The following is a 57671-nucleotide window of genomic DNA, read 5'->3' as shown; positions in this document are numbered from 1 at the left end:
TTCCTTAGCCTGGCCTGCAGCTACCCGAGCCCCGATTTTCTCAATTGCTTCTTCCTGGGTTTCGACCTCGGCTTCTTCCAGGTTTTCCAGCATGAACTTGATAATTTCGGGATCACTTGAAACTGCATTTACAATATCTTCGTCAGTTACAATCCCAAGAGCTCTCATCAGGGTAATGAAGAATACTCTGCCTGAGATCGAAGGGAAGGAAACCTCGAGCAGGGACTTTCTTCCTCTTTCTACGATTACGAGAGCCCTGTATCCGCGTTTCTGGGAGAAAACCTTTGCAACCTCTATAGTATCGCCGTACCTCTCGCCATACTCTACAAGAATTTTGTTAGGAGCGAGGTCTTCAAGGGTCATAACTACCCTTTCGGTACCGCCGATAATGAAATATCCCCCGGGATCAAGAGGATCTTCCCCATAGCGAACTTTTTCAGTTTCGCTAAGCCCGGGAAGGTTACAGATCTTGGATTTGACCATGATCGGAAGCTGCCCGATTTTCGCTTCCATTACCTCGGACTCAACCCCTTCTTTTACCACGCTCATTTCGAGGTATAGAGGGCCTGAGTACGAGAGGTTCCTGAGCCTTGCCTCGTTGGGATAAAGTTTTTCGATTGCCCCGTCTGCTTCCTTTACCACAGGATGTTCTACCCGGATCTTTCCGAGTTTAAGGTAAGTATCCTCGATATCGGTTTCTATTATTCTCTGTTCATCTATGATTTTTTGCAGCCCGTAATCTATAAACTTGTTAAATGAGTCTATATGGTGCTGCACGATCTTATCCCGTGTAAAATAAGCCTGCGACAGTGTACTGGTTTCTAACGCGATGATAGCACCCTCTTTGCTTTGTTAAAATGAAAATCAAGAAATTATGATCTTCAGATCGGTGTGCAGTTATTGAATTTTTCCGTACGATGGTGCATGGAATTCAAAAGACATTCCGTGAAGAAAACATGGTCATGCAAGCGGTTTACTCCCCTCCGCTTACTCGATCACAAGTCTGTAATAATCTGCCTCCCCTGCAGTTTGACTTTTTCTTGTGATTTTCACTACGTCTCCGACAACGGCTCCTATTTCTTTAGTAACAGGATCCTGCACTTTGATTTTCGGAAGTTGTTCCTTTTCAATGGAATACTTGCTTAAAACAGACTTTAACTCGCCCTCAGACATTATTTCATGTTTAGGGACCGACTCATGGTCGAGCAGGCTGAATTTTGTCAAATCCTTTCCTCCAAAAATAAAGTATTCAAAAAACTTGGTTAAACTTTCCCGCGAATGGCCTTTCCGCCGGGTATAATAAAGAACATGGCGGGCCCGTAGGGATTTGAACCCTAGGCCGACTGGTTAAAAGCCAGTCGCTCTGCCTGACTGAGCTACGGGCCCAGTTGCTTTTTCTCCATCTTTACTTCTTTACACCACGGTGATTTTTTCATGCCACCCTGCTGCCCCGCTGCCTCAGGGAGCACCTCTTACACCGGTGCAACCCTCTAATTATAGCTATTCTATAAATAGTTTATGGTGAGATCCTTTTTTCTCCCTGGATTCCTGTAAATTTAGGCTAAATTTCTTTCTTACGTGCAGGATTTTTAGAGAATTTTTCCCGATTTTGCTGGAAAGATATATGTACGAGAATTTCACTTTTTTAAAAGTAAGGCCAAAATATAATTTATCTCTCCATATATCCGGGTAAACGGAGACTTTTGCCCCGATTCTAAATAACGTCCCGATTTCCCGTCAGTCACCCTCTCCAAAAATAAAGCATTAAAATCCAGAATCTCATTTAATAGGTACCTGATCTATTCTATAAGGTACCTGATCTATTCTATACTATAATATACTATAAATCACTTAATCGATAGATTACTTAATCGATAGATTACTTAATCAATAGATCACTTAATCGATAGATCACTTAATCGATAGATTACTTAATCCAATATTTAACAAATTACTTAACCAGAATAAGGTTAGAAATGCTAAAACTTTCTTGAAACTTAAGAGGCTCCTGAAAAGGCTCCTGAAAAGTTTTTACTGATTTTCCGCGACTGTAAGTTTTATAACAAATTCAGTTCCGAAGTCCCTTTTCAACTCAAGTTCGCCATCTAACTGGTCTACCAGAATAGTTACCAGCTGTGTTCCAAGTGTGTCGGAGTTTTCCAGATCAATCTCTTCAGGAATACCCGCCCCGCTATCCGAAACTGTCAGAATATACCTGCTCTTGTAAGCTTCATTTTTGCCTCCGATTTCGCCGTTTCCAGTTTTTCCTTTTTCTTCTTTGCACAGATTAATCCGGATCTCTCCTGTTTTCCCTCCCGGAAAGGCGTGTTTGAAGGAGTTTGAAACAAGCTCGTTAACAATCATACCCAGAGGCACTGCAGTATCCATGCCAAAAAAAACGTCCTCTTCAAGATTCAGGTTCAAGCTAATATCGGGATTCCCAAACCTGTATGTCTCGAAAAGGTTTTCAACGAGTTTCTGCAGGTACTGAGAAAAGTTCAGGGTATCGGCCCCTTCGCCTTCATGCAGTTCCTCGTGGATCAGGGCAATAGATATTACTCTATCCTGACTTTCCCTGAAGGCTTCAAGGACTTCGAAATCTTCAGCGTGTTTCCTGTTTTTGAATTTTTCAGCCTGGAGGTCAAGCAAGGATGAAATTACCTGCAGGTTATTCTTGATCCTGTGGTGAATTTCTTTTTTACGGGCAGTTATAGCATTCAAAAAGGCTTCTTCGGCTTCTTTTTTCTCGGTAATATCCTGGACTGTCCCTCTCACCCGGACAGGAATTTGTTTTTCATTAAAAATAACTTCGGCCTGTATATGGATTACGCGCTGTCTTCCATCAGCTAAGACAATTCGACAATCAATAGCATCGAGCTTTCTTCCATCTAAAGCTCTTTTAAAGGCATTATCCATTCGGGCTCGATCGTCGGGATGCACAAAGTTTAAAAATGCATCGTAAGTAGGGTGGAATTTTTCAGGATCAAGCCCGAAAATCCGATACATTTCATCCGAACAATATTTTTTATCAGTTATAATATTCCAGTCCCAGTTTCCAATGTGAGCCATTTTTTGAGCTTCAGAAAGCCTTCTGTCGTTTTCTATTAATGAGTCATAAGCTTCGTTAAGTTCAGCTGTACGCTCCTTAACTTTTTCTTCTAAACTATCATGGGCTCTTCGGAGAGCCTTTTCTATCTTTTTGCTCTCGGTAATATCGAGAACAAAAGCTATACACTCCTGTCTTGCCTCATCGATTGTGGCCGCCCCGAGAATAACGGGCACTCGCGAACCGTCTTTGCGAATAAATTCCTTTTCATAAGGTGTAGCCACGCCGGTATCTTTCAGTTTCTCGATGATATACTTATCCAGGGCACGGTATTCCGGAGGTGTCATCTGCTCCCAGTTTACCTTTCCGGCCTGCACGTCCTCGCGCGTGTACCCTACCAGCTTCAGGAACCTGTCATTGGCATCGGTAATCTGACCTTCAAGGGTAAAGTAAATCACGCCTATCAGGCCTGATTCGTATAGCCTTCGCAGGCGCATCTCGCTGTTCCGCAGGGATTCTTCAGCCTTCTTGCGTTCGGTAATATCGATAAATGTGCCAACACTGCCACGCACATGACCATCTGCATCGTGGAGCGGGCTGGCTGACCCCATAAGTCCCCGCCATTCCCCGCTTGGCAACAGCACATCAAATTCCGCGTTGCGCACATCTATATCCTTCAAAGTAGCCTCTTGCATGGGCAGTTCATCTGCTGTCAACTCGCGGCCCTTGTGGAAGAAACGCCGCACAGGTGTCACGTTCGCCGAGACATTTTCTCCGAATTTGGCCTCATAGATTTCGTTGGCCATCTGGTTGCCAGTGATATTATGGCATTGAGGGTCGTGGCCAATCCAGATAGCAACAGGCGCCACTTCCATCACGGTTTCAATTTCTTCGGCTCGCTGGCGAGTTTGCTCTTCCAATTGTTTGCGCTCGGTGATGTCCTGAACAATGCCCACCATCCGGCTCCCGCTTCCGGTAGCATCCGCACGGTGCCGCCCGGCTGCCCAGATCCACCGAACCTCACCGTCCACACGCCGAATTTGACACTCGAAATTCCAGTTGCTGCATGTGGTCATGGCCTTGCGGAACTTTGCATCAACCATCGCACGGTCTTCAGGCAGCACGTGATCGAGGAACATCTCGTAGGTCCACTCCGGGAGAAGTTGATCGTAGCCGAAGATGCGGTCGTGCTCGAGTGACCGAAAGGCGGTATGATTCACAAGGTCAAGGTCCCACGCCCCGGCGTGGATGGTTTCGAGCGCAAAGCGCAACCGTTCCTCACTCTCGAGGAGTGCCTCTTCGGCCCGCTTACGTTTTGTTATGTCGCGGGCAATGTGAATGCATCCTGTGAGCTTTCCTTCGGAATCATGCAGTGGCGAGACACTCACTATGAAATCGCCACCCAGGCTGTCTTCGTGAACTTCTCTGGTATGCTCAAGCCCATTTTCAAGCATCTGACGGTGTGGGCAAGAACAGGGGGGACTGTCTGTTCCATGGACAACACGATAACAGACTAAGCCTGCACACTCTTCCGGCGTCACCCCCAATCTTGCCGCCATTGCCCGGTTTGCACGAACAATTCGATACTCGTCATCTATTATAGCTATCAGGTCTGGCACGGCATCAAAAGTATACTCCCAGTTTTTCGTGGCCTGAACAGCCGCTGCTTCAGCCATCTTGCGTTTGGAGCTTTCTATGCTTTTCCACTTTCCTTCTTTTTTGATCAAAGCGAACTGGTGATTTACGACTACATCGATTATCTCGGCTGCGTTATGCCTATCGAGAAAATAGGTGCATAGATTTATCATCCTGTAAGTATCCATGGATTTGTCTGTCTGTTCCTTAAATTCGATGAAATTATTCCAGCTTTCTTCGCTCAGCCAGGTAGTGTTCCCGCTAAGCCTCATGCCATCGAAACCATTGTCCAGAGCATGATTGAGCTTTTCAAACCGGCTGCTGGATACCCTCTTCGGATCGAAAATCCCGTCGGTAACAAACCAGTCAGTGTAAGGGATAATTTCTATCTGCCCTTTCTCAAGATAAGTATTAAAATCAGGTATGGATTTTCTCAGGGCATCTTTTGCATCTTCGACTTCCACGGGTTCTGACGTGACCCAGAGGCAGAATTCATTGTTATCCAGCCCTGCTTTAAAGTAGGTAATCAGAATCTCCATCAGTTCTTTTTTTGTCTGGTAGAATTGACAGATATGCGTTCCCCAGGGCACATCCCCAATAATGTCAATACCAGATCTCCTCAGCTCTTTTTCCATTCCCTGCCTTCTCGTGCTTATTCCAATGCCATTCAATATTCAAAAGTATGTTCTGTAATAAGTTACAGCTATAATTTTAAAGTTACTCCAGGTTTCTTATGTCGATGTCACTCATATCGTCTTTCAATAAAAATAAACCTGGATATCTTCAGAAATATCCGTGAATTTATTCGAAATATCTGTGAATTTATTAATTATTTAGATTAACTGGATATCTCTTCAAAAATACCCGGACCTCTATTGATCTCTTAAATATGAGTTGCTGGTTTATAAAATTTCTTTATAAGCATCGAATTATTTATCATTTATCTTAAAATATTAAAAATCAGGTACAGTAAATTTACTATCTTTCTCTTTTTAGATTAGTTTTATAAAGCACAGCCAATAAATAAATTTTTCGAAAAAAACTTCTTAATGCTCTTCTGCTACTGTGAACTCAATGGAGAATACAGTTCCGAAACCCCTTTTCAATTCAAGTTTACCGCCTAACTGGTCTACCAGGATGGTTACCAGCTGAAGGCCCAGAGTATCGGTATTTTCTAAATCAATACTTTCAGGTATACCTACCCCGTTATCCGAAACTGTCAAAATAAAACTAGTGACCTTATTATTTTCTTTTTTGCTTCCCGGTGCATTGCTTCTACATTCTCTGTCTTTTTCCCTGCAGAGTTTAATTTGAATTATCCCTTTGCTGCTGCCTGGGAATGCGTACTTGAGGGAATTCGAAACAAGTTCATTGACAATTAACCCTAAAGGAACTGCAGTTTCCATTTCAAATAAAATATTATCTTCCAGTTCTATGTTTAAGCTAACGTTTAAATCCCCAATCCTGTAAGTCTGGAAAAGGTTTTTAGCAAGCCTCTGAAGATATGGTGAAAAATTAAGAGTATCGGTTCCTTTACCTTTGTGCAGCTCCTCATGGATCAGGGCAACGGATATTATTCTATCCTGACTTTCCCTGAAAGCTTCCAGGAGCTCTGAATCCTTTATATATCCCCGATTCTTAAATTTTTCAGCTTCAAGATCAAGAAGGGAGGAAATTACCTGCAGGTTGTTCTTGATTCTATGATGAGTTTCTTTTTTACGTGCAGTTTCTATATTTGCGAGGGTTTCTTCTGCCTGCTTCCTTTCGGTTATGTCGTAAATTACACCCTGATAAATAGGTTTTCCGTTTTCACCAGGAATCTTCTGGCAGGTTTCGTGGATCCATTTTATTTTCCCGGTCCTGTTTTTTATTTTGAATTCCCTTTCTGTAACATCAGGGGAAGTTCTAAGTCTTATTCCTTCATTGAGTATGGTAGGCAGGTATTCGGGATCGATAATTTCTTTCCAGGGAAGTTCAGACATAAACTCTTCTTTACTATATCCTGTAATCTCTTCCACGGCTCCGTGCAGAAACTGAGGAATAAAGTTCTCATCTGCCTGATAAACAATCCCTTTGAAGTTTTGTATAAATGAGCGGTACTTTCTTTCGCTCATCTCCAGTCTTTCCTGAGACGATTTTCTCTCTGTAATATCTTTAATTGTTCCAAGAACTCTGTTTACTTTACCCTTTTCGTTTTTCAGGCAGACCCCGCTGTCTTCAACAAACGTGTAACTTCCATCTTTTTTTCTGCACCTGTATTCTGAGCGATAAGTGCCCCCATACTTCATGTATTTTTTAATACTACTTTGCAGTCTATCCAGATCCTCGGGATGAACACGACTTCTCCTGGAAAGAGTTATGTTTTTAAATTCTTCAGGATCGTAGCCTGTAAATTCTTTAATATTGCCTGCCCAGTCAACATCGTTCTTCTCTACGTCATAATCGTATACAAGCTGCCTTGTCTGTTCCGCAATTATACGGTATTTTTCTTCGCTTAATTTAAGCGCCTTTTCAGCCTTCCTTCGCTCCGTAATATCCTGAATTATTCCCCTCGCTTTAATAGGAACATTTTTCTCATCAAAAACAACTTCCGCTTCACAATGGATTGTGCGTTCTTCCCCGTCAGCCAGGATAATCCGATAATCAATGCTTTGAGGACTTTCTTTTAACCTGTTCTGAATTGTTTTATCTACATAGTCCCGATCGTCAGGATGTATATAACTTAAAAATTCATCATATTTTACGCTATTTTTTTGAGTGCTGCGCCTAAAAATACGATATGTTTCTTCAGACCAGTATGACTCCCCAGTTATAAGATTTCGGTCCCAGTTTCCAATATGTGCCATTTTTTGAGCTTCAGCAAGACTCCTTTCACTTTCTTTTAACGAATTATAAGCCTTTTCAAGCTCTACTGTACGTTCTTTAACCAAATTTTCCAGGTTATCGAGTGTTTCTTTTAATTTAGTTCCTGTTTCTTTTATATCAGTGATATCGCGAGAAATAGCAAGAATAGAGGTCACTCTGCCATCAACAAACTCTGGCACTATTTGTGTATTCAAATAGTATTCTTTTCCCTGAGGGGATGTATAATGAAACTCTATTTTTTCGGGTTTTCCTGTGGCAAAAACCTTTTCATAGTGTCTCCCCCAGAATTTCACCTGTTCAGGGTTCATTCCCAGTTCACTATTACTTTTCCCGATAATTTCTTCCTGAGAACAACCACAGGTATCCGCAGCTGCAGGATTAGCATAAAGGTGGCGGTTTTTCCTGTCAAAACGAGCAATCATGTCAGGAGAATTTTCAGCCAATGTCCGGAAACTTTCTTCACTTTCCTGCAATGCCTTGTTTGCTTCCTGAAGTTCTTCTTCTTTTCGCAGTAGTATTTCTTCAGTACACTTGCGCTGGAAACTTGCAACCTGTTGCCATTTTCCTTCCTTTTTGATTAAAGCAAACTGGTGATTGGTAAGCACATCGAGAATTTCGGCTGCGTTACACCGGTCGATAGAATATGAACATAGCGCTATAATCTGGTAATTGCCGGAGATTCTATGTATTTCTCGATATTCATCGAAACCGTTCCTGCAGCCTTCTTTTTCCAGCCAAAAAGTGTTTTCGCTCAATCTCAGGCCGTCATGTCCGTTAGCTATAGCCTGATTAAGTTTTTCAGCCCAGCTATTTAAGACTCTCTTAGAATCGAAATCATTTTCCTTTAAATACCAGTTCGTGCAAGAAATAATTTCGATCTGCCCTTTCTCCAGATAATTATTAAAATCAGGTATGGCCTTTCTCAAAGCTTCTTTTGCAGCTTCGACTTCTATGGGTTGTGATGTAAGCCAGAGGCAGAATTCATTGTTTTCCAACCCTGCTCTAAAATAAGGGACAAGCATGTCCATCAAATCTTCTTTTGTCTGGTAGAACTGGCAGATGTGCGTTCCCCATGATATGTCCCCAATAGTATCAATGCCGGATTTTCTCATTCTCTCTCCCATTTCCCACCCTTTCGTGTATTCCAACCCTGTTCTTCCTTTCAAACACAGGCCCTGCAATAACCTGTAGCTGTAATTAAATAACCCGGCTTCCTTTGCTGATTTTACGTTAATTCCGTTTCAGCAGCAGTGACTCTGGAGATTTTAAAGAAATACGGAAGCTTATTTAGTATTCGAGCACTTTATTTACTGTTCAGGTACTTTTACAAAAATCAAATTTTATTTATTTTCTTAAATAAGAATTACTCGTTTATAAAATAATTGTTAAAATAATTTATATCTCTTGAACTATTGAAAATCAGGTTCAGTAAACTTACATTTCTCTCCAGTAATTCCTGCAAATTTATTCTGGATTTATTTATTATAAGCAAAATTTTTTTATAGGGCTTTTCCCGATTGTTCGGGTAAACGGAGACTTTCGCCCGACTTTAAACGATATTCCGATCTCCCTCCAGTAACCTTCTCCAGAATAAAGTATTAATAAATACTGAAAATAAAATACTATTTATATAATAATTGTCCTATTTAAAGTATCTTTTGATAGCTTCTCTAAAGCCAGGCTTTTTTCATAAATCTTAATCTAGCGTCAATAACTCATTCAATCAAAATCAGGCTGGAGTTTGCAGGAAACTTAACTGGTATCAAAATCAGGCTGGAGTTTGCAGGAAACTTAACTGGCTTCAGAGAGAAATTTAACAACTTCTTAAAATAAACTCGAGTGAATTCCGGAAAACTCTTATTGCGTTTTCGTAACTTCAAATCTTATAACAAACTCAGTTCCGGAGTCCCTGTTTAACTCAAGTTCCCCGTCTAACTGGTCTACCAGGATCGTCACCAGCTGTATCCCAAGCGTGCCGGAGTCTTCTATACTGATGCTTTCGGGTATACCTGCTCCATTATCCGAGACGGCGAGAACATAACCAGTACTTTTGCACGCTTCGTTTTTGCCTTCGAGCCTGCAATTATCACATTTTCCGTTTTCTTCCCTGGAGAGTTTGATCCGGATTTCTCCGGTTCTCCCACCTGGAAATGCATGTTTGAGGGAATTTGAAACAAGTTCATTGACAATTATGCCCAGGGGCACTGCGGTATCCATATCAAAGAAGATATTTTCCTCAATTTCCAGAAAGGTATCGGTTCCTGAAGCTCCAATGCTGTAACACCTGAAAAGGTCCTCGGTCAGTTTCTGCAGGTATGCTGCGAAATTAAGAGTGCTGACTTCTTTTGACCCATACAGTTCTTCATGGATCAGGGCCATAGAAATAACCCTATTCTGGCTGTCCCTGAAAGCTGCAAGGACTTTTGAAGTGTCATAAGCGTTGATGCCAGCGAATTTCTCAGCCTGGAGATCGAGCAGAGAGGAAATTACCTGCAGATTATTTTTTATCCTGTGATGGATTTCCTTTTTGCGGGCTTCTTCAAGCTTTTTCAGGGCATTTTCAGCCTTTTTCCTTTCTGTAATATCCTTCATTATCCCGAGGACTTTATTTGTGAGATAATTCCCCCTTTGAAGGCAGACTCCGTGATCTTCGATATGGATATAAGCTCCGTCTTTCCTTCTAAAATGATATTCCAGATAGAAATTTCTCTTATTTTCAATGCTCGCTGTATTTTTCCCACAGTGTCTTATCTTTTGATCCCATACCTTTTTTCGGTCGTCAGGATGGACATTATTTATCCATAGCTCGACTCCGGTCTTCAGTAATTCTTCCTGAGTATATCCCGTAACTTTTTCTATGGCGCCTGCCCAGTAAATTTTATCTTCCTCGATATCGTACTCGTATATGAGCTGGCCTGTCTGCTCTGTTACGATCCGATATCTTTCCTCACTTTTCTGAAGCTTCTCTTCGGCTTTTTTACTTTCCGTTATATCCCTGGCAATAATCGAGATCGCCATAAGTTCTTCGGAAATATCGAAGATCGGAGAAAGAGTCATTGAGATGTCTATAATTTTACCGTCTTTTCTTAAGCGTGAAGTCTCATACTGGTGAACCTTTTCCCCCTGCTTGATCATTTCAACCAGTCTTTTTGCTTCTTCGCTCAATGCAAATGGTATCAGGATCGCTACGTGCTTACCCAGAATTTCCTCAGCCGAATATCCGTAGATCTGTTCAGCCCCTTTATTCCAGCTGGTAATTAAACCGTCAAGAGACCTGGTTATAATAGCATCATTTGACGATTCCACGATATTCGCCAGGTTCTGGACTTTCTCCTCGGCTTTCTTACGCTCAATAGAATACTGGATAGAACGTTTCAATAATTTTCCGTCGACCTGCCCTTTAATCAGATAGTCCTGTGCACCTCGTTTTACAGCCTCGATTCCGATTTTTTCATCATTTATCCCGGTCAGGATTATGATGGGAATTCTTGAATTCCCTGCATGGATTTCAAGAAAAGTATCAATACCGTCGCTATCCGGCAATCCCAGGTCGGATAATATTACATCAAACGGACTTTCCCTCAGAAAGTCCAGGCCTTCTTTCAGGGTCTCGACGTTTCTAAGTTCATACCGAAAATCAGCGAACTCTTCAAGCATCTCTTCAATCAGACCTGCGTCTCCGGGATTGTCCTCAAAAAGCAGGATTTCGATCTTTTTATCCATAGCCAAATCGTCCTGTCCAGATCTCATTTGCTTTATTTTGACGGCAACTTTACAACCTGAAGCCAGAAGTCTTCTATGGATTTAATTACCTTTATAAATTGATCAAAGTCAACAGGCTTGGTGATATATGCATTGGCGTGAAGATTATAAGATTTAAGTATATCTTCTTCAGCTTTAGAAGTAGTTAGAACCACGATTGGTATGTTTCTAAGGTTGGGGTCTCCTTTTACTTCCTCCAGAACTTCACGTCCATCCTTTTTCGGGAGATTCAAGTCCAGAAGAATTATGTCCGGGCGCAAGGCATCTAAAAACTGTCCCTCTTTGTTTAAAAACAGGATCGCCTCTTCTCCGTCTTCTGCAATGTGAAGGTTATTTCTAATCTTTGCCTCTTCGAAAACTTCTTCAATTAATCCAATATCGCCTTTACTGTCTTCCACTAAAAGGATTTCTATGGGTTTGCCTGCTAATTTTGTTCTCATTTATGAGACTCCCTTACTAGATGAATTTAACTAGAAGCTTGAGAATTTCTAATCGATTACACAAATTAGTATACAAATTAATATACAAATTAGTAAATAAATTAGTAAATAAATTAATTGGATCTTCAAAATCAAACTTTGACCATAAGCTTTTATCTATACTGTTTTTTTCTACATCTATGCTGCTTTTCTGGAGAGAAACTCAGTTAGTTTTTTGCTTTTTAAATTTATAAAGAATTTCAGGTAAGAAATAATGTTCCTTGTAAGAAATAATGTTCCTTTTATGTATTAAAATTCAACTTTCTAAATTCTCCGGGGTTAATTGGTAGAGTAAAATAAAAGGTCGAACCCTTACCCGGTTCGGACTCTACCCATATGTTTCCTCCATGTCTTTCTACAATCTTTTTACAGATCGAAAGCCCTATTCCTGTTCCCGGATATTCTTCCCTTTTATGGAGCCTTTTAAACACTTCAAAGATTCTATCTGAATATTTAGGATCAATTCCAATCCCATTATCACTGACTGAAAATAGCCACTGGTCTTCTTTTTTCTCTGCAGAAATATAAATTTCTGGTAACTCTTTGCTTCGGAACTTTATCGCATTGCTGATTAGATTCTGAAATACCTGAGCCAGCTGGGTATTATCTGCTATTACTTCAGGTAAAGGATCATAAGATATGATAGCTTTGTTCTCTTTTATAGATATTTCTAAATCAGATAACACACGATCCAGAATTAATTCACACTCAACAGGCTCGAATTCTCTGGCTTTGGTGGTGACTCTCGAAAACTCCAGGAGGTCGTTTATAAGACTTTGCATACGGGAAGCCCCATCCACAGCAAAGTTTATGTATTTGTCAGCTTTGTCGTCAAGCTCGCCCTGATATTTTCTCTGTAGGAGCTGTAAATAACTTGTTATCATTCTCAAAGGTTCCTGCAGGTCGTGAGATGCTACGTAAGCAAATTGTTCTAATTCTGCATTTGAGCGGGCAAGTTCTCCCAGTTTCAACTTTAATATAATTTCTGTTTTCTTAAGTTCAGTAATGTCACGTGCTGCAGCAAAAATCCCAATAACTTCGCCAGATTCATCCCGGTAAATCGAAGCATTATACAAAACCGGCGTTATATGCCCGTCTTTATGCTGGATTCTTAGCGGGTAATCCCGTACCAGGCCTTTCTGGAATACATGCTGGTATCCTTTTCTGGCTTTCTCAGGCTTGGTAAAATATTCTGAGAAATCAGTCCCGATCAACTCCTCACGGGAGTAGCCAGTAACCAATTCCGTAGCTTTATTCACATCGGTTATCTTTCCGTCAGGCCCGATAGTTACTAAAGGATCCAGACTGGCTTCAATAAGGCTGCGGTTATACTTGCTTACAAGTTTAAGCTCTTCTGCTTTTTTACGTTCGGAAAAAAGAGTAGCATTCTCTAAAGAAATGGCTGCCTGTGACACAAGTAATTCCATCATGCCGGTTTTTCCTGATGTAAATACCGAATCTGATAGACGATTTTCCAGGTACAGTACCCCTATCATCTTTGACTGTTTGATCACAGGCAAACATAGTACAGAGCGCAACTGCATGTCCTGGACTTTCGGATTGTCTTTGAATATCCCTTCCTGCGCAGCGTTATTCAGTATCAGCCGTTCTCCGGTCCGGTGTACATAATGGACAATTGCTTCACAGATATCTTCTGCATCTTCGAGTTTTTTATAGAATGTTTTTACCACTTCTTTTTCCGTAGTATGGCTTTCCGCGCGGATAATTAAGTTTCTTTCCTCTTCAATAAGTAGATACCCGTGCTGTGCCCCTGAACTTTCGATAACCACGTTCATGATCTTTTTCAGCAAAGCTTCCTGCTCTATCTCAGCGGAAATAGCAAGGGACGACTTCATGAGGTACTCGATGTCGAGATCCGGAAGGATACTGGAAGGAGACTCAAATAGCGGGTACTGATAAAAAGTATTTTCTTCCTCAAAGTAATCGGAGTGTTTCTCAATAAGACTTATTTCTTTTCTTTCTGCATGGCATTTCTTGTACAGACGTGCAGCTTCGGCAAAGTACACTCCCTCGGAGGCCCTTCCAGCCTGCAGAAGGAACTCCCCGAGGCATTCGTTAAGATGCCCTTCCAGAAAGGTATAATTTTGCTTATGTGCCGACTCTATAGCATCCAGGTACAGGCTTCTGGTTTCCTTAAATTCACCAGTGACTCTTTGCAGCTCGGCATATATAAAAGCAAGATAGGGCTTCAATAACGGCCCCAAACCTGCCCAGGTCTCGATCTTGCTAATTATAGGCTTGATTTCAGTCAGTAATTCCTGCTCACTCTTAAAGCCCAGCCCTCTTTCATATAGCTTAAGAGAGTTTAACACTCTGAAGACGTGCCACTGTCTTTTCAACACATTGTCGGTGAGGCCTGATAGATACTTCCTGACCCGGACAAGATACTTTTCGGCCTCTTCATGCTCTCCGAAATAATAATGGGCCAGGGCCATGTGGACATAATAGCTTCCTGCAGAAGCAATATGGTTATCCTGCTCCCACTGATTCAGTTTTTCCTCCATGGGCACGGGTGAATATCCCTTCTTCATAGGTTCAATCCAGCCCGCCTGCATGGCGTCTGCGAGACCTACGGAAAATAACAGATGATACCTGCTGGAAAACTGGAAGCATTCCCTGGCATAATCTTCGATAATAGATAGGTCTGCTCCCTGCACCTGAAGGTTCCACATCAGAGGACCGTAGGAGAGACCGGCATTATACAGATCGCCACAATTCTTTCCGCACTGGATCGACTTGAGGCAATATTCCACGATCTCCCCCGGGTGACTTCTTGAGTGCATATTGCACCATACGATACCATTCATACCACGCGTGGCACCGAAAGTATTTGGATATTTTGCCGATAAGTCACGGGCAAGGTCTTCATATTTGAATGCAGACTCGAACTCTTCCTGTTCTCCGAGCTGAAGGCCCATAATACTGAAAGAATAAATTACGGATTCATCCATGCCACCAGCAAGACAATGCTGCGTCGATTGCGCAGCTGAGAGATAAAGCTGTGGCACAAGACCGGACATATACAGATCGGGAATAAGCTCACTATGAAATGCAAGTTCGATCTTGTTTCTCCTGTCCGTAGTAAATGACATATTCAGAATAGTTTCCCATATATCGATGTCTTTTGAAGCAATCTCATCCATTAACTTTTGTCGTTTTCTGTCTGCATCCTCAGGGTCTTCAGGAATAACCTTGCCAAAATAGGCAAGCCCCCGGTTTGCAGTCTCGATAGCTTTGATAAAGTTGCCTATAGACGACATCGAGGTCGTTTGTTCCGCCAGACATTCCGTCTTATCCAGATCGGTTTTGGCATGATCGAGCAAATAATTGAGTAACCTTTCGGAATCCTCGTAATTCCCACACATGAGTTCTGTCTTTGCCGCTTTCTGGAATATCCTGAAAGTACGCTCGTAGTGCTCGTCCTCCCAGCAGTCATCTGGCAGCAGTCCTCTGCTGAGATTGAAATATTCATTTGCCGCTTCCGTGGCAAGAGAGTTCAGCGCCTTATTTCCGGCGTGGTAGTTAATGTCAGACAGGAGATACGCCGTCTCTAAGTCGGGATTCTCTTTTCCAAGGTTAAGATGCGAAACAATAGTAAACAGGTTGTCGAGTCTCTCAAGGTCAGAACCCTCAGGAATGACGGAAAGAAGGTGATTTCCCACTTGCCAGTGAATCTGGCGGCGCTTCTCTACTGATATGGAATATAAGGCAGCCTCCTGGACTTTGTCGTGGATGAATTGCAACTGGTTTTTACTTTCGATCAGCAATCCCTGCCCGAGAGCCGGTTTCAGAATTTCAAAGGTTTCCAGCAAACTCATTTCTCTTATTAGTGACAGTTCAGCAGGCGAGAAGGTATTTCCCATACAGGCACAGTATTCAATTAATTCTATGAGGTCCGGAGGGAGCTTCTGTATCTTTGAGCTGAAAAGAGCAACCACTGTAGTAGGCATACTTGACTGTCGGATCCTCTCAAGGTCCCACTGCCATTGTCGGTCGCTGTCAAGATAAAGGAGATTTTCATTATGCAGGTAAGACAGGCTTTCACTGACAAAGAGGGGGTTACCTTCAGTCAGTGTACTTATGAAATCAGATAATGCCCTGGTCGGAGGAAGGGGGGAATCGAGAATATACGAGACCATCTCATGGCAGTGTTCAGGTTTCAGGGGTCCCAGTCTGATCTCCTTCAGAGGCTGACCTTCTTTCCTGATATTCAGGATAAGCTTGGACAGGGGATGGCTTGAGTCCACTTCGTTATGGCGATAGGCTCCCAGTAAGAAAAGATAAGGATGGTTCTTGTAATTGGCGAATATATTTTCCAGAAAGTCAAAGGATGCCACATCACACCATTGAAGGTCATCAATAAATAAAGTCAAAGGATACTCCTCGCTCGCCAGACAACCTAAGAAGCGATCAAAAAGATCACGGAACCTGTTCAAGGACTCAACTGGAGGAAGCTGTTTGACTTCCGGTTGCGGACCTATCAGGATTTCCAGTTCCGGAATGACATCTGTCAGGACTTTCCCATTCTGGCCTACTGCCTTCAATATCCTGTCCTTCCAGGCTATCACCCGTTCATTACTTTCGGTAAGAAAGGTTCGCATCAAATTTCTGAGTGCCTGGATAAGGGAGCTGTAGGGGATATTTTTCTGATATACATCGAATTTTCCCGAGGTGAAATAGCCTCTATGTTTCACAATCGGCTTTTGTAGCTCCTGTATCAGGCGAGTCTTCCCGATGCCGGACAGCCCGGAGATTAATAGCGATCTGAAATTTCCCGCCGTGACTTGTTCGTACTCTTTAAGGATTAATTGAGTCTCGTTATCGCGGCCAACCATTTTGGATATGAAAGTTGTCCTGTGAGTATACACGCAGCTTTCCAGAGGGAATTCGCAAATCGTTCCTGTGGCTGAGTATTCGTCTCGACACCGTACAAGGTCAGCTAAAAGCCCGCTTGCGTTCTGGTAACGCTTTTCAGGCTCTTTAAGCATCAACTTGGCCACGATATTACTAAGGGTAGCGGGAATTTCCGGGTTTAATTTATAAACGCAAGAAGCTTCTTCAGCGAGATGGGAATGTATCAGTTCAAGAGGGTCGTCAGGTGAGAAAGGGAGGCGACCTGTCAGTATCTCATAAAACACGATTCCCAGGGAATACAGGTCTGACGAAAAAACTATCCTGTGACTGATACGCCCTGTTTGCTCCGGTGAAGTATAGGATAATGTTTCTCTGATAAAAGTGCGATCATAAATAAAATGGCTGACATCTCTAACGTCGAGGGTGCTGATGAAATCTATCAACCGGATATTGAGTATCTCGGGGTCGACAAGTATATTATGGGGTTTAATACCGCCGTGAATAATTCCAGCTTCATGGACTTTTTCCAGGGCAGAAGCAAGCCCAATAGCTATGGTAAAAAAATCGTCCAGAAGAACCCTTGAATGCGTTTCCATTAATTTATCGAGGGTGATTCCCTCAACATATTCCTGCGTTATAAAACAAATCTCATCTTTATCACTGAAAGAGATGGGTGTAATCACGAGGGGACTGTTTAAGACTTTGAGATGTTCGATTTTCTGTATGACCTGAGATTTTTTATAATCGGACAAAAAGTTCGCTTTCACAACCTTGAGCACAAGCAACCGATCAGGCTTTTTCTTGAGATATGCTTTGTATATTGTCGTTTGAGGGCTTTCGGCTATTTTCTCAATTATCTCATAATTGGGAATTATCATTAACTCAACCTCATAATATTGATTAACACGTACAGATGGTGATGATTCGGTGCTTGCCGATTAATTTACTCCCTTTTCATAAAACAGAATCAACCCGGTCATCATTCTCAAGCTAGAAAGTGCTCTCTGTCAACTTCAAACCGTTATAGCCACATTTGCTAGGGCCCGATTAAGTTTTCCAACCCGACCATTAAAATTCTCTCCAAATCGAAAATACCTTCTTTTTAGTCCAGATCACATATGTTTTATTTTGATGGTAACTTTACAACCTGAAGCCAGAAGTCCTCTATGGATTTAATTACCTTTACGAATTGATCAAAGTCAGCAGGCTTGGTGATATATGCATTGGCGTGAAGATCATAAGATCTAAGTATATCCTCTTCAGCTTTAGAAGTAGTTAGAACCACTATTGGTATGTTTCTAAGGTTGGGGTCTCCTTTTACTTCCTGCAGAACTTCACGTCCATCCTTTCTCGGGAGATTCAAATCCAGAAGAATTATATCCGGGCGCGGGGCATCTAAAAACCGTCCCTTTTTATTTAAAAATAGGATTGCCTCTTCTCCGTCTTCTGCAATGTGAAGGTTATTTCTAATTCTTGCCTCCTCAAAAACTTCTTCAATTAATCCAATATCGCCTTTACTATCTTCCACTAAAAGGATTTCTATGGGTCTAGATGCTATTTTTGTCCTCATTTGTGAGACTCCCTTACCAGGTGAATTTAACTAGAGCTTTGAAATATTTTCTAATTTTTATAAAATTAATAAATATTTAATCGAGCCTTCAAAATCAGGCTTTTGACTCTGAAATTTTGCACCTTTATTGTTTCTCAGGGAAGATTTCAATTAACTTTTTTATTTTTCAAAATCTACAAAGGGATTGATAGTAAAAACAATGTTTTCTTATTTGTTAAATGTTAGTCTTTGAAGTTCTCCGGGTTAATTGGTAGAGTAAAATAAAAGGTCGAACCCTTACCCGGTTCGGACTCTACCCATATGTTTCCTCCATGTCTTTCTACAATCTTTTTACAGATCGAAAGCCCTATTCCCGTTCCCGGATACTCCTCCCTTTTATGGAGCCTTTTAAACACTTCAAAGATTCTATCTGAATATTTAGGATCAATTCCAATCCCATTATCTCTAACTGAAAATAGCCATTGGTCTTCTTTTTTCTCTGCAGAAATATAAACTTCAGGCGCCTCTTTGCCGCGGAATTTTATCGCATTGCTGATTAGATTCTGAAATACCTGAGCCAGCTGGGTATAATCAGCTGTTATCTCAGGTAAAGGATCATAGGATATGATAGCTTTATTTTCTCTGATAGGTATCTCTAAATCCGATAACACACGATCCAGAATTAATTCACATTCAACAGGCTCGAATTCTCTGGCTTTGGTGGTGACTCTCGAAAACTCCAGGAGGTCGTTTATAAGACTTTGCATACGGGAAGCCCCATCCACAGCAAAGTTTATGTATTTATCAGCTTTGTCGTCAAGCTCGCCCTGATATTTCCTCTGTAAGAGCTGTAAATAACTTGCTATCATTCTCAAAGGTTCTTGCAGGTCGTGAGATGATACATAAGCGAACTGTTCTAATTCTGCATTTGAGCGGGCAAGTTCTTCCAATTTCAATTTTAACATTGCTTCTGCCTTTTTTCGCTCCGTAATATCACGTGCAGCAGCAAAAACCCCAATAACCTCCTCTGCCTCGTCCCTGTAAACCGACGCATTATACAGAACCGGTGTAACATATCCGCTCCTGTGCTGGATCTCAAGCTCATAGTCCAGCACCAGGCCTTCCCTGAACACCTGTTGATACCCTTCTTTAGCTTTTTCAGGCTCAGTAAAATAGTCCGAAAAATCAGTCCCTGCTAACTCGTGCCTGGAATAGCCGGTAACCAGTTCTGTAGCTTTATTTACATCAGTTATCTTCCCGTCAGGCCCGATAGTAACCAGGGGGTCCAGACTGGCTTCAATAAGGCTGCGGTTGTAGATGTTTGAAAGCCTCAGAGCTTCTTCCGCTTTCTTCCGTTCTGTGATATCACGTGCAGCTGCAAAGACGCCAATAATCTTACCGGATTCGTCCCTGTAAACCGATGCATTATACAGAACCGGTGTAAGTTGCCCATTCTGATGCTGGATTTCCAGCGGATAATCCCTAACCAGTCCTTCCCTGAACACCTGTTGATATCCTTCTCTGGCTTTCTCAGGCTCGGTGAAATAGTCCGAAAAATCAGTCCCGATTAACTCGTTTCTGGAATAGTCGGTAACCAGTTCCGTAGCTTCATTTACATCGGTTATCTTCCCATCAGGCCCGATAGTAACCAGGGGATCCAGACTGGCTTCAATAAGGCTGCGGTTGTAGATGTTTGAAAGCCTCATAGCTTCTTCCGCTTTTTTACTCTCAGTAATATCTCTGGCAATAGTAGAAATGGCTACAAGCTCTCCGGAAGCATTAAAAACCGGAGAAAGGGTTATTGAAATGTTTATTGTCGTACCGTCCTTTCTTAACCGTAAGGTTTCGTAGTGGTGAATCCTTTCTCCCAGTTTAATCTTCTCAATTAACTGTTCGATTTCTCCTCTAAGCTCATCCGGTTCAAGTATTGATACGTTTTTTCCCAGGATTTCTTCGGCAGAGTACCCATAAATTCTTTCTGCGCCTTTATTCCAGTTTGTAATAATGCCGTCAAGCGATTTCGTTGTAATGGCATCATCTGAGGATTCGACAACGTTTGCAAGTATCTGGATTTTTTCTTCGGCCTTTTTCCGCTCGGTAATATCACGTGCAGCTGCAAAGACGCCAATAACTTCCCCTGCATCATCCCGGTAAACCGATGCATTATATAGAACCGGTGTAAGTTGCCCATTCTGATGCCGAATTTCTAGCGGGTAATCTCGCACCAGTCCTTTCTGGAATACATGCCTGTATCCTTCTCTCGCCTTTTCAGGTTCGGTGAAATAATCCGAAAAATCCGTCCCAATCAATTCTGTACGAGAATAACCAGTAACAAGTTCTGTTGAGTTATTCACATCAGTAATTTTACCATCAGGACCAATGGTTACAAGGGGATCTATACTGGCTTCAATTAGGCTGCGATTATAAGCACTGGCCAGTTTTAAGGCTTTTTCAGCCCTTTTATGCTCCGTAATATCAAACAGAGCCCCTATCAGTCCTTCGATCCCACCTTTTATATTAAAAAAAGGAACTTTTGTTACGACAAATTCTTTTCCAAGGCTTTTTGTGAGATACTGATTTTTTAATTCAGCACGATGTTCTTTTCCATTCCGGTAAATCTGAAGATCATTTTCATCGTATTTTTTAATTAGGTCCTCAGGAGCATTATTCGTAAGCTCACGGTAGATTTTACCAATTATCTTTTCTTTAGGAAGACCCACAACTTCATTTGCAAAGAGCTTATTACAGCCTATAAACCTACCTTCCGTATTCTTGTAAAAGATAGGGACCGGAACGGCATCGAGTAAGGTTTCCTGGAAGTTCAGGCTTTCTTTCAGAGCGTTTTCCGTCTTCCTGAGTTCGGTTATATCCCGTGCTGCAGCAAAAACCCCTATAACTTCTCCTGCCTCATCGAGGTAGACCGATGCGTTATACAGAACCGGAGTTATGTGTCCATCTTTATGTCGAATTTCTAATGGGTAATTTCGCACTAGTCCTTTCTGGAATACATGCTTATAGCCTTCTCTTGCTTTCTCAGGTTCAGTAAAATAGTCTGAAAAATCCGTCCCAATTAACTCCTTACGAGAATAACCGGTAACAAATTCTGTAGAATTGTTCACATCAGTAATCTTACCATCTGGACCTATAGTTACGAGAGGATCTACGTTAGCTTCAATGAGACTACGATTATACACATTAGCCAATTCTAATGCTTTTTCGACTTTTTTACGCTCAGTAATATCCTGAACTGTTCCCTTCATTCGAACAGGGGTATTATTACCATCAAAAATAACTTCGCCCTGTTCATGGACTGTGTGTTCTTCTCCATTAGCTAAAATAATCCTATGATCAATGTTATAGGACTTTCCGTTTAAAGCTTCTACGACAGCATTATCCACATAATCTCGATCGTCGGGATGCACGTAACTTAAAAACGCATCGTAAGTTGCCCCGAATTCCTGGGGAATGAGTCCGAAAATGCGATAAATTTCATCCGACCAGTACAGTTCATTGGTTATTATATTCCAGTCCCAGTTTCCAAGATGTGCCATTTTTTGAGCTTCAGCAAGCCCTTTCTCACTCTCTTTCAAGGATTTATAAGCCTTCTCAAGCTGCTCCCGATGCTTCTTTAGCTCCGCCTCAGCGCGTTTTTTCTCGGTAATGTCAATATCCATCGCGAGGACCATGGGTGAACCGTCAACGTCGGTGAATGGAAAGTCATAGGCATCACTCACGCTTCCATCCGGGTTGTTGATTTCCCAATGGTGGGGCTTACCGGTTTCAAGCACTTTATACGTCTCACAAAATTCACAGGGCTTGGTGAGCCCATAGCAATATTCATAACAGTGTCTGCCACCCGGCTTGCCGAACTTTTCGCGGAAGCTGCGGTTTGCAAAGGCAACGTGATAGTCAGTTGTTAGCAGGCATATCGTTGCCGGCAGCGTTTCCAGCACGTCAAACAGTCGCTGTCGCTCTGCCTGAACCCCCGCTTGCGCCTGTTTGATCTCGGTGATATCAATGCCCACCTCCATGATAAGTGTGGAACCGTCGGAGTCCTTGAACGGGTAGTCGTAAATGTCGTAATTGCGGCCGTCCGGACCGGTCCACTCCCAACGGTGAGGCGAGCCCGTTTTGAACACCTTGCAGGTTTCGCAGTTCTCACAGGGCTCGGTGCGCTGGAAGAGATATTCGTAGCAACGCCGGCCCTCAGATTTGCCGAAGCGCTCCTCGAAGAAACGGTTCGCAAACGGCACGCGGTAATCCGGTGAGAGCAGTATCACGTAAGCCGGCAGCATGTCCAGCACGTTGTTTAATCTCTCCCGTTCAGCTTGCACGGCCTCGGCAACTTGACGGCGCGCTTCGCTCTCGCGTAGTGCCTCCTCGGCCCGCTTGCGCTCGATAGCCACCGACACCTGGTCGGCTACGGTGCTCATGAAGGCAAGCTCGTCCCCCGTAAAGCTCTTTCTGCTCCTCATGCCAAAGGAGAGCGTGCCTATTGTTTTCTCACCGATGTGGAGAGGCTGACAGGAATACGCCTGGATCCCCATCGACCGCACGAGATCTGCCCTCTTGTCCCCGTTATGCTGTATATCTTCAGAAACGATACGGCAACCATTAAGGGCCACGCAGCCACAAATGGCTGCTCCTTTATCCAGCCATTCAATCTCTTTAGCTATCTCAGCGCTTATCCCGCCGTAGGCGTTGAGATGGAGCCTGCCATGTACCTCGTCAAAAACGTAGTTAAAAAATACATCACAGTTTAGGTGGTGCATTACCTTTTCGGCGATGATCTGGATCGTAGCCTCGGGTTCTTTGCTCGAGAGGAGGAGAGCATTTGCATTGCTCAGGAGCTCGAAGCGCTTTTCGCTCTCGCTCAACGCTTCATTCGCTTCATGGAGTTCTTCAGCCTGAGCCTGTAACTCTTCCGATTGAACTTGAAGATTCTCGTAAGCTTCACGCAAAGTTTCCTCAGTCCGCTTTCGCTCGGTAATATCACGAATGCTGCCCTGGCTATAGAGTTGCAATCCGACACTATCTTTTACGAGGGACATGTGGTTGGAGAACCAGCGGTAATTGCCATTCTTGGTCAGGTATCGGTATTCCACCTCCACTTTGCCGGTATCATTCAGGTACGCCAGCGCAGATTTCATGGCGTGAATATCTTCTGGGTGGATTTTTGAGATTGCTGTCTCGGCATTCATTGCTAAGAATTCATCGACTGAATAGCCGGTTACTGTTTCAGCATAAGGGCTGATGTACTCATAACGGCCGGTTTGCATGTTCTGACGGTAAATGAGATCCTTGGAATTGTCAAGCACTGAGCGAAAGCGCTCTTTGCTCTCGCGCAGCGCTTCTTCTATCTGCTTGCGTTTGGAGCTTTCTATTTGCTCCCATTTTCCTTCCCTTTTGATCAAAGCAAATTGATGATTGATAACTACATCGATAATTTCGGTTGCATTGCACTTCCCAAGGGAATAGGTGCACAGGGCTATTATAGGGTAGCTGCCAATGATACTGTCGATTTCCTCTTCATAATCAACAAAATCGTTCCAGTCCTTTTTTTCCAGCCAGAAAGTGTTCCCTGTCAATCTCAAGCCGTGGTAACCGTCAGCAAGGGCTTTATCAAGTTTCTCGACCCAGCCGCTAAGCACTTTCTGCGAATCGAAAATTCCTTCCTGGACGTACCAGTGAGTATAAGGAATAATCTCAATTTGCCCCTTTTCCAGGTAAACATCAACCTCAGGAACCGCTCTTCTAAGTGCCTCTCTTGCCTCTTCCACTTCCAGGGGCTGTGATGTAACCCACATACAGAATTCGTTATTCTCCAGCCCTGCCTTGAAGTAAGGGACAAGTACGTCAATTAAATCCTCTTTTGTCTGGTAGAATTGACAGAAGTGTGTTCCCCAGGGTACCTCGCCAATAATGTCAATTCCGGATTTTCTCAAGCTTTTTTTCATTCCAACCCTTTCCCAATCTTAAAGGTAATTTAAAAATTCATATTTAATCAGCTTCTTCAGATTCCGAAACCTGACAGCAAAAGCTTTGATTTTTAATGTTCAGTTTTTAGCCTATCCCTGCCAGAATTTTTAGCGTCGGAATGTTTTCCATACCGCAGGTATCTTTTATTTTCTAACCCGTGTTAATCAATACCTTATAGCCAGATATCAAGGGTACTTTACGGTCCATGTGGCTTGATTTCACGTAAATTTCCTCATTAAAAAGTGAATCGGACATTTCTAAAAAATAACAAATATATTCTTTATTCAAACCTTATTGTAAAATAAATTGTGCATTAATGCATTCTTTATGATTTTTTTGGATTATAAAACTGTCTGTAATAAATATTAAAATATTTATCTGTCATGGAAATTATTAAAATGAGGTACAATAAATCTCAGGAAGTACAGTGAATATTTATGAAGTATGGTGAAGATTATGAAAAGTACATAAACACTACGAAATATAGTAAACGGTATTGCTTTCCGGAAATTGAAAGCAATTAAAAATGGAATGTAATTAAAAAACAAAAAGCAATAATATTCACTGCTCTTTTAAAACATTACAGTCTCTTGATTGCGGAAATCACTGTCTTTTTCTCTTCTGATTATGTCCGCACTCCCAGCCGGTTATGTAGCATTCCCGTGCCGTCATGAGCCGCAGGTACTTATGCTTATTTTCTTCTGGCCAGATATATGAAAATATAAGAATACGGATATCCTGAGAAGATCTTATTCCTTATCCGATACTACGAATCTTATAATAAATTCAGTTCCGGAGTCTGTATTTAGTTCAAGTTTACCTTCTAGCTGGTCTACCAGAATAAATATCAATTGAAGGCCAAGAGTGTCGGAATCCTGTAAATCAAAGTTATCCGGCAGCCCTATCCCATTATCTGAAACCGCTAAAACAAAATTAGCGGGTTTTCTTTTATAATCTTCTTTTCTCCCTGGTATTTTGCTTGCGGATTCTCCATTTTCTTCCCTGCAAAGTTTAATTCGAATAGTTCCTTTATCTCTACCTGGAAATGCATACTTGAGAGAGTTTGAAACGATCTCATTGACAATTAGCCCTAAAGGAACGGCAACATCCATATCAAAGAAAATGTTCTCCTCCAGGTCCATATTTAAACTGATATCTATATTTCCAACTCTGTAAGTCTTGAAAAGGTTCTCGACAAGCTTCTCCAGATAGGGGCAAAAGTTCAATTTATCTGTTCCTTTGCCTTCATGCAGTTCTTCGTGAATCAGGGCAATAGACAATACTCTGTCCTGGCTTTCCCTGAAGGCGTCGAGGATATCCGAATCTTCAACGTGTTTTCTGTTTTTGAATTTTTCAGCCTGAAGGTCAAGCAAAGACGAGATTACCTGCAGATTATTTTTAATACGATGATGAATTTCCCTTTTGCGTGCACTCTCGATATTTGCAAGGGCATTTTCTGCCTTTTTTCTCTCAGTAATATCCTTAATTGCACCCAGAATTCTTTTTACCTTACCTTCTTCGTCTTTCAGGCAGACTCCATTATCTTCCAGATAAATATATTCTCCATCTTCTTTTCTAAAACGGTATTCTGACCTGTAAGCGCCTCCATGCGTCAGAAACCTTTCATAACTTTCGAGGAACATTTTCCGGTCTTCAGGATGAATGCAGGACAGCAAGAACTCTACACTCATATTTCTGAACTTTTCCGAAGTATATCCGGTAATCTCTTTTATGTTGCCTGCCCATTCAGCAATATCTTCCTCAACATTATAATCGTACACAAGCTGCCCGGTCTGTTCGGCTATTATACGATATCTTTCTTCACTTAACTCAAGCGCTTTTTCGGTTCTTTTACGCTCGGTAATATCCTGAGCTGTTCCCCTCATTGCAATAGGGGTATTTTTCTCATCAAAAGTAACGTCACCCTGCGTATGGACTATGCGCTCTTCTCCATCAGCTGAAATCATTCTGAGCTCAAGGTCATAGGGTTCTCCGTTTAAAGTTCTTTTAACAGCATTTTCTACATAGTCTCGCTCATCTGGATGCACGTAATTTAAAAGTGATTTATAAGTTACCTCAAACTCTTGAGGCTTAAATCTTAAAATCCGATATATCTCATCAGACCAGTATACTTTATTAGTTACAATATTCCACTCCCAATTTCCAAGATGAGCCATTTTTTGAGCTTCAGCAAGGCCTTTTCCGCTTTCTTTCAACAACTCATAAGCGTTCTCAAGTTCTACTGTACGCTCTTTTACCAGTTTTTCCAGGTTATCCAGGGTATCTTTCAACCTGGATTCTGCTTTTTTTATATCCGTGATATCGTGGGAAATGGCAAGAACAGAGGCCACCTTACTATCAACAAACTCGGGCACTACCTGCGTATTAAAATAATATTCCTTACCCTTAGGCGATGTGTACTGGAATTCCATGGTTTCAGGCTTTCCTGTGGCAAAGACTTTTTTGTGGTGTTCTTCCCAGAACTTTACGTTCTCAGGGTCCATGCCAAGTTCACCATGAGTTTTCCCGATAATTTCTTCCGGAGATCGGCCATAAGGCTCCGCAGCAGCGGGATTAGTATATATGTGGCGTTTTTGTCTATCAAAGCGGGTAATTATGTCAGGAGAATTTTCAGCCAGGGTCCGAAAACGTTTTTCGCTCCTGATCAACGCTTCTTCAGCCTGCGCTCTTTCCTGTTCCGTCTTTTTCCTCTGCAATGCCTGCGTCACCGCCGGTGCAATAGCTTCAAGATCCTCCTGCTGCTCTGAGGTATAGCCGCCTTTGCGGTTTGCAACTCCCAGAATACCTATCGTTTTTTCGTCTAAAATAAGGGGCACTCCAAGAAATGACCTGAGAGGAGGATGGCCTTCGGGCAAGCCGATACTATCTGGATGTGACCTGGGATCGTTAGTAAAGAAGCCTTTTCCGCTGTTAATAACACGACCGTATAATCCGTGAAGGATATGATCACCCGGAAGACGGCGGTGCCCTGTTTTGTCGTACATCAGGCACTCATCCCATCCAGAATTACTGATTGCAACATCATGCATTAGCCCATCAGTATTTACTTCGCCAACAAAACCAATCTGGCTACAGGTTACGTCTACAGCTACGGATAAACAGGCAACTCCAAGCTCTTCTTCTGTTTCGGCCTTAACTATACTGCCGAATATCCGGTTAATTCCCTCAAGAACGCGGTTGTATCTGTGTATCCGGTGCTCTTCCTGGTTGCGCCTGGTGATATCGGTGAGCATGCCCAGGGAGCCTGTAAACTTGCCGTCCTTATTAAGTAAGGCTTTAACACTTACAAGCACCCATAAGGGTGAGCCATCCTTACATATTAATTTAGATTCATAAACCTCATTGATACCCTGCCGCCTCTTTTCCAGATTCGGTTTGAAGATAGCCTCACCTTCCTCATCGGCAAAGTCCAGTAAAGATCTGCCAATCATTTCTTCCTGCCCGTATCCCAGCGTCTCTGCCATTTTTTCATTAACATAAGTGGTTCTGGCTTCAGCGTCAAGTATCCATATACCTTCGTTCGCCGTCTCTACGATGTAGCGGTATTTTTCTTCGCTCTCTTGCAATGCTTTTTCAGCTTGTTTGCGTTCGTTGATATCGCGAGCTACGTGAATACTGCCTATGAGTTTACCTTTTGAGTCATAAAGTGGCGAGACGCTTACCAGGAAATAACCGCCCAGACAATCTTCGCAGACCTCTGCAGTGTGTTCAAGCCCGTCCTTAAGCAACTGCCTTTGAGGGCAAAAAGAAGGAGGTTTTTCCGTTCCGTGGACGGCACGATAACAGGTTAAACCGGCACATTCTTCCGGGGTCACTTCCAGTTTTGCAGCCATTGCCCTGTTTGCACGAACAATCCGGTATTCAGTATCAAGTATGGCTATAAGGTCCGGCACAGCATCAAAAGTATACTCCCAATTTTTTGCGGCTTGAATAGCTGTTTCTTCTGCCTTCCTGCGCCTGGGACTTTCTATCTGTTCCCATTTTCCTTCCCTTTTGATCAAAGCAAATTGATGGTTAATGGCAAAATCGATTATTTCAGTTGCACTGAGTGTCTCGAGAGAATAAGTACACAGAGCTATTATCCTGTAGCTCCCAATAGTGCTATCTACTTTTTCTTCATAATCAATGAAGCTACGCAAGTCTGTTTTTTTAAGCCAGGAAAGGTTTCCGCTCGACCTCAAGCCGTCGTATCCGCTTATCAGGGCATGATTGAATTTTTCAGCCCCTAGATTTAAGGACTTTTCCAGGTCGAAAGAGTTTCCTTTTGCATAATAGCTGGTATCCGGCAAAATCTCGATTTGCCCTCTCTCAAGATAAATATCAAGATCAGGGACAGCCTTCTTGAGAGCTTCTTTTGCCTCTTCCACTTCCAGAGGTTTTGATGTAACCCACATACAGAATTCGTTATTCTCCAGCCCTGCTTTGAAATAGGGAATGAGTATCTCTATCAAATCTTCTTTTGTCTGGTAGAACTGGCAGAAGTGAGTCCCCCATGGCACATCACCAATAATGTCAATTCCAGACTTCCTCAGTTGTCCTTTCATCCCATACCTTCTCGGGCTTATTCCAGTACTATCCTTCTTTCGGACGATTTTCAGATGGGTATTCTGCAATTATTTGTGGCTGGACTTAAAATGTGTACCAGGTTCTTATGTTTATAGTTTTTTACATAAACTTCCCTTACAACAAAATAATTTTAGATATTTTCAAAAAACATGGTAACTTTATCTGCAATTGACTTTTTTTGTAAAAAACAGGATTGCAAGTGTTTTCTTAATAAGAATTACATTTTTGTAAAATGCTATTTTAAGTATTAGTAATTAATTATTTTTACCTTACTTTACAATATGGTACAGTAAATATTCTCATTTTTCCAAATATAGAAATAGAGCCATATTTACTGCACTAAAAGCATCTGGAAGTTCAAAAGTTGCTGAATATGTTTCTTAGATTCTTCTCTAATTTACGTTCCGCACTCCCAGCCGCTCATGTAGCATTCCTGTGTTGGCGTAAGTTCGTCAATGCTTACACCAATTATTGAGCTCACTTTTCTGCTCCTTTTTCAATTTTTGAACGTATCCCTTTAGCACGATTAGATATTCTTGTAGCTTCCCTGTTCCTTTTCATATTATTCAACAAAGAAGCATAACTTTCTAAGAGGCTAGCAAGCTCAAGACTATTTTCCCCTTTGGTTTTTTCCACAACTTCAATTGCTCGCTCATAAAAAGGTCTGGCCTTGATATACTTCTTTTGATTATGGAAAAATATAGCTATATTTTTAAGGTAAATACCTACAACTGGATGAATCGAACCAAGTGCATTTTCTGTGATTTCTAGGGCACGGGTATACAAAGGTTCGGCTTGAGAATGCCTTCCCAAATTTTCATAAAGTGCAGCTAGATTGTTAAGGCGATTGCCTACATCTGGATGTCTAGGACCAAGAGCTTTTTCAGTGATTTCTAGGGCACGAGTATACAGAGGTTCGGCTTCATAATACCTTCCCAAATTCTTATAGACTCCAGCTAAATTATTAAGACGGATACCTACATCTGGATGTTCAGTGCCAAGCGCTTTTTCAGTGATTTTTAGGGCCCGAACACATAGAGATTCGGCTTCAGAATACCTTCCCAAATCTTCATAAAGTCCAGCTAGATTGTTAAGGCGAGTACCTACGTCTGGGTGTTCAGTGCCAAGCGCATTTTCTGTAATTTCTAGGGCACGAGTGCATAGAGGTTCGGCTTGAGAATACCTACCCAAATTTTCATAAACTCCAGCTAGATTGTCAAGGCAAGTACCTACATCTGGATGTCTAGGACCAAGAGCTTTTTCAGTGATTTCTAGGGCACGAGTATACAGAGGTTCGGCTTCAGAATACCTTCCCAAATTCTTATAGACTCCAGCTAAATTATTAAGGCGAGTACCTACGAATGGGTGTTCAGTGCCAAGCGCTTTTTCAGTGGTTTCTAGGGCACGAATATAAAGAGGTTCAGCTTCAGAATACCTTCCCAAATCCTTATAGACTCCAGCTAAATTGTCGAGGCTTTCTGCTATAGCTGGATCATTTGATTTTAAGACAGTTTCTCGGATTTTTAATGAATTCATATTGAGTAGTTCGGCTTCAGAATATCTACCTAAAATCCTATAAAACTCTGCTAAATTGTTAAGACTCTCTGCTATAGCTGGATCATCTGAATTCAATGTATTCTCTCGAATCTTTAATGCACGCACAAAAAATGGTTCAGCTTCGAAATACTTACCCAGGCTTATGTAAAGTTCTGCTAAATTATTGAGACTCTCAGAGATGTCAAAATGTTCGGGTTCCAGAATCTTCTTTCGAATTTCCAATGAACTTCTCAAGAGTGCCTCACTTTCCTTAAAACGTGCACGTTTATGCAGATAACTCCCGGTCGCATTTAGCAATTTTGCAGATTCTTCATTTTCTATGTTCCACAATCCAATATATTCTGCACAAGTCTGAGAATGCGGAAGAAGCTTATCACAAAGTTCCCAATTTTTGTACTCAACTTCAGGAAATGCGCGGTTTACAGCTTTAACAACACGTTCAGCCCAGAGCTTCTGCTCACTTTCTTCCATCCCGTCTTTAAGAACAGCTTGTACAAGGCGGTGAATATTATAAGTATGGGAACCAGCACCACGATTGATTAAAGAGTACTGCCAAAGTGGATTAAGAATTTCATCAAAAACAAGAGGATCTGTATCAGCTTCTGCGAATTCAACAGAAATTAAAGGTCCTAGCTCATTCGCACCTTTGTAAAATATCTCGGAAGGGATTTCACTTGGGTTAAGAAAAGCGCTGACAAATAAAAAATCTGCCGAGACTTCTGAGGCTTTCTTGACTTTTTCGAAGTTCATCAACCATGTAGTAGATATTGATTCTGGATACTTGCTCTTATCAATAGTAGACTTTTCCAGTAATTTCAGACCGCGTATTTTATAGCTAACCAAATAATCTTTAAAGCTGGAATTATTTGCATTTATGTAGGCCCCTGCTTGTTCTAAAGCCAACGGGAGGCAGCCAAGATCGTGTACAAGCTTTTCAAGAGCTTCAAGCTCGGATAGATTCAGATCAGTACGCCCTGTGCGCTTCAAAAGGAAACTTTTAGCTTCTTCAGGAGACATTTCCTCCATGTCAATCAGTTTCGTAATATTCAGCGTATCAAAAACTCTTAACCTTGAAGTTAGGAGGATATGCCCTTTTGGTTCTGGAGGAAGATAACGTTTTATGAAGGAAATATCATCTGCATTGTCAAAAACAAGTAGCCAGTTTGCGTGGATTCTAAACCAGTTTAATACAGCTGAAACAATATTGTTCAGGTCTGAGTCGTTTTTAACAGGTAAATCCAATAGTTTTGCAATGTCGCCATAACTGGAGACTATCGCATCTTCAGAATCGGCTTTTACCCAGAAGATAAATTCATACTCGTCATAATAACGATAAGTATATTCAACCGCACTTTCTGTTTTCCCAATACCTCCAAGTCCGCACACGGCAACAGGTTGAGATATAGCAACTGTTTTACCTAAATGAAAAGCCTCGTGAATTTGTTCTAATTTGTTTTCTCGTCCTGTAAAGCGAGGGTTCCTCAGATAGGGAATGTTTGATATTGTAGCTTTTGATTCTTGCTCAGTCTCAGAGGATATCAGTTTTTTCATCTTTCCAATATCTGAGCTTCCACTATTATGTTGAATTAAGAATTTGGAAGAACCACCAGTATATTGCATTTGTTCATTTAATACAACAACTATCTCCGAAGGAAATTTCTGGGCATGATCGTACTCCACAACAGCAGAATTACTCGCTATTGTAATTGGGATTCCATATTTAACCAGAGTATCCATAACAGGCTGATTTTTGATTTTAAATTTGTTAATGAATTCATCATGGATGAAAGAGTTGTACAATTCGAAGTCTTCAGGATGAAGCCTGATTGTTATAAGAATATCACTAGAATTACTGAAGACAACCTTTGTGTTGTTATGCACCCACCAGAAAACACTATTATGGGTATCGAGTGAAAAATTTAAAACGGTTTTAATTGAAACTCGATTGCTGTCTATATCAAGCTCATCTGCAAAACGTAAAAGCGCCGCTACCATTCTTTTACGCTCAGTCGGGTCGAATTTAAAGCCCTCAGAACATTCAATAAGAGGTAATTTGGAGTGGTATTTGCATACATCCATCAAATCGTTAACCAAATCATCAGGCATACTTTTAATGGCACTGTGCAATTCAGATGCGTTGTTTCCGTATGCATAGTCTATCCATGCAGCAGTTAAATATTGATGATTTTTACGAATCTGTTTTTGATCGTCTACAGAATACGTGCTAGATTTCTTCGAATTAAATTCACCGTCAAACTCTGCACCTAAAGCCTCAGCTTTAGCCTTTATTTGGGGGAACTTAACGATATCACATTGCATTCCTATGTCATGTAAATAGATACCTGCAAAGAGCAGGTATATTTCTTGTTCTGAAAAATCCTTTTCTAGCTTCGCCTGAAGTAACTTATCCACAAAATAAGCAAGCCTTTCACTATGTTTAACACCATGATCAGTATAATCCTGTACTATTCGAGGAGCATCGTTTGCCCAGATCTCTTCCATTGCCCCACGGATATAACTAAGGCTATCAAGCAAACGGCGATCAGAAATGAATTCAGTTATAATTTTAGTTTCTACTTTAGTAAATGTATCCATTGAAATGTCACTTCTCTGCGTTAAAGCCTTTGAATTATGAATGACAAACGAACTTTTTGATGTAAATGATTTTATAAATTATTATTTAAGGTTTGTTAAATTTTTGCGTATTTTGAAGTTGTCATTCGTAATAAAGACATAAAAATCAGTCAATTTTTTCCATCAAAAACAACAAAGAATAGGAGGGGGTTAAGAAGGGTATGTTCTGTTTCTTATTAAATTCAAGCATTTTCGGGCAGGCGCGCTGCGCGCGGACAAGAACGACAGAAGGATAGTATTAATGTAGTCTCGGAAAAATCAAAGTGGCCATTTGAGCCTGATTTCACGAAAAAAAAGCTATACCCCTTGCGTCAAAATAATTAAAAAGAACTTAAAATTATCAAAAAAGAGGTGCAGTAAAATATTATCGTTTTTCCGAATGTGAAAAGCAATAATATTCACTGCATTTTTAAAGCATCTGGAAGTTCAAAAATTGCTGAATATGTTTCTTAGCTTCTTTTCTAATTTACGTTCCGCACTCCCAGCCGGTCATGTAGCATACCTGTGTCTCTGTGAGTTCATCGATACTTATGCCCATTGATTTGAGTTTCATTTTTGCCACAAAGGTATCAAGTTCAAGAGGTACTTTATGGACGCCATTCGGAAGCTTGTTTTCGGCAATATGGCGCACACAGAGGGCCTGGTTTGCAAAGCTCATGTCCATGACCTCGGCAGGGTGTCCGTCACCGGCAGCAAGGTTAACCAGCCTGCCCTCGGCTATGACATTAATGCGCCTGCTGCCAATATCGTATTCTTTTATATTGTTTCTTACGGTTCGGACGGATTTGGCAAGGGAGGCAAGGGCTTCCATATCGATTTCCACGTTGAAGTGGCCGGAGTTTGCCAGGATTGCCCCGTCAGGCATGGACTCGAAATGCTCGGCTGTGAGGATATCGCGGTTCCCGGTAGTGGTCACAAAGATCTCCCCTAATTTGGCAGCCTCGGCCATTTTCATAACCCTGTACCCGTCCATCCTGGCTTCGAGAGCTCGTATAGGGTCGACTTCGGTAACGATTACGCTTGCCCCAAGGCCCTCAGCGCGCATCGCAACTCCTCGCCCGCACCAGCCATAGCCTGCAACAACAACATTTTTGCCCGCAACCAGGAGATTTGTAGTCCTGTTAATCCCGTCCCAGGCTGACTGGCCTGTCCCATAGCGGTTGTCAAAAAGGTATTTGGTCATGGCATCATTTACTGCAATTACCGGCATTTTCAGGGCGCCTTCCTTTTCCATTGCATGAAGCCTGTGCACGCCTGTAGTTGTTTCCTCGCAGCCTCCCAGGATATTCGGAAGCAGGTCGGTTCTTTCTTTGTGTAATTTAAATATAAGGTCTGCCCCGTCATCTATGGTGATATCGGGCTTGAAATCCAGGACCCGGTCGATTGCGTCATAATATTCCTGGCTCCCGACACCGTATCTTGCAAAACAGCTTATATCCTTGCGGGTACCGAGAGCAAGTGCCACGTCGTCCTGTGTGCTCAGGGGGTTGCAGCCGGTAATTGATACCTCTGCACCACCTGCAGCCAGGGTCTCTACAAGGACTGCGGTTTTTGCTTCCACATGCAGGGCCATTCCTACTTTCAGCCCTTTCAGGGGTTTTTCTTCCTCGAATTTTTCCCTGACGATAGCAAGCACAGGCATATGGTTTCTTGCCCAGTCCATTTTCATGTTTCCGGATTCTATGAGTTCTTTTTCGGTCATGGTGATCCCGTAGTATAATATAGGCGAATCATATAGGCGAATCTTTGAATTTACCCAAATAGTTGTTTGAAATTACCTGGGTTGTTATTTTCACTGAAGATAAAATAATATTATTCTGTACCGCATCTGGATTTCAGATCTGGATTCAGGGTATCTATCTTTTCCCGCATAATTTAAATCATTTCCCAGAGTGGGGATTTTTCAGGCGTTTACCCTTGCTACAAGCTCCTCTGCGGCTTTTTGAGCCTCTTCCATCACTTTCTGCTCGTCAAAAGCCAGCACCCTGTAATCGTCCATCAGAATTTTTCCGTCTACAATCGTTGTCCTTACATCGCTTCCTCTTGCAGAGTACACCAGGTGGGAAGGAACATCAAAGCAGGGAGTAAGATGCGGTTTTTTCATATCCACCACAATCAGGTCTGCTTTCTTGCCGGCTTTCAACATGCCGGTCTCCGTGCCAAGGGCTTTTGCTCCATTCACAGTGCCCATTTGAAGTACCTGCCGTGCAGGAAGGGCAGTCGGACTGAAAATATTGACTTTATGCAGAAGGGCAGCCGTTTTCATTTCCTCAAAAAGGTCCAGGTTGTTGTTTGAAGCACAGCCGTCCGTGCCAAGGCTGACATTTACTCCTTTTTCGAGCATTTTATGCACTGGCGCAATCCCTGAAGCCAGTTTCATATTACTTATGACATTGTGGGAAACGTTCACCCCCCTTTTCCCAAGAATTTCTATATCCCCGTCCGAAAGCCAGACACAGTGCGCAGCAAGCACATCAGGCCCGAAAAACCCTATATCTTCAAGAAGGTGTACCGAACATTTCCCATATCTTTTTTTCATGGCCAGGAGTTCGGCTTCCGTTTCAAGGACATGGATATGAATTCCGGCTCCATCCCTGCTGGCTTCTTCCCTCACTTTTGCAAGAAATTCATCGGAACAGGTATTCGGGGCATGGGGCCCATACATCGTTTTTATCCTGCCGTCGGCTGCCCCCTGCCAGGCCCGGACAAAGCGCTTCCCTTCCTTAAGGTCGGCTTCTCCTTTTTCTTTATTCCAGAGCTCTATGAGCCCGTGGCAAAGCGAGGCCCGAAGCCCGGATGCCTCAACAGCTTTTGCGGTTTCATCCATATAGAAGTACATGTCTGCAAAAGAAGTCGTTCCCGACCTGATCATTTCCAGACAGGCAAGCAGGCTGCCTTTATAGACATCTTCAGCAGTTAGCTTTGCCTCGGCAGGCCAGATATGCCCCTCAAGCCAGTCTGCAAGCTGCAAATCGTCGGCATAGCCCCTAAAAAGTGTCATCGCGGCATGCGTATGCGTATTTACAAGCCCTGGCATTACTACCGAACGTTTTGCGTCAATTATGGTGTCGGCACTTTCGTCGGTCTTTTCCCCGATCTCCGTAATCTTTCCGTCTTCAATGACAACGATGCCGTTTTTGAGGTCTCCCACTTCAGGGTTCATCGTTAAAACGTAAGCATTTTTTATAATTATGTCAGCCATATGATCAGATCCGTCAGGTAATAAACTGAAGTTGTTAGATTGATTTGAATTCAGGAATTATCTCAGTTGAGAAACACTGAAGTTACAGGGTAACTGGAATTAAGAGGTAACTGGAATAAGAGGTTATCCTAAAAAAAGTTGTCCTGAGAATACCAGAATTATACTAAAATTCTGTGAAAAAAGAATTCATAAACTCTTGAGAAAGCAGGACTTTCTTAGTATGGGGTTTTTGTAAATACTGCGGCTACCTGTCAATAATATTACATCCCTGACCAGGAAGAATTATGCTATCGGATTTTATCACTCGACCAGGATATACGATTACTCCGGATCCGATTTTAACTCTGTTACCAATAGCCGGACCCAGGATGTAATATCCGGAATTAACTATCTCCTTACCGGCGAGAACTTTCACCATTTGTGGATTAATCTTGGGATCACCCTCATCAGCATTCCTCAAAATACAGTCTGTAATATGTGACCCACCGCCAAGAAACGAATGATTTCCCACTATGGAATAACGAATATCGGTATTGATAATTGAATCGTTCATAACACAACTCATAATAAGGTTTCTGTTAGCAAGAAGGCTGCTTCGTGCTCCTAACACTCCAAACCAGACTGTACAACCTGGCTCAAGAACAGCATTGTCGCCTATATGTCCCGCTGCAATAGTTACGTTTGGTCCAATAATGACTCCGTCACCAATAGTAGTTGGACCTATTATAGTTGCTGCAGGATCTATCTGGCAATTTCTTCCAATATGGATTGTACCACGGCGTTTCGGTAGATATGGTAGTATTTTTCTAAGCGGCGCGTACTGTTTTCCAAATCCGGCATTTGACTGGCGTGCTTGACAATGGATGCCCCATCCAAAATTGGCAAAAAGCAGATGTGTCCAGTGTTTGATAGCGATATAAGATAGCCGTGGTACCTGTAAGTACAATGGGGGGACCGTAACAGGCGGATTGCTCGAGAATTTTTGCCCCGCTTCTAATTCTAATGAAGGCAAGGAGAAACAGGGAAGAGAGATACTTTCTGTATCTATGACTATGGGTAAGAAGTCCTTCTCTTGCGCTCCAGCTGGAAAAAAGAAAAAGTCTCCCATATATAAATTTCCCACATGTTCCATATTATGCTGCAGGGAGGAGATGTGCACACTAAAACAGGGGTCAGTATCTAAAAATGCTAATCGTGCAGGTTTTCCAATTGTAGAAGCCCTGTTTAAAAATTCCAGGACTATTTCCTTATTGAAGTAAATATCATCACGGTAAACAAGCGTTTGGGAAGTAGACGGACTAATTTCTTCCAGCGATGAGATAAAAAAAGGTTTTTCTTTAATTTTTAATTGTGTGAATACGTCTTCCTGATGTTCGAAGATTGTCCTGTTTAATACTGGCAATCTGGCGGCCGGTGATTCGAAGGGATGGATTACCTGCTTTGTTTCAAGGATATACCTTCTCATCAATCGATCTACAGCGCCTCTGGAGCTCATCCTGACAATATATGCATGGTTTTCTTTAAAGGGTTTGTGACTAACATTGTGTCAACCCTTTCTGATATGAATTACTTATGTAACCTTTCCGAATTAGCTCCAGGCATTTTAAAACATTTCCTGAAGATCTTCAAAATCTACTTAAGTTTACTCAAGTCCGCTCCTAACCTAGAGTCCCGATTCATCAATTCCGGTCTCCAGGTTCAGGGTTTTAAGGTAAAGTCGCATAATTTTGAGCCTTTCTTCGGCAAGCTTTTTCGCGGTATCGGTATTCAGCTTTTCAGGGATTGTGAAAGGTTTATACTGCATATATTCGTTAAAGCCTTCAATAGGGTCTTCGATATATACGGTCCTTTTTGAACTCCCCTTATCAATTCCTGTTGCATGTTTTAGCATCCTGAGAGCTCCCATTGAAAAAACAGCCCTGAAGATCCCTACTGCTCCAAGGGCGTCAAGCCGGTCTGCGTCCTGTAAAATCCGGGCTTCTAGAGTCTCAGGGCTTTCCCCTGCGCTGAAGCGGTGCGTCCGGATACAGCCTGTAACAGCTTCAATAAGCTCTTTTGCAAGCCCTGCTTTCGAAAGGAATTCGGAGGCGATATCGGCACTGTACACGGCATGATCCCCGCCTTCTTCATGTTCCTTAATTATGCCGACGTCGTGGAGGAGAGCTGCAAGCTGCAGTACGAGAGGATCTCCTCCCTCTTCTTTCCGGATTTCCAGACAGAGGGATTCTACCCGGTTTATATGGGACATATCGTGGGAACTGGGCTCTCCCTCAAGAAAAGAAGCTACAAATTCCCTTGTTTTTTCAATCAGGTCCATATTCAGTATTCCATTTCTGCAGCCATGGCTTTAAGGTTTTCCTGGATTTCAGAAATCGCTTCGGAGAGAGCTTTTTTATTATCATAGGTTGTGATTAATTTCACAAGTTCATCTTTCCTCTCCTTTTTCAGTTCCACTCCGAACCTGATCATGTTTTCAAGTGCCCGGGTAAGGTTGTCAACTATCGAGATTGTAGCCATTCTCGAAGTCCGTGAAAGGGGGTTCAGGTCAATGGTTATAACAGTCTTTCCCATTTCTACAAGTTTTTCACATCGGTCCCCGTCTTCCAGCGGGACGAGCACCACGTCTGCGGAAAAGATCCCCCGGCTTTCTACCAGCCGCCTATCGTGAGAGAGTTCAAGGCTTGCATCCGGATTTTTCCCGAGCACCTCGGAAGCCCCATTGGCTTTGAGCTGTTCTATTATAAGGTGGACCCGTGTCTCAGTCCTGTGAAAAAGATTCACCTCAAGCTTTGCCCCTGTAACGTCTGCAAGGGCGACAACTTTATCAGGAGCGAGGGCTGCGACATTGCCGTTTACGGAAATGACAGGGTTCTTTGCCAGAAGCAGGGCAGCAACTGCCGCCCTTTCCGCATACAGGGCAGATTTGGTGCTTCGCTCACCTATAAGGTAATCAAAGCTTTCCCCTCTTCCCTGGGCAATCAGCCCCTGAATGCTTGTAATTCCCATTTTTACCCCGGCTGCAACCTTTTCTCGGGCTATCAGGGACTCATACCTCGGGTGGTCTTTTGGTATATCGGTCATATCTGTCGCTTACCTTTTTTTAATTTACTTTCTCGTACCTTTTTTATTTGCAACTTAAATCCGTAAATGAATTCTTCGGTTCAATATAGTTGCCTTTCAATATAATTGCCTTTCAATATAATTGCCTTATTAGTTCAAAGTACTCAATAAACAGTCAAATAAGCAGTCAAATAAATGCTCTGAACTGTATGTCATCTATTTGATCCCAGTTTTCGATTTCTATTCTATTTAAGCTGTAGGGAGATCTTAGTTTATTCATTCATTAACTTCGGCACGCAGGTGCTTATGCCGTATTCCAGCACCTGCCCGAATTCCTGGAGGGCTTCGTAGAGAGGGAACTCATTGGAGTAAGGGGCAATTGCAAAAACCGTATCCCCAAGCATTGCCTGGGAAGCAAGCCCACCACTTGCATTTGCAGCTTCGATCACGTCCTTTGCCCTGCTGCTCATAAGGCCGGTTTTGCTGGCAAACGTTTTTGCCTGCTGCATGAAATTCTCAAGAGTGGGCTTTTTAAGCAGTTCGGACATGGCCGCTTTTCCTGCACTGTTAATTCTTACGGTTGCGGCTTCGTCCCTCAGGACCGAATCGGTAGAGATCTCGCCAAGTACAATACAGAAAACTCTGGCTTCGGGAACCGGAATCCTGTCCACAAGCCCGAATTCGGGCCCACCCGGCTGCAGCCTGATTACTACCCCACCGCTGGACTGGGCAGCAATATCCCCAAGCCCGCTGCGATTGACAACTTCGGCCACATGGGCATATTCGGTCAGGCTTTTTACGGTCTGGTTCAGGGAAAGTGCCCTGTTCAGAGCATAGGCTGTCCCGAGAGCTCCTGCACCTGAAGCTCCGAATCCGCATCCGATTGGGATTTCTGCCCAACTCTTAATCCTTACAGGCACGTCAGTCATCATCCCTGCGACTGTTCGGGTAGTTCTGCCTTCAACCCTTTTTCCATTAAGGAAGATTTCGGTTTCTTCTACAGACCTCCCGACCTTTACTTCGGTGGTAACTCCTCCATTCAGGACGATTCCGCAGCCTGTAGAACCCTTGCGATGAGGGTTTTCATGCTCGTGGATCTGGAAAAAACCTGTGATGTGTCCCGGAGCATAGGCTTTTGCCAGAAAGTCTGCTCCTTCACTCTCATATGTATACATAGAAAACGCCTTTTTACAATTTCAATCATTTTTTCGAAGTTCGTTCCTGTTTTGCAGAATATTTGCATCATCTTTTGCAAAATAACTACAGAGTAGTTTCGGGTTTTTGTGGGATATTCTGGAATACCTTGCAGGAGAATTCTTCACTTCAGCAGAATTTCTTATTTAACAACTCGGCTGCCTCTTCAAGAATAAAGGCTGCAAGTTTGCGTTTATTCCCGCTTACGTGCCTGGGTTCGCTTTTTTCCCGCCCGAGCAGGTACAGTTCATTTTCCTCGGTGCCCATCCCGCCTTTTGCGACATCGTTTGCTGCAATAAGGTCCAGTTTTGAGGCTTTAAGGGTTGAGGTTGCCCTTCTTAAAAGTTCCTGTTTTTCAACTCCGGTTTCAGCTTTGAAGCCTATAATCACAAGGTCAGGATATCTTTCACGGCATTCTTTTATCAGTTTGCGGGTAGGTTTCAATTTCAACAAAAGTTCTCCTCCCGATTTGATCTTTTCGGGAGAGGGCTCGGCCGTATAGTCTGCAATTGCTGCCGAACTTATAAGCACATCATACCCTTTCTCAAGTTCCGAGAGCACGGCATCGGTCATATCGGCAGCGCTCTCTGCAAAAATCTCCCTGACACCTGCAAACCCGAGCCTGTCCCGATGTACCAGGGTTATATCAGCTCCATTGCGGTAAGCTTCAAGGGCAAGTTCCCTGCCGGTTTTGCCTGAAGCCCGGTTAGTCAGGATTCGGATTGGGTCCAGACCTTCGGCAGTGGAGCCGCTCGTGATAATTACCTTCCGGTTTTCAAGGGTTTTGCTTCCGAGAGCCCTTTCGACCTCGAGCACAATTTCTTCATTTGCTGCAATTTTTGCAATGCCTTCTTCCAGTCTGGGGCCCACGACCGAGATTCCCCAGCTTTTTAATTTTACCAGGTTTTCAGCTACAGCCGGGTGTCTGAACATTGATTCGTGCATCGCAGGGACAACCATTACAGGCACGCCCGAACCAAGGGCAGTTGTTGCAAACGAGGTTACAGGGGTATCATCTATTCCGTATGCGATTTTTCCTACAGTGTTTGCTGTTGCAGGGGCTATAAGGAGAAGATCGGCCCTGCCCTTAAGCCCGCAAAACTCTACATGTTCAACCCTGCCTCCAAGTTCGGTAATTGCAGGGTTTCCGGTAGCATAGTGCAGGGCATCAGGGTGCAGGATGTGCGTGGCAGCCTCTGTCATAACAGTGTGAACCTCAGCCCCGTTTCTTATCAGCTCCCTTGCAAGTTCGACGGTCCTTACCGCTCCAATGCTTCCCGTAACGCCAAGGACTATGGTTTTCCCGGCAAGGGAAGAGCTCTTCTGTCCCTGGATCCAGAGTGTCGGATGGATTTTTTCGGCTCTGGACCTGGCGGCCTTTTGCCCATCCTGCTTATCCGCTTCATCTACTCGATCCGGTTCCTTTTGACCGGGATTTTCCTGGCTCGGATCTTTCTGACCCGTCTGGCTTTGAAAGTCTTTCAATGGGGTTTTCATTCAGGCACCGGAGTGATCTATAAGATTAATAAGCTGACAACGACTTCTTAAATCGACTTGCTTTTCAGAAAATGTTCCTGAAAGCAAAGTGACATTCAATACGATATTCTTAAAACTTTCGAAATGCGAGGATTAAAACTGATAGAGAAGCTTTATAGAGACATTTTATTTTATTAATAAGTCCGGATGTATATGACAAATAAACTGCATTTAAGTTAGCTCATCGAGTACGAGCAAACCGTTTTTAACCTCATGTATATGACAGATAAACTGCATTTAAGCCAGTATGAGTTATACGTAATCCATAGCGAACTTTAACATAAACTGTAATAAACTAGAGAACTTGCCGTAGTAAGATGAAATTTAAGCTCTAACAGGCTATAACATAAGCTGTAATAAGCTAAATCCGGGTCGTAATAAGCTGTAGAGCGCATATCGTAATAATCTTGACTTAAGCCAGTATAAAACTGCGGCTTAAGTTATTAAAAATTACATACCAGTCTAAATAGTTAAAAGTTACAGTATCAGCCACAACATTTATTGACTTACTGAAGCCGATCATGGTCGGGAGAGAAGCTATGAACGACAAAAAAACAAAGAAAGAAGCCTCCGAAGTTACGAAAAAGGGCCTGGGTACATTCATAGGAAAGATTTCAGGAAAAGAGCAGCTCGAACTTGAGATCGACCGGCTCAATTCACAGGTCGTTAGACTGGAACTCGATCTGCGGGGTGCAAAAAGCCAGCTTGAAAAGAAAGAGGCGCTTGCAAGGCAGGCGGTTGCGGACAGGCAGGAAGCTGAAGCCCTTTTAAACCAGGAACGTATTCGAACCCAGACTCTCTCCCACGAGCTCGAGACAGTCAGGACTGAATCCGAAGGCAAACTGAAGTTTCGCGGGATTGAAACCCTGAGCCCGCAAGCGGTTCAGGCTTACCTTTCCAAGCTCAAATCCTTTCACGCCCCTGCAGGCGACCTGCTGACCGTTTATCTGCCCCCGGATACCCGCCTCTCAGATGTACTGAGTGAAAAGCTTCTTGAGCGCGTAGAAGAGGAAACCCGTACGCTTCTTGACAGGCTTGATTCTGAAACCGGCCTTATACTTTTTTATGATCTTCACCGCATGGTCTGCGAAGCTCTGGCTCCTCCCGTTCCTATCGCTTCCCAGGCCTGGCAGCTCGGGCACAATTTTGAGGTTGCTTTGCTCGAAGAGAGTCTGAGTAAGGATTACCGCATGCTCGTCCTTATCCTGCACGCAGGCGAATCCTTCATAGGTTTTGCTCCCGATGCGCGGGTTTTCGATACTGAGGAACTTATCCGCAGCAGCGTTAAGGAAAAGCATAGCAAAGGAGGCTTTAGCCAGCGCCGTTTCGAACGCCTCAGGGAAGAGGATATCGCGCACCATATGGACAAAGTTGTTGAGGCCCTGGATAGGGTTCTCGAAGAAAACAGGTTTATTGACAGCGTTATTCTGAGCGGGGATTTTCAGCTCATAGGGGAGATTCGAAAACGTCTGCCCCTCAACCTTGAGGTAATTGAAAAGCCGTCTGACATCAGGGTCGAAAAAGCAGGTGGTGAAGAGATCCTCAGAGCGGTTTTAAGCTCAAGAAGATATCTGCTGTAAAAGATATCTGCTGTAAAATATTGAAGGTATGTTTGCTGCAAGAGCCAAAAAAAGATATGCTGCAAAGTTCCGAAAAAAACGCCAGAGAAGAAGTTTCATTGTTGAGACTTTACGAACAAAGTTTTTTATTCTTTTTATGATTTTATAGAATCCTCTTATTAAAAGGACTAGAAGATCAGAAAGAAATTGTTTGGTTTTTCCCCGAGCATGGGAAGGGTTTTAGATTCTCTCCTGTAGTGGATCAGATATCTAGAGTTCTTCTATATTTTCTTTCAAAATTCTAATTTCCAGAAAGTAAGATTCAAATCTGTTGACTTAATTATACACCAATTTCAAAGTACTTTTATACTTATATGATAACTAATAAAATATTTTATAATACTTTGAGGGATTAATATCGCAAATAATAACGGTGACATGGAAAAACGATTATGGAGTGCAGCAGATGAGTTACGAGCTAACTCAAAACTGAAATCATCTGAATACTCTGTTCCTGTACTTGGTCTTATATTTTTGAAGTATGCTGACTACAAATTTTCTGTTCTACAAAAAGAGCTTGAAGGAGAAGGTACAGGTAGAAAAAAGATAGGAAAGGAACGTTATCAAGCAAAAGGTGTGATGTACCTTCCTGAAGAATCCCGGTTTTCAACCCTGCTGAAGCTTCCTGAAGACCGTGATATTGGTAAAGCACTCAATGATGCCATGTCAGCGATTGAGCGTGAAAACACTGATCTTAAAGGTGTTCTTCCCAAATCATATACATTACTTGAAAAAAGCACTCTTCTGAATCTACTACGAACGTTCAACTCAATACCAATGGATATCGAAGGGGATACCTTTGGTAAAATATATGAGTACTTCCTTGGCGAGTTTGCCAAGAGTGAAGGACAAAAGGGTGGTGAGTTCTTCACACCGACATCCATCGTAAAACTCATTGTAGAAATTATTGAACCTTATCATGGTCGTATCTATGACCCAGCCTGCGGGTCAGGTGGTATGTTCGTACAGAGTGGAAAATTCGTTACAAATCACAAGAAAAATCCAAATGCTGAACTCAGTGTTTATGGTCAGGAAAAAACTGGTGAGACCGTGAGATTAGCTAAGATGAACCTTGCAGTTCATGGTCTAGCAGGTGATATTCGTGAAGGTAATTCATACTATGAAGACATCCATGAGAGTGTCGGCAAGTTCGATTTTGTGATGGCAAATCCACCTTTCAACGTAGATAAAATTGATAAGGAAAGACTCAGGGATGACAAAGCCCGTTTCCCATACGGTATGCCAAAACCGGACAATGGTAATTACATCTGGATTCAGTTGTTCTACAGTTCATTGAATGAACACGGTCGATCAGGGTTTGTTATGGCGAACTCCGCAAGTGATGCCCGTGGTTCGGAGATGGAGATACGCAAGCAGCTCATTGAAGACAATGCAGTAGATGTCATGATTTCCATTGGCTCGAATTTCTTCTATACGGTGACATTGCCATGCACCCTGTGGTTCCTGGATAAAGGAAAGAAGGACACACCACGCAAAGACAAGATACTGTTCATTGATGCACGCCACATATTCACACAAATAGACCGTGCTCATCGTGAATTCACACCTGAACAAGTAGAGTTCATAGCTAACATTGTCAGATTGTATCGTGGAGAAGATATTGAAACCGTGAATGATAGCAATATACAGTTGAATGAGAAGTTTCCCGATGGAACTTACAATGATGTTCTTGGTTTGTGTAAGGTTGCAACTCTTGATGAGATTGAAGGTCAAGGATGGAGTCTGAATCCAGGAAGATATGTCGGTGTTGCTGAAGGTGAAGAGGATGAAGATTTCGACTTCAAGGAAAGGTTGGAAGAGCTGAATGAGGAGCTTGAAGGGCTGAATCTCGAGGCAAGAGAGCTAGAAGAAGTTATCAGCGAAAATGTGAAGCAGTTACTTGAAAAGGGGATTCTATGAACAAAACGTTCGTGAAGCGAGTTTTGAAAGATTTCATAGATTTGGGGGAAATAGAGATAAAAACTGGCCCTTTCGGAACACAATTACATGCAAGTGATTATGTCGAGCAAGGTACACCTGTGATTAATGTACGTAACATTGGATATGGCCGCATAAAAAATGAAAAGCTTGAATATATAAATGAAGAAACTGTTCAGCGACTTTCAAGCCACCTTTTGAAACATAATGATATTGTGTTTGGTCGAAAAGGAGCTGTTGACCGTCATGCTCTGATAGGATTTGACCAACAAGAGTGGTTCCAAGGTTCAGACTGTTTAAGAATTAGAATTAAAAGCGAATCTCTAGGCCCTCTTTTTTTATCTTACTATTTCTTAACTGACAACCATAAAAAATGGATGATGGCACAATGTTCTCATGGAGCAACAATGGCTTCCTTGAATCAAGATATTATTTCACGTATTTCAATTTGTCTTCCGAGAATAGAAATTCAACACAAAATCGCTGCCATCCTCTCAGCCTACGATGACCTCATCGAGAACAACACAAGACGCATCAAGATACTCGAAGAGATGTCACAGACCATCTACAATGAATGGTTCGTGAAATTCAGGTTTCCGGGGCATGAAAACGCAAAAATGGTTCCTTCGGATTTAGGGGAGATTCCTGAGGGATGGAAAACTAGGAAAATCGGAGATATTTTTACAGTAGTTTTAGGTGGTACTCCCTCTCGAAAGAGAGAAGATTATTGGAATGGGAATATTCCATGGATAAATTCGGGCAAAGTCAATGAATTGCGTATAATTAATGAAAGTGAGGGCATTACAGAACTTGGATTGAAAAAATCAGCTACAAAAATTATGCCTGTTAGAACCACTGTCGTTGCGATAACAGGAGCGACTCTTGGTCAAATAAGCTTGACAGAAATTGAAGTCTGTGCCAATCAGTCAGTTGTTGGAATTTATGATGAAAAGAAAACTTATTCTGAATACATTTTCTTGAAAATAAACGAAATTATAAATGAAATTATTTTGAAGGCTGGAGGAGGAGCACAGCAACATATAAATAAAGAAATCATAAATGAAACTGAAATTATAATACCTCCTAAAAATATGGTTGAAGAGTTCAATTCAGATATAAAGCCAATTTTCAATCAAATTTCTATCTTGTTTTTCAAAAATCAAAACCTCCGCAAGACTCGTGACCTTCTCTTACCACGACTCATCTCCGGTGAAATCGATGTGTCTGAACTCGATATCGATGTAGGGGGTATCACAGCATGACCATATATCCCGACCCTGATTCTGAAGAGGCACTCGAAAACGATACAATGGACTTATTCAGAGTTCTCGATTGGGATGAAGTGGTTAACTGTTATGATGAAAAGTTTGGTCTTGATGGAACTCTTGGACGTGAAACATCAGCAGATGTGATACTTGTTCTCAGACTAAGGGAAGCACTTCGTACATTGAATCCTGATATTTCTTCAGATGCCATTGAACAAGCCATAGATGAAATATTACGTGATAGAAGTCGGATGACACCTGCAAACGCCAATAGAGACGTATACAGGTTGCTTAAAGATGGTATCAAGGTGAAGTTCAGCAATAGTGACAATGAAGAAGTCATTGATACGGTTCAAGTCATTGACTGGAATAATTGTCATAAGAATGATTTCTTCCTTGCATCACAGCTCTGGATATCCGGTGAAATGTACAAACGCAGAGCAGATCTGATAGGTTTCATCAATGGTATACCGCTTGTATTCATTGAACTGAAAGCATCACATAAAAGATTGGAAAACGCATACAATGACAATCTGCGTGATTACAAAAACACTATTCCACAGATATTCTGGTACACTGGTTTTATCATATTGTCCAATGGCAAACAAAGCAAGATAGGTACCCTCACAACCCCCTGGGAACACTTCAGTGAATGGAAGAAGATAAACAGTGAGGGTGAAGAAGGAATCATATCTCTTGATACCATTATTCGTGGGACATGTGAACCTTCCAGATTGCTTGATATTCTTGAGAATTTCATACTATTCAGTGAAGAAAGTAGTGGAATGGTCAAGTTCATCGCAAAGAATCACCAATATATTGGAGTTAACAATGCCATTGAATCATTGAGAAACGTTGAAAGCAACAAAGGACGCCTTGGTGTATTCTGGCATACGCAAGGTAGTGGTAAGAGTTATTCGATGGTTTTCTTTGCACAAAAAGCACTCCGCAAGTTCCACGGAAGTCATACTTTCCTCGTTGTAACAGACCGTGAAGAACTTGATAACCAGATATATGCAAATTTTGCAAAAACCGGTGTTGTCACTGAAGAGCACACACAAGCTGTTGATGGGGAACACCTGCGACTACTGCTTCGTGAGGACCATCGTTACATATTCACATTAATACAAAAATTCAAGACGCCTGAGAAAGGTTCATTTCCACTCTTATCAGAGCGTTCTGACATAATTATTATCGCAGATGAAGCACATCGAAGCCAGTATGAGACACTTGCTGCAAACATGAGGAAAGCTCTACCAAATGCTGCATTCATCGCATTTACAGGTACACCTCTGATTGTTGGTGAAGAAAAAACCAAAAAAGAATTCGGTGACTATGTAAGTGTCTACAACTTCAAGCAGTCGGTCGATGACGGTGCAACGGTTCCTCTTTACTATGAAAACAGGATACCTGAACTGCAACTAACAAATGACGCATTCGATGATGACATGCATCGCATCATCGAAGAAGCTGAACTTGATGAGAATCAGGAAAAGAAGTTTGAGCGTGAGATTTCAAGGCAATATCACCTTATTACCCGTGATGAAAGACTTGAAACGGTTGCAAAGGACATGGTATCGCACTTCATGGAACGGGGATATCTTGGTAAAGCCATGTTCATTGCAATAGACAAAGCTACTGCCGTTAAAATGTATGATAAGGTCAGGAAGTACTGGAACGAATATCTCGAAGACCTCAAAGTCAAATATGCAACTGTTACTAACTCTGATAAAGATATCCCTGGTGATAAAATCATATTCATGCAGGATACAGACATGGCAGTTGTAGTATCACAATCACAGAATGAAGTTGAAGACCTCAAAAAGAAAGGGGTAGATATTAGACCCCATCGTGAAAGAATGGTCAGGGAAGACCTTGAAACAAAGTTCAAGGATTCAAAAGACAACTTCCGTATTGTGTTTGTCTGTGCTATGTGGATTACAGGCTTTGATGTTCCTACCTGTTCAACCATCTACCTCGATAAACCTATGAAGAACCACACTCTGATGCAGACCATAGCCCGTGCAAATCGTGTATACAGCGATAAAACAAGTGGTTTGATTGTAGACTATGTGGGAATGTTCAAGTCACTACAGAAGGCGCTGGCAATCTATGGTTCCGATTCAGGTGGTGGAGTCAAACCGGGTGATTATCCTGTAATCGATAAGGAAGAACTTGTCGAGAAACTCGAAGAAACAATTAATGAAACTATCTCGTTTTGCAAGTCCCTTGGAATTGATATTGAGAAGATTCTGTCATCATCAGGATTTGAACGTGTAAAACTGCGTAGTGATGCTGTTGAAGCTATCCTGGTAGATGAGGAGACAAAAAAAGAATACCTGTCTATGGCATTAATTATACACAAATTATTCAAAGCCATATTACCTGACCCCGCAGCAGATGAACTCTCACCAAAAATCCGGTTATTTGACAAGATTGCAGAAGAAATAAGGTCACTGGAAACACCTGCTGACATCTCGCGTGTAATGGAAAAGGTGGAAAAACTATTGGATGAGTCTATTGCATCAGAAGGATACCTGATAAAAGACCAACCATCTTCAAAGCTTATCAACCTCAATGAAATCGATTTTGAAGTATTAAGAAAGAAGTTCAATCAGGGTCGTAAGAGGACGGAGCTTGAAAAACTGAAAGCAATCCTTGAAAGTAAACTGAAACTGATGATTCTGTTGAACAAAACAAGAATAGACTACCTTGAAACCTATCAGAAAATGATAGCAGAATACAATGCAGGTTCAAGGAATGTTGAAGACCTGTTCAATGAGTTAATCGAACTGGTTAAGAAACTCAGTGAGGAAGAGCAGCGACATATTGCAGAGAACCTGACTGAGGAAGAACTGTCAATCTTTGACTTGCTCACAAAACCTGATATGCACTTGACGAAGAAGGAAGAACAGCAGGTGAAAGAGGTTGTTAAGGAGTTATTGACAACTCTTACGCATGAAAAACTTGTACTGGATTGGAAAAAGAAGCAGCAGGCAAGAGCTGAGGTCAAGACGACAGTGGAAGATATACTTGACCATCTTCCTGAAAAATACAGTGCTGAAGTGTATCAACAGAAGTGTGAAATCGTGTTTGGTCACATTTATGATTCATACTATGGTGCCGGTCAGGGTATCTATGCCTGACTATGCACCTGGACATTCACTGGCGTATCCGGTGGAGATTACTTTTGACCTGAAACCAATGCCTCCCACTTATTCACCCTTTCCAGAAGATGAGAGTTAAGACTAAACGGTTTAACCGACTTGGCGTTTTGTTTCATGCAATGCAAAATCCCCTTAGAAAACTCTAACTTTTTCCAATGAGAATATGAAATTTTGAGAAAAACATAATTTTTGTGCCAAAAAATTGTAAATTAAGTGGAGAAGAGATCAGTTTCTACCTAAAAGAATGACCAGAGGATAACCAATCACGGACAATCAGTAAGAAAGTTACTGAATAATAATTATCAATAGTTTTTTATACTATTGTTTTTATGTAAATCTGGCAGGTCGACCGATCTACTTACTACACGAAAAAATTTCCTCCTTTAAACCCCCCTAAACTGTTATAATAAATAACACCAATACCCCAATTGTCGGCCTGTCAATCCTCCTTTTTGTGGAATAAAAAATTAAATTTGGGAGTTGTAATCTTAGCAGCAATAATCAGATTAAAGGAAGTTTTGGGATAGGCTCATAATTTAAATTCTTGTTACTATGATTTGCTAGAGACTTTTATTGATTCCTTACTTTAGGTGCAACCCCAATAAGTTAGGTGCAAAGTAGAAAGGCTTGTTACAATTAATATAATTCCTAGAATTCTGAATGATAAAAATGCAAATGATGAAAAATGAAAATAAAATAAACTTTAAAAAATTGACCTCCGAATCTGTAGAACTTGGAATACTTCTTGCAATTGTAGGAGGATTTCTGGATGCTTATACATTCGTAGGACGAGGCGGGGTTTTCGCCAATGCGCAGACTGGAAATGTCGTGCTCATGGGTATAGAAGCCGCAGCAGGAGAATGGGAAAATGCAGTACTTTACGCAGTACCTGTTCTGGCATTTATCGTCGGAGTAGTAGTTGCCGAGATAATTAAAAAACCATCAATGCGCCTGTTAATACCGGATACCGAAAGAGCGGTTTTAATTCTTGAAATTGCAGTTCTTTTTATTATAGGTTTTATACCTTACACGAGTCCTAATATGATGGTAACTGTTGCAATCTCATTTGTAGCAGCTATCCAGTTCTCTGTATTTCGCAAACTTGTCGGTTCTCCGTATAACACAATTGCGATCACAGGAAATCTACGATCATCTACCCAGGAAGCCTATATTGCTGTCACAAGAAAAGACTATAAATCGGCTTTTCAAGCAGTCAGATTTTCTATGATTAACCTCTCGTTTTTAGCAGGAGCTATTCTGGGAGGATTGCTTACTTCGTTTATTGGAGTTAAAGCAGTATGGATAGCTGTGATCATACTAATATGCTCTGTAATTTTATTCAGCACAGACGAATGCAAGCATAAGAGTGCTCATGTTGAAATATAAGATTCAATATTGGTAACAGTAGATTAGTGAATATTGACAACAGATCTGGAGATCATTGACAATACATCCACGAGTTCGTGATAAAAACATTTTTTGCGCAATCTATATCAGCTTTCAGTACAGGGAAGGTAAGCAATGCCAAGAGACAGCAGAGATTACTATTATCATCAGACAAAAAAGAGGGCTTAAGCAATAATAAGCTGTAGCTTAAGCCTTTATAAACTATAAATTAAGCCGTTAGATATAATCTCAGCCACGACAGGTCATGATTTTCATTAAAGCTGGATATTAGTCTGGAAGGAGCAGATAAATGACAAACTTGTCAGACTGGACCAATAAACTAAGCTTCTCTTCTGCTCGCTTTCGATCTTTTCGATTAAACGTTCGAATAGAACCCTTCAAGTTGTAAAACTACAGGTTCGTACTGCTCCTGAACCTGGTAAGCTTCTGTTTAATCTCTTGTCGAGCGGCACTGTTCCCCAAGACACTTTAATAGTTTCGGAAGATCAATCCCCAGTTCTCCAAGCCTTTTTACGAATTCCTTGCTGATCGTACCTCTCTCCAGCAGACAGTGCAGCACCTCACAGAGCTCGCTGGTCTCAGGGTCTTTCGGGTTCCAGATATCCCCGCCAGGCACAGCCACGGCAGTAAGTGTCCTTTCACGCTCAAAAGGAGTACCGCGCATAGTTTCCCCAAGCGCACGCACGCGGATATTGAATACTCCGGGAAGCAGGAGATTATAGGTTGCGATAAACTGGTTTTCCGAGCCTGATCCAAAAGTAACGAGATCAGTAGCTCCGTCCGGCCGCTGAATTTCGGCCCACACTTTTGCACGCGCAGGCAGCGGCGCATCATACTCGCGGAGCGATGCCGTCAGGTGAATAACAGCATTCACATCGAAACTGGTTTGTGTCACGTAAACCGAGAACGTCAGGCTTGAATAAGCATGTGCCACAAATTCATAGGGTAAGACCCATCGCCTGGGATTATAGTCTGCCGTGTAATGCTCCTGATTCCGCTCGTACGTGGTTATATCCGGTGATGGGCTACCAAGTTTCAGCACTGCGTGCCACAGCCCGGTATGGCTTCCACCTGGATTTGCCGGAAGCACGGGTAAAGCGCACCTGTAGCAGGACGCATACTGACTCAATATGAACTGCGAATTTGCTCCTCCGGGTCCTGATACCGGCGTAATACGCGAACCGTCTGGCGCTTCAAGTTCAAAATCAATGACTTGCGGAAGCGGACTCAACACGATCAAATCCATTCCGTAGTCTGCCTCGCAGATCCGGAACGGGATACGATGTTCTGAGCTTTTGTCGAGAACCCCTCGCGGATCGGCAGCAATTTGTGCATTCGTAACGCCTGCAAGAATTTGCAAAAAATATTTACTGAGCCGCATAGACTGATCTGCTGAGAGCTGGCCGGTGATCAGGAGATATCCATTGTGCCCCTGGCAGAGTGTGGTCAGGGCGGGAACACTAATATTCGATGGAAGTCCAAGGCCGACAGCATACGTATTTGCTGTGATGCTTCCGGAAACGTTGGCGAGAGACGGTGGGCGGTTCCACATCCCATCGGTGAGCACCACCATAGCGGCTATGTCGTATGGCGGAGTTGCCGCTGCTTGCGCGTCGTCAAGCATCTGTTTTCCTTTAACCACACCATCGCCTATGGATGTCAAGCCTGTGGGGTCGATGTCGCTCCCTGAGATGTGTCCGATTGCAGTTGTGCGTCCAGCCCCTCCCGAGGTCGCACCTACATCCTGTATTTCCATTAATCGCTGCGCTGCTTCGTTGAAACGGACCAGCCCGATCCCGTCGCCAGGAAGCATAATACTGATAAATACGTTGGCCGCCTCACGTAATTTCTGCACCTTGGAAATACCATCGCCTGCGTCCTCGCTCATGCTGCCTGAACGGTCAAGTACGAGTGCAATGGCTGATCGAGGACGGGGAATAGTATTGGCTACGATATTTACGGTCCAGGTCTGTCCGGTTTCAAGGCAGCGAACAGTGACGCTCCCATTTGCAGAATCACCAGGATTTGTCGAGGTATAAGACAGCCAGATCCGTGCATAGGTTGTAGGGAGTATAGGATCAGCCGTAACGACCACCGATGTGCCAAGCGGTGTGCCGAAGCCACCTGTGGGTCCGGCGGTTATTTGAAATGTCAGACGGCGGCAAGTCACCACTTCCCAAACTATCGCGCGGTGAGTGGTTACTCCTATGCCCCCCATTCCCGCTGGAACGTTTGTGAATGAGATACTCGGAGTGACCAGATTGATCGATTCTGCAGGAAGGAACGGCTGAAGTGTCTGCCGGATCACGCCCGCACATACTGGACAAAAAGGCCCGTAGTCCCGCATGTAACAGCTCGGCAGGGGACGATAGGTATTGCAATTCGAGTAGATTGCTCCCTCATACGTACCTACAGCTCCGGCGGGCGGCGGGGTTAAAGGTGGCATGCAGGTAGATGCGGTACAGCTCGAGTCGCATTCTGAAGGCATAGGTGTCGTTGCTGCTATTAAAGCGCGCCATTTGTTTGTAGCACGGTTCGTATCTCGTGTAACGTTCGGTTCTGATGGTTCTCCTGCCGGAGTGCCCGTGCCATCGCCGCCATATTCGTCCGCTAAACCAAATGCGCTATGCCCTATTTCATGTATGGCAATCTTTGCTGCTGCAGCGTGTGTGGAGCATGTTGCAATCACCCCTCCCGAACCACCATACTTACTGGAATTGACAATGCAGAGCACCTGATGCCTGAGCGGTACCTGCGCCGAGGCGACGGACAAAGCCAGAGGCGTATTCACACTTAGCAACCGATCAAGGGGTGTTCCAGCAAAATTGGTGCAGAAAGTCGCGTCGAAATAAGTATTGACTGTTATCACAGTCCCGCCTGCACAGCCGGGATCATCAGCTCCGCTGTCTGTTGATACCACGTCAACGCGGTGGATATTAATGCCGCAGAAGAGTTCATCAAAGGGAGGCGTTGTACGAAACTCCGCCACGAAGTTCTGCACATCCGTATGATATTTTGTGAGGTCGCCCTCACGGTACCCGTCGCCAATAATAACCAGATTCCATCGAGCGCTGTCGGGACCGTGATCGGTGATTTTAGTTGTACCCACAATATATCCATCACTCGCACTCATTGTTCGCCTCCTTTCTCTCCCTCTGGTACATCGAATCGAGCTAGCTCGGTCGATCCTCCAGTACGCTTCTCTCGAGCCTTTGCCGGGTCAAGATACTCTCCCATTAGCGTTATGAATCTGGCCCTGGCATTGTCCGGAAGAAGCACTTCGAAGATACTCTCTTTAACGTCTCCGAATTCGCGGTGAATCTTGCCGCTGGGTGAATGCACTTCCACGGAGTTGCCGAGCGGGTAGTGGAGTGGCCGGTGAAAAAGTACGTGATCGTTTGCATCGCGAAGTTCCATCCAGAAGCCGCCGTATTTTTCCGTTTCCGGGCGTTCACCTACCGAAGGCGGGCATATCATATCGAGTCTTTCATATGACATCAGTCTAACCTTGCCGTCCGTGACTCGAAACGTTAGCCTGAGTGATTTGCGAGATTGGCTAGCATTCAGGGCTTCTGGCCGAATAGTATTTTCCATATTGTCCCCCAAAGTAATGCAATGAATTTTCCTGTAATTTTACCGTTTACATGTCTAAAATAAAATACTTATTAATTGTAATAATTCCTATAAAACAGTTAAAGAAAGTGAAATTAGAACTTTGATTCAAAATATAATCTAAAGTAACGAATAAGTAATACCGGAGTAACAGGGAAGTAGCATTTACGGTATCTGGCGAGTAACTTAAAAATACTTGCAAGAAAACAAAAAAGTCGCGAAAAAAACGGAATTTATCGTTAAAATATCCGAAATTATATATTTAATAAATAATTATATGTTGTTAGTCCTGTTAGATTTATCTTATTTATCTTATTTATCTTATTGAACTGAAGTTATTATCCACTGAAGCTAGCACAAAGGATTTTCCGTAACATATATCAGCTTTCAGTGCAGGGAAGGTAAGCAATGGCAAGAGACAGAAGAGATTATTATTATCGTCAGGCAAAAGAGGAAGGGTACCGGTCCAGGGCTTCCTTCAAGCTTAAACAGATTAATGAAAAACATAAAATTATCAACCGGGGAGACTCGGTTGTCGATCTGGGGGCAGCCCCGGGCGGATGGCTCCAGGTTGCAAAAAAACTGTCCGGGGGAAAGGTTCTTGGCGTGGATTTGCAGAGAATTGACCCAATCGAGGGAGTCGAGACCATTCAGGGCGATATAAACGCCGAATCCACAATTAAAAAGATTATTCAGATCGTAGGGACAAAAGGAGCTGACGTGGTGCTCTGTGATGCAGCTCCGAACCTCTCGGGAAACTGGTCTTATGACCATGCAAGGTCAATTGAGCTTGCTACCTCGGCTCTGGAATGTGCGAAAAAAATTCTCAAGCCCAAAGGGAATTTCGTTGTGAAGGTCTTCCAGGGAGACATGTTTAACGACTACATGCAGCAGGTCAGGGAAAACTTTGTCAAGACGGGGGCTTATTCTCCGCAAGCTTCGCGGTCCCAGAGCGCGGAAATCTATGTTATCGGAAAGAAGTTCCTTACAGCTCCGCTCCGGAAAGGAAACGAATTCGTTGTGGATATCGAGAAGCTGGGCTCAAGCGGGGATGGAGCCGTGCTCATTGAAGGGTTCGTTGTCTTCGTAAAAGAAGTTGAGGTCGGAGAAAAAGTCCGGATTAAAATAACGGACGTCAAGCCGAACTTCGCTTTTGCCGAGGTCGCAGAAAGGCTTGAGAAAACCGAGAAATCTGAGTAATTTTGTCTGAAAGTTCAGTTAATAATATGAACTATAATATTCAGCAATAAATCTATATATTTGGGCAATTAAATCTATAATGGGCGATCAGATATATTGTATTAATTAAAAAATCTTATAGTATTAAAAAGAGTTTAACCCGATTCTAAAAGCCATTTTCAAACACGGTGATCCGGTTGATTGATCTTCACACTCACACGATTTTCAGTGACGGGGAACTGATCCCCAGTGAACTTGTCCGGCGGGCGGTTATTCACGGCTATAAGGCTATTGCACTTACCGACCATGCCGATTACACCAATCTCGAACAGCTCATAGAAGCTGCAAAGAAGGCAAAATACCTGGAAGAGGAATGGGATATCCGTGTTTTTACCGGCGTTGAACTGACGCATGTGCCTCCGGGAAAAATCGCCCCTCTTGCAAAGAAAGCAAAAGAGCTGGGCGCAGAGATTGTGGTCGTGCACGGCGAAACTATCTACGAGCCGGTTGCCCCCGGAACAAATGCAGCATCGGTTGCCTGCGAATATGTGGACATCCTGGCGCACCCTGGACTTATTTCAGAGAAAGATGTCGAGACCGCTAAAGAGAATAATGTCTGCCTTGAAATTACAGCCAGGAATGGCCACAACAGGACCAACGGCCATGTTGCGCGGCTTGCCCTCGAAATCGGTGCAACGCTTCTGGTGAATACCGACACGCATGCCCCTGAAAACCTTATCACCGATGAAACCGCCCTGAAAATCGCAATGGGAGCCGGGCTTACCGAGGCAGGGGCAAGAGAAGTATTAAAGGCGTCTGCAAGAAAGATTGCAGAGATTGTTTAACTACAATATTTTTAAAAGCAAAATATCTGAGGGCAGGATTTAACTGCATGGTTAATGCAATTACCCGCCCCCGACGTTTTTCGATTATTCATCAACTGGCCGCATTCTTTCCAGGTACGCAGTTGCCGAACTTTTTCCGAATACGTAGCTGAAAGGTATGGCTATCAGATCCCCGATGAGATAGGTAACGAATATTGCAGCAAAGAGATACCCGTGAGTCGGAAACTGCCCTTTCATTACAAGAGGCGAAGCGACTCCTAAAAACCAGACTATCTTATAAGTCAGCTGCAAAAGCAAGACTGGAACAAATTTCAGGGGAGCTCTCAAGCCCAGTATGGATACAAGACCAAAAGCGATATAGAGACTACCAAAAACTCCAAAAACAATAGGGTCTTGCGAAGGCCAGCCCATCATGGATATCACAAAGTCAGGAGCAATAACCACTCCCAATCCAAGCAAACCGGCTGAAACAACAGTATAAAAGTACATAAATTTCAGCCAGCCCCACCGAATACTCGAATCCCCAGAACCCATTTTCCACCTCATATGAAAAAATGTTCGTAACTATTCAGGTAGCCTTGTTAGGGCTCCACAATTTTTCCTCGTTCCGAGGAAAAATTGGATATAAAATGAATTATTTTTTTCTTTTATGAAACGTGAAGAGATTCTTGCTCTGTGT

The 57671-nt window shown here is 42.7% G+C and carries 28 protein-coding genes and 1 tRNA gene (1 of these 29 running past the window's edge); 7 read left to right on the top strand and 22 right to left on the bottom strand.

The window, feature by feature from the left end; all coding sequences use genetic code 11:
- The 19 genes from ACPK8D_RS04620 to coaBC form a co-directional block, all read right to left on the bottom strand.
- Positions 1-777, bottom strand: partial view of a DNA-directed RNA polymerase subunit B'' gene (locus ACPK8D_RS04620; RefSeq protein WP_424716678.1) — the 5' end (the start) only. It extends 819 nt beyond the left edge of the window; 777 of the gene's 1596 nt are visible here — the first part of the coding sequence; it begins with the start codon at positions 775-777; its stop codon lies off the left edge, out of view.
- Between the two features lie 210 nt (positions 778-987).
- Positions 988-1224: a DNA-directed RNA polymerase subunit H gene (locus ACPK8D_RS04615; protein WP_424716677.1), complete on the bottom strand. Its 237-nt coding sequence runs from the start codon at positions 1222-1224 to the stop codon at positions 988-990.
- Between the two features lie 85 nt (positions 1225-1309).
- Positions 1310-1386 (bottom strand) — tRNA-Lys (locus ACPK8D_RS04610).
- Positions 1387-2031: 645 nt separating this feature from the next.
- Positions 2032-5316 (bottom strand): PAS domain S-box protein, encoded by a 3285-nt coding sequence (locus ACPK8D_RS04605; RefSeq protein ID WP_424716676.1) that lies wholly within the window; start codon positions 5314-5316, stop codon positions 2032-2034.
- Positions 5317-5727: 411 nt separating this feature from the next.
- Positions 5728-8712: a PAS domain S-box protein gene (locus tag ACPK8D_RS04600; protein ID WP_424716675.1), complete on the bottom strand. Its 2985-nt coding sequence runs from the start codon at positions 8710-8712 to the stop codon at positions 5728-5730.
- 691 nt (positions 8713-9403) lie between these two features.
- Positions 9404-11269: a PAS domain S-box protein gene (locus ACPK8D_RS04595; RefSeq protein WP_424716674.1), complete on the bottom strand. Its 1866-nt coding sequence runs from the start codon at positions 11267-11269 to the stop codon at positions 9404-9406.
- Positions 11270-11301: 32 nt separating this feature from the next.
- Entirely contained in the window at positions 11302-11748 is a 447-nt protein-coding gene (locus ACPK8D_RS04590) for a response regulator (protein WP_424716673.1), read from the bottom strand.
- A 281-nt stretch (positions 11749-12029) separates the two neighbouring features.
- Entirely contained in the window at positions 12030-17540 is a 5511-nt protein-coding gene (locus tag ACPK8D_RS04585) for an AAA family ATPase (protein ID WP_424716672.1), read from the bottom strand.
- Positions 17541-17785: 245 nt separating this feature from the next.
- Positions 17786-18232 (bottom strand): response regulator, encoded by a 447-nt coding sequence (locus ACPK8D_RS04580; RefSeq protein WP_424716671.1) that lies wholly within the window; start codon positions 18230-18232, stop codon positions 17786-17788.
- 221 nt (positions 18233-18453) lie between these two features.
- Positions 18454-24168, bottom strand: a complete 5715-nt coding sequence (locus tag ACPK8D_RS04575) for a PAS domain S-box protein (protein ID WP_424716670.1) — start codon at positions 24166-24168, stop codon at positions 18454-18456.
- A 771-nt stretch (positions 24169-24939) separates the two neighbouring features.
- Entirely contained in the window at positions 24940-28755 is a 3816-nt protein-coding gene (locus tag ACPK8D_RS04570; protein ID WP_424716669.1) for a PAS domain S-box protein, read from the bottom strand.
- A 499-nt stretch (positions 28756-29254) separates the two neighbouring features.
- Complete coding sequence (locus tag ACPK8D_RS04565; protein ID WP_424716668.1) at positions 29255-32929, bottom strand: tetratricopeptide repeat protein; 3675 nt, start codon at positions 32927-32929, stop codon at positions 29255-29257.
- A 505-nt stretch (positions 32930-33434) separates the two neighbouring features.
- A complete protein-coding gene (locus ACPK8D_RS04560; protein WP_424716667.1) occupies positions 33435-34670 on the bottom strand; it encodes an adenosylhomocysteinase in 1236 nt (411 codons plus the stop codon).
- 201 nt (positions 34671-34871) lie between these two features.
- Entirely contained in the window at positions 34872-36170 is a 1299-nt protein-coding gene (locus ACPK8D_RS04555; RefSeq protein ID WP_424716666.1) for an amidohydrolase family protein, read from the bottom strand.
- 244 nt (positions 36171-36414) lie between these two features.
- Positions 36415-37665, bottom strand: a complete 1251-nt coding sequence (locus ACPK8D_RS04550) for a hypothetical protein (protein ID WP_424716665.1) — start codon at positions 37663-37665, stop codon at positions 36415-36417.
- 168 nt (positions 37666-37833) lie between these two features.
- Positions 37834-38487, bottom strand: a complete 654-nt coding sequence (locus ACPK8D_RS04545; RefSeq protein WP_424716664.1) for an HD domain-containing protein — start codon at positions 38485-38487, stop codon at positions 37834-37836.
- Positions 38488-38489: 2 nt separating this feature from the next.
- The gene (locus tag ACPK8D_RS04540; RefSeq protein ID WP_424716663.1) at positions 38490-39251 is read right to left on the bottom strand and encodes a 4-phosphopantoate--beta-alanine ligase; all 762 of its coding nucleotides are present in this window, start codon (positions 39249-39251) and stop codon (positions 38490-38492) included.
- A 251-nt stretch (positions 39252-39502) separates the two neighbouring features.
- Positions 39503-40405, bottom strand: coding sequence for a pantoate kinase (locus ACPK8D_RS04535; RefSeq protein WP_424716662.1), 903 nt, complete (start codon positions 40403-40405; stop codon positions 39503-39505).
- Between the two features lie 148 nt (positions 40406-40553).
- Positions 40554-41921 (bottom strand): bifunctional phosphopantothenoylcysteine decarboxylase/phosphopantothenate--cysteine ligase CoaBC, encoded by a 1368-nt coding sequence (coaBC, locus tag ACPK8D_RS04530; protein ID WP_424716661.1) that lies wholly within the window; start codon positions 41919-41921, stop codon positions 40554-40556.
- 578 nt (positions 41922-42499) lie between these two features.
- Here coaBC and ACPK8D_RS04525 point away from each other — a divergent pair.
- The 5 genes from ACPK8D_RS04525 (at position 42500) to ACPK8D_RS04505 (ending at position 51335) form a co-directional block, all read left to right on the top strand.
- Positions 42500-43540 carry a Vms1/Ankzf1 family peptidyl-tRNA hydrolase gene (locus ACPK8D_RS04525; protein WP_424716660.1) on the top strand — a complete coding sequence of 347 codons (1041 nt, stop codon included), beginning with the start codon at positions 42500-42502 and terminating at the stop codon, positions 43538-43540.
- Between the two features lie 417 nt (positions 43541-43957).
- Complete coding sequence (locus tag ACPK8D_RS04520) at positions 43958-45499, top strand: type I restriction-modification system subunit M (RefSeq protein ID WP_424716659.1); 1542 nt, start codon at positions 43958-43960, stop codon at positions 45497-45499.
- Positions 45496-46779, top strand: a complete 1284-nt coding sequence (locus tag ACPK8D_RS04515; RefSeq protein WP_424716658.1) for a restriction endonuclease subunit S — start codon at positions 45496-45498, stop codon at positions 46777-46779. Before ACPK8D_RS04520 ends, ACPK8D_RS04515 begins: the two co-directional genes overlap by 4 nt.
- Positions 46776-49928 carry a type I restriction endonuclease subunit R gene (locus ACPK8D_RS04510; RefSeq protein WP_424716657.1) on the top strand — a complete coding sequence of 1051 codons (3153 nt, stop codon included), beginning with the start codon at positions 46776-46778 and terminating at the stop codon, positions 49926-49928. Before ACPK8D_RS04515 ends, ACPK8D_RS04510 begins: the two co-directional genes overlap by 4 nt.
- A 732-nt stretch (positions 49929-50660) precedes the next feature.
- Positions 50661-51335 (top strand): YoaK family protein, encoded by a 675-nt coding sequence (locus tag ACPK8D_RS04505; RefSeq protein ID WP_424716656.1) that lies wholly within the window; start codon positions 50661-50663, stop codon positions 51333-51335.
- Between the two features lie 451 nt (positions 51336-51786).
- On the opposite strand, the gene ACPK8D_RS04500 is transcribed toward ACPK8D_RS04505, so the two are convergent.
- Together ACPK8D_RS04500 and ACPK8D_RS04495 are read right to left on the bottom strand one after the other, a co-directional pair.
- Positions 51787-54489 carry a M64 family metallopeptidase gene (locus ACPK8D_RS04500; RefSeq protein ID WP_424716655.1) on the bottom strand — a complete coding sequence of 901 codons (2703 nt, stop codon included), beginning with the start codon at positions 54487-54489 and terminating at the stop codon, positions 51787-51789.
- Entirely contained in the window at positions 54486-54704 is a 219-nt protein-coding gene (locus ACPK8D_RS04495; RefSeq protein ID WP_424716654.1) for a hypothetical protein, read from the bottom strand. Before ACPK8D_RS04495 ends, ACPK8D_RS04500 begins: the two co-directional genes overlap by 4 nt.
- 672 nt (positions 54705-55376) lie before the next feature.
- Between ACPK8D_RS04495 and ACPK8D_RS04490 the strand changes: the two genes are divergently transcribed.
- Together ACPK8D_RS04490 and ACPK8D_RS04485 are read left to right on the top strand one after the other, a co-directional pair.
- Complete coding sequence (locus ACPK8D_RS04490; protein ID WP_424716653.1) at positions 55377-56168, top strand: 23S rRNA (uridine(2552)-2'-O)-methyltransferase; 792 nt, start codon at positions 55377-55379, stop codon at positions 56166-56168.
- A 176-nt stretch (positions 56169-56344) separates the two neighbouring features.
- Positions 56345-56992, top strand: coding sequence for a histidinol phosphate phosphatase domain-containing protein (locus tag ACPK8D_RS04485; RefSeq protein WP_424716750.1), 648 nt, complete (start codon positions 56345-56347; stop codon positions 56990-56992).
- An 84-nt stretch (positions 56993-57076) separates the two neighbouring features.
- On the opposite strand, the gene ACPK8D_RS04480 is transcribed toward ACPK8D_RS04485, so the two are convergent.
- Entirely contained in the window at positions 57077-57526 is a 450-nt protein-coding gene (locus tag ACPK8D_RS04480) for a hypothetical protein (RefSeq protein ID WP_424716652.1), read from the bottom strand.
- Positions 57527-57671 lie beyond the last annotated feature (145 nt).

It is taken from the genome of Methanosarcina sp. (assembly GCF_049706645.1).
In the GTDB taxonomy this organism is placed as follows: Archaea; Halobacteriota; Methanosarcinia; order Methanosarcinales; family Methanosarcinaceae; genus Methanosarcina.
Note: the sequence above shows the minus strand (reverse complement) of the source record. Positions and strands in the feature narration are given on the sequence as shown.

Excerpts from the sequence above, each read along its gene's own strand:
- ACPK8D_RS04535 (WP_424716662.1), bottom strand. The coding sequence starts at position 40,405 with ATGTATACATATGAGAGTGAAGGAGCAGACTTTCTGGCAAAAGCCTAT.
- ACPK8D_RS04550 (WP_424716665.1), bottom strand. The coding sequence starts at position 37,665 with ATGAGCTCCAGAGGCGCTGTAGATCGATTGATGAGAAGGTATATCCTT.
- ACPK8D_RS04515 (WP_424716658.1), top strand. The coding sequence starts at position 45,496 with ATGAACAAAACGTTCGTGAAGCGAGTTTTGAAAGATTTCATAGATTTG.
- ACPK8D_RS04590 (WP_424716673.1), bottom strand. The coding sequence starts at position 11,748 with ATGAGAACAAAATTAGCAGGCAAACCCATAGAAATCCTTTTAGTGGAA.
- ACPK8D_RS04595 (WP_424716674.1), bottom strand. The coding sequence starts at position 11,269 with ATGGATAAAAAGATCGAAATCCTGCTTTTTGAGGACAATCCCGGAGAC.
- ACPK8D_RS04585 (WP_424716672.1), bottom strand. The coding sequence starts at position 17,540 with ATGATAATTCCCAATTATGAGATAATTGAGAAAATAGCCGAAAGCCCT.
- ACPK8D_RS04500 (WP_424716655.1), bottom strand. The coding sequence starts at position 54,489 with ATGAGTGCGAGTGATGGATATATTGTGGGTACAACTAAAATCACCGAT.
- ACPK8D_RS04555 (WP_424716666.1), bottom strand. The coding sequence starts at position 36,170 with ATGGCTGACATAATTATAAAAAATGCTTACGTTTTAACGATGAACCCT.
- ACPK8D_RS04540 (WP_424716663.1), bottom strand. The coding sequence starts at position 39,251 with ATGACCGATATACCAAAAGACCACCCGAGGTATGAGTCCCTGATAGCC.
- ACPK8D_RS04545 (WP_424716664.1), bottom strand. The coding sequence starts at position 38,487 with ATGGACCTGATTGAAAAAACAAGGGAATTTGTAGCTTCTTTTCTTGAG.
- coaBC (WP_424716661.1), bottom strand. The coding sequence starts at position 41,921 with ATGAAAACCCCATTGAAAGACTTTCAAAGCCAGACGGGTCAGAAAGAT.
- ACPK8D_RS04480 (WP_424716652.1), bottom strand. The coding sequence starts at position 57,526 with ATGGGTTCTGGGGATTCGAGTATTCGGTGGGGCTGGCTGAAATTTATG.
- ACPK8D_RS04580 (WP_424716671.1), bottom strand. The coding sequence starts at position 18,232 with ATGAGGACAAAAATAGCATCTAGACCCATAGAAATCCTTTTAGTGGAA.
- ACPK8D_RS04560 (WP_424716667.1), bottom strand. The coding sequence starts at position 34,670 with ATGACCGAAAAAGAACTCATAGAATCCGGAAACATGAAAATGGACTGG.
- ACPK8D_RS04605 (WP_424716676.1), bottom strand. The coding sequence starts at position 5,316 with ATGGAAAAAGAGCTGAGGAGATCTGGTATTGACATTATTGGGGATGTG.
- ACPK8D_RS04490 (WP_424716653.1), top strand. The coding sequence starts at position 55,377 with ATGGCAAGAGACAGAAGAGATTATTATTATCGTCAGGCAAAAGAGGAA.
- ACPK8D_RS04520 (WP_424716659.1), top strand. The coding sequence starts at position 43,958 with ATGGAAAAACGATTATGGAGTGCAGCAGATGAGTTACGAGCTAACTCA.
- ACPK8D_RS04570 (WP_424716669.1), bottom strand. The coding sequence starts at position 28,755 with ATGAAAGGACAACTGAGGAAGTCTGGAATTGACATTATTGGTGATGTG.
- ACPK8D_RS04525 (WP_424716660.1), top strand. The coding sequence starts at position 42,500 with ATGAACGACAAAAAAACAAAGAAAGAAGCCTCCGAAGTTACGAAAAAG.
- ACPK8D_RS04510 (WP_424716657.1), top strand. The coding sequence starts at position 46,776 with ATGACCATATATCCCGACCCTGATTCTGAAGAGGCACTCGAAAACGAT.
- ACPK8D_RS04565 (WP_424716668.1), bottom strand. The coding sequence starts at position 32,929 with ATGGATACATTTACTAAAGTAGAAACTAAAATTATAACTGAATTCATT.
- ACPK8D_RS04575 (WP_424716670.1), bottom strand. The coding sequence starts at position 24,168 with ATGAAAAAAAGCTTGAGAAAATCCGGAATTGACATTATTGGCGAGGTA.